This is a genomic window from Nakamurella deserti, from assembly GCF_003260015.1.
Classification (GTDB): domain Bacteria; phylum Actinomycetota; class Actinomycetes; order Mycobacteriales; family Nakamurellaceae; genus Nakamurella; species Nakamurella deserti.
Genome location: NZ_QCXS01000002.1, coordinates 1,954,517 through 2,011,402 on the forward strand (window position 1 = coordinate 1,954,517; position 56,886 = coordinate 2,011,402).

At 73.3% G+C, this 56,886-nt stretch carries 52 protein-coding genes and 1 pseudogene (2 of these 53 only partly in view); 25 read left to right on the top strand and 28 right to left on the bottom strand.

Annotation, left to right across the window (positions count from 1 at the left end):
• From DB033_RS08885 to rfbB, 3 genes are all read right to left on the bottom strand, one after another.
• Positions 1–195: the beginning of a CAP domain-containing protein gene (locus DB033_RS08885; RefSeq protein ID WP_111766355.1), read on the bottom strand. The gene continues 756 nt to the left of window position 1, outside the view; 195 of the gene's 951 nt are visible here — the first part of the coding sequence; it begins with the start codon at positions 193–195; its stop codon lies beyond the left edge, outside the window.
• 250 nt (positions 196–445) lie between these two features.
• The gene (gene rfbD, locus DB033_RS08890; RefSeq protein WP_111766356.1) at positions 446–1,351 is read right to left on the bottom strand and encodes a dTDP-4-dehydrorhamnose reductase; all 906 of its coding nucleotides are present in this window, start codon (positions 1,349–1,351) and stop codon (positions 446–448) included.
• 11 nt (positions 1,352–1,362) lie between these two features.
• Entirely contained in the window at positions 1,363–2,358 is a 996-nt protein-coding gene (gene rfbB, locus DB033_RS08895) for a dTDP-glucose 4,6-dehydratase (protein ID WP_111766357.1), read from the bottom strand.
• Between the two features lie 604 nt (positions 2,359–2,962).
• Between rfbB and DB033_RS08900 the strand changes: the two genes are divergently transcribed.
• Positions 2,963–5,308: an LCP family protein gene (locus tag DB033_RS08900; RefSeq protein WP_111766358.1), complete on the top strand. Its 2,346-nt coding sequence runs from the start codon at positions 2,963–2,965 to the stop codon at positions 5,306–5,308.
• Positions 5,296–6,063, top strand: a complete 768-nt coding sequence (locus DB033_RS08905; RefSeq protein ID WP_157970595.1) for a TIGR03089 family protein — start codon at positions 5,296–5,298, stop codon at positions 6,061–6,063. The genes DB033_RS08900 and DB033_RS08905 overlap by 13 nt, the downstream gene beginning before the upstream one ends.
• Positions 6,064–6,215: 152 nt before the next feature.
• Here DB033_RS08905 and DB033_RS08910 read toward each other — a convergent pair whose 3' ends face one another.
• The 5 genes from DB033_RS08910 to DB033_RS08930 all read right to left on the bottom strand — a co-directional run bounded on the left by DB033_RS08910 (position 6,216) and on the right by DB033_RS08930 (position 10,880).
• Positions 6,216–7,361 (bottom strand): acyl-CoA dehydrogenase family protein, encoded by a 1,146-nt coding sequence (locus tag DB033_RS08910; protein ID WP_111766360.1) that lies wholly within the window; start codon positions 7,359–7,361, stop codon positions 6,216–6,218.
• A 350-nt stretch (positions 7,362–7,711) separates the two neighbouring features.
• Positions 7,712–8,257, bottom strand: coding sequence for an RNA 2',3'-cyclic phosphodiesterase (gene thpR / locus DB033_RS08915; RefSeq protein WP_111766361.1), 546 nt, complete (start codon positions 8,255–8,257; stop codon positions 7,712–7,714).
• Positions 8,257–8,730 carry a 5-(carboxyamino)imidazole ribonucleotide mutase gene (gene purE / locus DB033_RS08920; RefSeq protein WP_111767363.1) on the bottom strand — a complete coding sequence of 158 codons (474 nt, stop codon included), beginning with the start codon at positions 8,728–8,730 and terminating at the stop codon, positions 8,257–8,259. Before purE ends, thpR begins: the two co-directional genes overlap by 1 nt.
• 26 nt (positions 8,731–8,756) lie before the next feature.
• A complete protein-coding gene (locus tag DB033_RS08925; RefSeq protein ID WP_111766362.1) occupies positions 8,757–10,022 on the bottom strand; it encodes a 5-(carboxyamino)imidazole ribonucleotide synthase in 1,266 nt (421 codons plus the stop codon).
• 123 nt (positions 10,023–10,145) lie between these two features.
• Positions 10,146–10,880, bottom strand: a complete 735-nt coding sequence (locus DB033_RS08930; protein WP_111766363.1) for a hypothetical protein — start codon at positions 10,878–10,880, stop codon at positions 10,146–10,148.
• Positions 10,881–11,420: 540 nt separating this feature from the next.
• Here DB033_RS08930 and DB033_RS08935 point away from each other — a divergent pair.
• Both DB033_RS08935 and DB033_RS08940 read left to right on the top strand, forming a co-directional pair.
• Positions 11,421–14,525 carry a sigma-70 family RNA polymerase sigma factor gene (locus tag DB033_RS08935; protein ID WP_111766364.1) on the top strand — a complete coding sequence of 1,035 codons (3,105 nt, stop codon included), beginning with the start codon at positions 11,421–11,423 and terminating at the stop codon, positions 14,523–14,525.
• 51 nt (positions 14,526–14,576) lie between these two features.
• On the top strand, positions 14,577–15,215 hold the full coding sequence (locus tag DB033_RS08940) for a GtrA family protein (RefSeq protein ID WP_111766365.1): 639 nt from the start codon (positions 14,577–14,579) through the stop codon (positions 15,213–15,215).
• 82 nt (positions 15,216–15,297) lie between these two features.
• Here DB033_RS08940 and DB033_RS08945 read toward each other — a convergent pair whose 3' ends face one another.
• The 7 genes from DB033_RS08945 to DB033_RS08975 form a co-directional block, all read right to left on the bottom strand.
• Positions 15,298–16,566, bottom strand: a complete 1,269-nt coding sequence (locus tag DB033_RS08945) for an ATP-binding protein (RefSeq protein WP_111766366.1) — start codon at positions 16,564–16,566, stop codon at positions 15,298–15,300.
• Positions 16,567–16,576: 10 nt separating this feature from the next.
• Positions 16,577–17,263, bottom strand: a complete 687-nt coding sequence (locus DB033_RS08950) for a response regulator transcription factor (RefSeq protein WP_111766367.1) — start codon at positions 17,261–17,263, stop codon at positions 16,577–16,579.
• A gap of 90 nt (positions 17,264–17,353) precedes the next feature.
• Positions 17,354–18,883 carry an acyl-CoA carboxylase subunit beta gene (locus DB033_RS08955; protein ID WP_111766368.1) on the bottom strand — a complete coding sequence of 510 codons (1,530 nt, stop codon included), beginning with the start codon at positions 18,881–18,883 and terminating at the stop codon, positions 17,354–17,356.
• Positions 18,884–18,887: 4 nt separating this feature from the next.
• The gene (locus DB033_RS21660) at positions 18,888–19,757 is read right to left on the bottom strand and encodes a PH domain-containing protein (protein WP_111766369.1); all 870 of its coding nucleotides are present in this window, start codon (positions 19,755–19,757) and stop codon (positions 18,888–18,890) included.
• A gap of 142 nt (positions 19,758–19,899) precedes the next feature.
• Complete coding sequence (locus DB033_RS08965) at positions 19,900–20,289, bottom strand: TIGR03618 family F420-dependent PPOX class oxidoreductase (protein WP_240615804.1); 390 nt, start codon at positions 20,287–20,289, stop codon at positions 19,900–19,902.
• Positions 20,286–21,020, bottom strand: coding sequence for a YggS family pyridoxal phosphate-dependent enzyme (locus tag DB033_RS08970; protein ID WP_170315503.1), 735 nt, complete (start codon positions 21,018–21,020; stop codon positions 20,286–20,288). The genes DB033_RS08965 and DB033_RS08970 overlap by 4 nt, the downstream gene beginning before the upstream one ends.
• A 67-nt stretch (positions 21,021–21,087) precedes the next feature.
• A complete protein-coding gene (locus DB033_RS08975; protein WP_111766370.1) occupies positions 21,088–21,909 on the bottom strand; it encodes a biotin--[acetyl-CoA-carboxylase] ligase in 822 nt (273 codons plus the stop codon).
• 254 nt (positions 21,910–22,163) lie between these two features.
• On the opposite strand from DB033_RS08975, the gene DB033_RS08980 reads away from it, so the two are divergent.
• The 4 genes from DB033_RS08980 to aqpZ all read left to right on the top strand — a co-directional run bounded on the left by DB033_RS08980 (position 22,164) and on the right by aqpZ (position 25,411).
• Positions 22,164–22,802: a Maf family protein gene (locus tag DB033_RS08980; RefSeq protein ID WP_111766371.1), complete on the top strand. Its 639-nt coding sequence runs from the start codon at positions 22,164–22,166 to the stop codon at positions 22,800–22,802.
• 22 nt (positions 22,803–22,824) lie between these two features.
• On the top strand, positions 22,825–23,334 hold the full coding sequence (locus DB033_RS08985; protein WP_111766372.1) for a DUF1707 SHOCT-like domain-containing protein: 510 nt from the start codon (positions 22,825–22,827) through the stop codon (positions 23,332–23,334).
• Positions 23,335–23,394: 60 nt separating this feature from the next.
• Positions 23,395–24,507: a calcium:cation antiporter gene (locus DB033_RS08990; protein WP_170315504.1), complete on the top strand. Its 1,113-nt coding sequence runs from the start codon at positions 23,395–23,397 to the stop codon at positions 24,505–24,507.
• Positions 24,508–24,616: 109 nt separating this feature from the next.
• The gene (aqpZ, locus tag DB033_RS08995) at positions 24,617–25,411 is read left to right on the top strand and encodes an aquaporin Z (protein WP_170315505.1); all 795 of its coding nucleotides are present in this window, start codon (positions 24,617–24,619) and stop codon (positions 25,409–25,411) included.
• 39 nt (positions 25,412–25,450) lie between these two features.
• Here the strand turns inward: aqpZ and DB033_RS09000 are convergent, their stop codons facing one another.
• Positions 25,451–26,860 (bottom strand): NAD(P)H-quinone dehydrogenase, encoded by a 1,410-nt coding sequence (locus DB033_RS09000; protein ID WP_111766373.1) that lies wholly within the window; start codon positions 26,858–26,860, stop codon positions 25,451–25,453.
• 120 nt (positions 26,861–26,980) lie between these two features.
• Between DB033_RS09000 and DB033_RS09005 the strand changes: the two genes are divergently transcribed.
• Entirely contained in the window at positions 26,981–27,433 is a 453-nt protein-coding gene (locus tag DB033_RS09005; protein ID WP_111766374.1) for a gamma-glutamylcyclotransferase family protein, read from the top strand.
• A 15-nt stretch (positions 27,434–27,448) separates the two neighbouring features.
• On the opposite strand, the gene DB033_RS09010 is transcribed toward DB033_RS09005, so the two are convergent.
• Positions 27,449–28,708 carry an amidohydrolase gene (locus DB033_RS09010; RefSeq protein ID WP_111766375.1) on the bottom strand — a complete coding sequence of 420 codons (1,260 nt, stop codon included), beginning with the start codon at positions 28,706–28,708 and terminating at the stop codon, positions 27,449–27,451.
• Positions 28,709–29,088: 380 nt separating this feature from the next.
• On the opposite strand from DB033_RS09010, the gene DB033_RS09015 reads away from it, so the two are divergent.
• The 3 genes from DB033_RS09015 (at position 29,089) to DB033_RS09025 (ending at position 35,080) form a co-directional block, all read left to right on the top strand.
• Positions 29,089–31,704, top strand: coding sequence for a sensor domain-containing protein (locus tag DB033_RS09015; protein WP_111766376.1), 2,616 nt, complete (start codon positions 29,089–29,091; stop codon positions 31,702–31,704).
• A 123-nt stretch (positions 31,705–31,827) separates the two neighbouring features.
• Complete coding sequence (locus DB033_RS09020) at positions 31,828–33,312, top strand: glutamate-cysteine ligase family protein (protein WP_111766377.1); 1,485 nt, start codon at positions 31,828–31,830, stop codon at positions 33,310–33,312.
• Between the two features lie 94 nt (positions 33,313–33,406).
• Complete coding sequence (locus tag DB033_RS09025; RefSeq protein WP_205843734.1) at positions 33,407–35,080, top strand: serine/threonine-protein kinase; 1,674 nt, start codon at positions 33,407–33,409, stop codon at positions 35,078–35,080.
• Positions 35,081–35,096: 16 nt separating this feature from the next.
• On the opposite strand, the gene DB033_RS09030 is transcribed toward DB033_RS09025, so the two are convergent.
• Positions 35,097–35,429, bottom strand: coding sequence for a DUF202 domain-containing protein (locus DB033_RS09030; RefSeq protein ID WP_111766378.1), 333 nt, complete (start codon positions 35,427–35,429; stop codon positions 35,097–35,099).
• The gene (locus DB033_RS09035; RefSeq protein WP_111766379.1) at positions 35,426–35,809 is read right to left on the bottom strand and encodes a YidH family protein; all 384 of its coding nucleotides are present in this window, start codon (positions 35,807–35,809) and stop codon (positions 35,426–35,428) included. The genes DB033_RS09030 and DB033_RS09035 overlap by 4 nt, the downstream gene beginning before the upstream one ends.
• Before the next feature lie 102 nt (positions 35,810–35,911).
• On the opposite strand from DB033_RS09035, the gene DB033_RS09040 reads away from it, so the two are divergent.
• Positions 35,912–36,709 (top strand): purine-nucleoside phosphorylase, encoded by a 798-nt coding sequence (locus tag DB033_RS09040; RefSeq protein ID WP_111766380.1) that lies wholly within the window; start codon positions 35,912–35,914, stop codon positions 36,707–36,709.
• Entirely contained in the window at positions 36,706–38,376 is a 1,671-nt protein-coding gene (locus DB033_RS09045; protein ID WP_240615805.1) for a phospho-sugar mutase, read from the top strand. Before DB033_RS09040 ends, DB033_RS09045 begins: the two co-directional genes overlap by 4 nt.
• 25 nt (positions 38,377–38,401) lie before the next feature.
• On the opposite strand, the gene DB033_RS09050 is transcribed toward DB033_RS09045, so the two are convergent.
• Complete coding sequence (locus tag DB033_RS09050; protein WP_111766381.1) at positions 38,402–39,727, bottom strand: polysaccharide deacetylase family protein; 1,326 nt, start codon at positions 39,725–39,727, stop codon at positions 38,402–38,404.
• Positions 39,728–40,216: 489 nt separating this feature from the next.
• On the opposite strand from DB033_RS09050, the gene DB033_RS09055 reads away from it, so the two are divergent.
• Complete coding sequence (locus DB033_RS09055) at positions 40,217–40,726, top strand: GNAT family N-acetyltransferase (RefSeq protein WP_111767370.1); 510 nt, start codon at positions 40,217–40,219, stop codon at positions 40,724–40,726.
• Positions 40,727–40,737: 11 nt separating this feature from the next.
• Here the strand turns inward: DB033_RS09055 and DB033_RS09060 are convergent, their stop codons facing one another.
• The 3 genes from DB033_RS09060 to upp are packed head-to-tail and all read right to left on the bottom strand — an operon-like array spanning position 40,738 to position 42,547.
• Positions 40,738–41,586 (bottom strand): hypothetical protein, encoded by an 849-nt coding sequence (locus tag DB033_RS09060; RefSeq protein WP_111766382.1) that lies wholly within the window; start codon positions 41,584–41,586, stop codon positions 40,738–40,740.
• A 39-nt stretch (positions 41,587–41,625) separates the two neighbouring features.
• Positions 41,626–41,919, bottom strand: a complete 294-nt coding sequence (locus tag DB033_RS09065; protein ID WP_111766383.1) for a Dabb family protein — start codon at positions 41,917–41,919, stop codon at positions 41,626–41,628.
• 4 nt (positions 41,920–41,923) lie between these two features.
• Positions 41,924–42,547: a uracil phosphoribosyltransferase gene (gene upp / locus DB033_RS09070; protein WP_111767371.1), complete on the bottom strand. Its 624-nt coding sequence runs from the start codon at positions 42,545–42,547 to the stop codon at positions 41,924–41,926.
• Positions 42,548–42,662: 115 nt separating this feature from the next.
• Between upp and deoC the strand changes: the two genes are divergently transcribed.
• The 7 genes from deoC (at position 42,663) to DB033_RS09105 (ending at position 49,602) form a co-directional block, all read left to right on the top strand.
• Entirely contained in the window at positions 42,663–43,688 is a 1,026-nt protein-coding gene (gene deoC / locus DB033_RS09075; RefSeq protein WP_111766384.1) for a deoxyribose-phosphate aldolase, read from the top strand.
• Entirely contained in the window at positions 43,688–45,127 is a 1,440-nt protein-coding gene (locus tag DB033_RS09080) for an aldehyde dehydrogenase family protein (protein WP_205843735.1), read from the top strand. Before deoC ends, DB033_RS09080 begins: the two co-directional genes overlap by 1 nt.
• Positions 45,127–46,044, top strand: coding sequence for an aldehyde dehydrogenase family protein (locus DB033_RS09085; protein WP_111766385.1), 918 nt, complete (start codon positions 45,127–45,129; stop codon positions 46,042–46,044). The genes DB033_RS09080 and DB033_RS09085 overlap by 1 nt, the downstream gene beginning before the upstream one ends.
• Positions 46,045–46,106: 62 nt before the next feature.
• Positions 46,107–46,322 carry a DUF1737 domain-containing protein gene (locus tag DB033_RS09090; protein WP_111766386.1) on the top strand — a complete coding sequence of 72 codons (216 nt, stop codon included), beginning with the start codon at positions 46,107–46,109 and terminating at the stop codon, positions 46,320–46,322.
• 31 nt (positions 46,323–46,353) lie between these two features.
• Positions 46,354–46,770, top strand: coding sequence for a rhodanese-like domain-containing protein (locus DB033_RS09095; RefSeq protein WP_111766387.1), 417 nt, complete (start codon positions 46,354–46,356; stop codon positions 46,768–46,770).
• Complete coding sequence (locus tag DB033_RS09100; RefSeq protein ID WP_240615808.1) at positions 46,767–47,957, top strand: O-succinylhomoserine sulfhydrylase; 1,191 nt, start codon at positions 46,767–46,769, stop codon at positions 47,955–47,957. Before DB033_RS09095 ends, DB033_RS09100 begins: the two co-directional genes overlap by 4 nt.
• Positions 47,958–48,231: 274 nt before the next feature.
• Positions 48,232–49,602 carry an FAD-dependent oxidoreductase gene (locus DB033_RS09105; RefSeq protein WP_111766389.1) on the top strand — a complete coding sequence of 457 codons (1,371 nt, stop codon included), beginning with the start codon at positions 48,232–48,234 and terminating at the stop codon, positions 49,600–49,602.
• Between the two features lie 104 nt (positions 49,603–49,706).
• Here the strand turns inward: DB033_RS09105 and DB033_RS09110 are convergent, their stop codons facing one another.
• Positions 49,707–50,348 carry a hypothetical protein gene (locus DB033_RS09110; protein WP_111766390.1) on the bottom strand — a complete coding sequence of 214 codons (642 nt, stop codon included), beginning with the start codon at positions 50,346–50,348 and terminating at the stop codon, positions 49,707–49,709.
• Positions 50,349–50,501: 153 nt separating this feature from the next.
• Here DB033_RS09110 and DB033_RS09115 point away from each other — a divergent pair, with 153 nt between their 5' ends.
• A complete protein-coding gene (locus tag DB033_RS09115; protein WP_111766391.1) occupies positions 50,502–51,323 on the top strand; it encodes an Fpg/Nei family DNA glycosylase in 822 nt (273 codons plus the stop codon).
• A 7-nt stretch (positions 51,324–51,330) separates the two neighbouring features.
• Here DB033_RS09115 and DB033_RS09120 read toward each other — a convergent pair whose 3' ends face one another.
• The 4 genes and pseudogenes from DB033_RS09120 to DB033_RS09135 all read right to left on the bottom strand — a co-directional run bounded on the left by DB033_RS09120 (position 51,331) and on the right by DB033_RS09135 (position 54,605).
• Positions 51,331–51,897, bottom strand: a complete 567-nt coding sequence (locus tag DB033_RS09120; protein WP_111766392.1) for a TerD family protein — start codon at positions 51,895–51,897, stop codon at positions 51,331–51,333.
• Between the two features lie 41 nt (positions 51,898–51,938).
• Positions 51,939–52,998, bottom strand: a pseudogene (locus tag DB033_RS09125) (DUF475 domain-containing protein).
• 16 nt (positions 52,999–53,014) lie between these two features.
• Positions 53,015–53,848: a PP2C family protein-serine/threonine phosphatase gene (locus DB033_RS09130; protein ID WP_157970596.1), complete on the bottom strand. Its 834-nt coding sequence runs from the start codon at positions 53,846–53,848 to the stop codon at positions 53,015–53,017.
• A 100-nt stretch (positions 53,849–53,948) separates the two neighbouring features.
• Positions 53,949–54,605 carry an NADPH-dependent F420 reductase gene (locus tag DB033_RS09135; RefSeq protein WP_111766395.1) on the bottom strand — a complete coding sequence of 219 codons (657 nt, stop codon included), beginning with the start codon at positions 54,603–54,605 and terminating at the stop codon, positions 53,949–53,951.
• A 172-nt stretch (positions 54,606–54,777) separates the two neighbouring features.
• Between DB033_RS09135 and DB033_RS09140 the strand changes: the two genes are divergently transcribed.
• Positions 54,778–55,866, top strand: coding sequence for an S-(hydroxymethyl)mycothiol dehydrogenase (locus DB033_RS09140; RefSeq protein WP_111766396.1), 1,089 nt, complete (start codon positions 54,778–54,780; stop codon positions 55,864–55,866).
• 779 nt (positions 55,867–56,645) lie between these two features.
• Positions 56,646–56,886, top strand: partial view of an amidohydrolase family protein gene (locus DB033_RS09145; protein WP_111766397.1) — the beginning only. The gene runs 929 nt beyond the window's last position; the window shows 241 of its 1,170 coding nt (coding positions 1–241); it begins with the start codon at positions 56,646–56,648; the stop codon falls past the right edge of the window.

A 56,886-nucleotide genomic window follows, 5' to 3' on the forward strand; every position in this document is an offset into this window, starting at 1 on the left:
GTTGACCAGGGTCAACATCCGGGCGTCGAAGTCCGACAGCGGCGCGTTGTCGGCCGACGCCGTCGGCGCCACGGCGACCGAGGTGAACGCACAGGTCAGGGCGACCACGAGCACCGTCAACAGATGCAGCACACGCGGCACGGGACGGCGGGTGGTGGCGGACTCATCGGCGATGAGCGCAACAGCGAGCGACATGGTCGGGCGACCCTCCAGGAGAAGCGGATGTACTGGCGGGACCCACCAGCTGATGTCACTCACTGTAGGGGAGATATTGCGTTGAGTGACATCGCCCGATCCGGTCCGGATTTCGGCCCCTTCCGACCGCGTTCCCGGCGGCCACCGCCAGATCGTCACCGACAGTGACAGTTACCCGGCGTTCAGGTTGTTTCCCACCGGATCACCGTCGCCGGAGGCACCGACGACCGCCTGACCGGGCCACCACGGCTCAGCGCGGCTCGGCCGCCACGGCCGCCGCCGGACGCAGCGCGTCGCCGACCGCGGCGAACGCCTCGTGCAGGGCCTCCGGCCACGGGCGGAGCGGAGTCAGCCCGGCCGCCGCCCAGGACCGGCCGGACAACACCGAGTACGCCGGCCGCGGGGCGGGGCGGCGGAAGTCGGCCGAGCTCGTCGGGTGCACCCGCTCCGGGTCGGCACCGATCTCGGCGAAGATCGCCCGGGTGAAGTCGAACCACGTCGTCGCGCCCGCGTTGGTGCAGTGCAGGACACCGCCGGCCACCTCGGCCCGGGCCAGCTCCAGCAGTCCGGTCGCCAGGTCCACCGACCACGTCGGCGACCCGACCTGGTCGTTGACCACCGACACCGTCGGCCGACTCGACTCCAGGCGGCACATCGTCTTCACGAAATTGGCCCCGGTCGCGCCGTAGACCCAGGCGGTACGGACCACGTGCGCCGCGGGGTGCGCCGCCAGGACCGCCTGCTCACCGGCCAGCTTGCTGGCCCCGTACACCGAGGTCGGTCCCGTCGGGTCGGACGGCTCGTAGGGCACCGTCGCGTCACCGGGGAAGACGTAGTCGGTCGAGACGTGGATCAACCCGAGGCCGGCCGCGGCCGCCGCCGCGGCCAGCAGCCCCGGCCCGGTGGCGTTGACCGCGTAGGCGGCGTCCGGATGGGTCTCGGCGTCGTCGACCGCGGTGTAGGCGGCGGCGTTCACCACCACCCCGCCCGGATGGGCCGCGGCGAAGGCGGCGACGGCCGCGGAGACCGCCGCGCCGTCGGTGATGTCGAGATCGCGCGAGCCGTGGGCGACCACGGGCACCCCGGCGGCGGCCGCGACCGCCCGCACGTCCGAGCCCAGCTGGCCGAACGCGCCGGTGACGAGCAGGGCGGTCATCGTCGCCCCGGTCAGGAGGTGCGGTCGAGGGCGGAGCGCACCTTGAGCGGCTCCCACCAGTCGCGGTTGGTGCGGTACCACTCGACGGTCTCGGCCAGGCCCCGGTCGAACGGCACCTGCGGCGCGTAGCCGAGCTCCGTGCTGATCTTGCCGATGTCGACGGAGTAGCGCAGATCGTGGCCCTTGCGGTCCTCGACGGGGACGACCGCGTCCCAGTCACGTCCGGTGGCCTGCAGCAGCAGTCCGGTGAGTTCCTTGTTGGTCAGCTCGGTGCCGCCGCCGATGTTGTAGGTCTCCCCCGGCCGGCCGCCGGCCAGCACCAGAGCGATGCCACGGCAGTGGTCGTCCACGTGCAGCCAGTCGCGGATGTTGGAGCCGTCGCCGTACAGCGGTACCGTGCCGCCGTCGATGAGGTTGGTGACGAACAGCGGGATGACCTTCTCGGGGAACTGGTAGTAGCCGTAGTTGTTCGAGCAGCGGGTGATGCAGACGGGCAGCTTGTGGGTCTTGGCGTAGGCCTGGGCGACGAGGTCCGACGACGCCTTGGACGCCGAGTACGGCGAGTTCGGCTGCAACGGCCAGTCCTCGGTCCAGGAACCCTCGCTGATCGAGCCGTAGACCTCGTCGGTGGAGACGTGCACGAACTTGGTGAGGTCGGCGTCCAGGGCCGCCTGCAGCAGCGTCTGCGTGCCGAGCACGTTGGTCAGCACGAAGTCGGCGCCGCCGTAGATCGACCGGTCGACGTGGGACTCCGCGGCGAAGTGCACCACCGCGTCACTGGCCTTGACCAGCTCGGCCACCACGGCCGCGTCGCAGATGTCGCCCTGCACGAAGCTGTAGCGGTCGGAATCGGCGACCGGAGCGAGGTTGGCCAGGTTGCCGGCGTACGTGAGCTTGTCGAGCACCGTGACCTGCGCACCCTCCAGTCCCGGGTACTGGTCGGACAGGAGGTTGCGGACGAACGCCGAACCGATGAAGCCGGCACCGCCGGTGACGAGAATGCGCATGGGCAGTCATTCTGCCGTACCGCCCCCGGCGAACGCTGACAATCCGTACCGGCGAAGGTCACAGAGCGTTTCCATCCCGCGCACCGGACCCGTGTGCCGCGTGTCGACGGCCCTCGGGAACGTCCGCCCGCCGGCCGCACGGGCGTGGCGTCCCCGGCACGGCACGGCCGGGGCGTCCAGGGCCCGGCACGGCCGTGGTGTCCACGGTCCAGTGCGGCCGTGGCGTCCCCGGCCCGGAGTGGGCGTCCCCGGCCGGCCCGGGGCGTCCAGGGCCGGCACGGACGTGGCGTCCCCGGCACGGCACAGGCGTGGCGTCGACGGCCCGGCACGGGCGGGGCGTCGACGGCCCGGGCGGGGCGTCGACGGCCCGGCACGGCCGTGGGGTCCAGGGTCCAGCACCGCCGTGGCGTTGCGGGCCGGTACGGCCGGGCGCGGCTAGCCTGGGACCCGTGCGACGCTCGGACGGGCGCAGCGTGTCGTCGGGGAAGCCGACACGCCACGGCCCCGGTGAGACAACCCGCGGGGTGCGACAGGCGTCCACACGCCGGGAACGGCACGGGCACCACGCCCGGCAACGGACCCGAGATCCGAGGAGACCCCCACCATGACCGATCGCCAGGACGGCCCCCCGCCGCGGGGACCGCGCCGGTACGGTCCCAGCGCCGGCGCTCCCCGCACCGGCGGGGAGCCGATCGTGCCGCCGCGGCGCCCGCTGGACGACGCCACCGGCACGCGTCCCGGCGGGTCCGACCGCAGCGCCCGCCGCGGCGAGACCGGCCGCGCACCCTGGCCGGCGGACTCCGGCCGGCCGGTCCGGTCCGGCGACGCGGGCGAGCGCCGGCGACCCGACAACCCCGACCACCACGGCGCCCGTACGCCCGACGGCCACCGCCGCACCCCCGACGGATTCCGGGCGGATCCGGCCCGGCCCGACGGCTGGTCCCCGCAGCCTCACCGCCCGGGCGGCTCAGCCCTCGGTGGAGACGGCCCCGACCGCTCCGGCGCCGACGGCAACCGCTCCGACCGCGACCGCGACCGCGACCGCGACAACATCGACGGCTACCGGCGCGACCGGTACCGCCCTGACGGCTACCGCCCCGCCGGCGACCGCGGCCCCGACGGGTACCGCGCCGAGGGCTACCGGCCCGACGGATACCGGCCCGACGGCTACCGTGCCGACGGCTACCGCACGGACGGGTCCGGCCCTGACGGGCCGGTCGGTCCCCGGGCCTGGTCCGCCGCCGAGGGACGACCGACCGCCGGGCGCCCGCCCGCCACCCGGGCCTTCCTCCCCGAGCACGACCGCCGCCCCGCCGCCCCGGTCCCGCCCGTCGACCGACCGTCCGGCGTCCCCCGCCAGCGGCCGGCCGCACCCGCCGCCCTGCGCGAGCCCGTCCGGGCGACCCCGCCGGCCGAGGCCGACACCGCCCGCGACCGCTGGCGCCGCAAGCTGTGGATCGGCCGGCTCGTCGCCGGGGTGCTGTCGCTGCTGACGCTGCTCGGCTCGGGCTTCGTGTCGTTCGTGTCCGACAGCGCCGGTCAGCAGGCCGAGGGCATCATCTCCGACTGCGCGGGCGGCTTCGCCTGCACGGGCACCACGATCCTGCTCGTCGGTTCCGACGCCCGGGTGGACGCCGAGGGCAACCCGCTGTCCGACGAGGAGCTGCGGGCCGTCGCCACCGAGGCCGACGGCGGCGGGACCAGCACCGACACCATGATGCTCATCCACATCCCGGCCGGCGGCGGTCAGGCCACCGCGGTGTCGATCCCCCGGGACTCGTGGATCGAGAACCCGCCCCCCGGCCCGTCGAACGACGGCGACGAGCTCGTGCCCTACGCCGCCAACAAGGTCAACTCCTTCTACGGCAGCGCGAAGTTCTACACCCAGGAGCGGCTCGTCGCCGCGGGCGGCAGCGACCCGGCCACCATAGAGCGTGATTCGAGCAACGCCGGCCGCAAGATGCTGATCAGCGTGCTCGAGGGCGTCACCGGAACCCACATCGACCACTACGCCGAGATCAACCTGTTCGGTTTCTACCTGCTGTCCAACGCGATCGGCGGGGTGCCGGTCTGCCTGGTCGCACCGGTGGACGACCCCTTCTCCGGCGCGGTGTTCGACGCCGGCCCGCAGGAGGTGCAGGGCACCGCCGCACTGTCGTTCGTGCGGCAGCGGCACGGACTGCCCAACGGGGACCTCGACCGGGTCACCCGTCAGCAGGCGTTCCTGTCGGGGGCGATCTCCAAGGTGCTGTCGGTCGGGACCCTGAGCAATCCGGCGACGCTGGCGTCGCTGGTGGAGGCGGCCAACCGCTCCATCGTGCTCAGCGACGGCTTCAACCTGCTGGAACTGGCCGAGCAGATGTCGTCCATCAGCTCCGGCAACATCACCTTCGAGACCATCCCGACGCACGGCCCCGAGCAGTCCACCAGCTCGGACGCACTGCACATCGACGTCGCCGAGATCCGGCAGCTGTTCGCCACCATCGAGGACCCGGACGCCGCCGCCGGCACCGCGCCGGCCTCGGGGACCGAGACCTCCGACGCCGCGGTGGACCGCTCCGCGGTCACCGTCGACGTCCAGAACGCCACCGTCACCGGTGGTCTGGCCGCCGGCACCTCGGAGGGACTGACGTCGATGGGCTGGGGGGCGGGCGAGGTCAGCCAGTTCCCCGGGACCACCGCCGACGAGCAGCAGGCCACCACCACCATCTCCGCGTCCAGCGCCGATGCCGCCGCCGCGGCCCTGCTGCGGCAGGACCTCGGCTACGGCGAGGTCACGGTCGACGACTCGCTGACCGCCGGCCGGGTGCTCGTGGTCGTCGGGCTGGACTCGCCGGACGCCGCCGGACTGCGCGCCGGCGGGGTCGCCTTCGCCGGCGGCACGCCGGTGTTCGTCCGGGCCGCCGCCGGTGAGCCGATCAACGCCGCCACCCCGGGATGCGTGAACTGATGGCGGCCACCCCGGTCATCGACACCGCGCTCGCGTCGCTGACCCACGACCCCAGCCGGCCCCGGGTGACCGGCTACACCGCCGACGGACGCACCGAGCTGTCCGGCACGGTGCTGCGCAACTGGGCGTCCAAGGTCGCGGGCCTGCTGCTCGACGAGCTGGGTGCGGCCCCCGGTGACGAGGTGCTGGTGACGACGCCGGCGCACTGGCAGACCGCCGGAATCCTCCTCGGCGCCTGGTGGGCCGGGATGTCGGTCACCGACACCGAGGGACCGGACGTGGTCGCGGCGTTCGTGCCGCCCGGCGGGGACGCCGTGTGCGACGAGATCTTCGTGGTCAGCGGGCATCCCCTCGGGCTGGGGCTGACCGGGCTGCCGCCGCACCAGCGCGACTACACGTCCTCGGTGCTGGGCCAGGCCGACCGGTTCACCGCGCGGACGGCGACACCGGCGGCACGGGCGCTGCGGTCGGGGTCGACGGTGATCCCGGCGGCGACGCTGCACGGCGCCATGACCGCGCCGTCCGGGATCGTGCCCGGCCAGCGGGTGCTGACGGCGGGAGAGTGGTCGTTCGACGGCGCCGTGCCCGGCGTGGTCCGCCTGCTGCTGCGCCCGCTGAGCACCGGGGCGTCGGTCATCCACTCGACCGATCTCGACCCGGCCGGGGACGGCGACGCCTGGGCGCACCGGGCCGAGGTCGAGAAGGCGGACGTGACGATCGGCGTGGACGTGGCGGGCCTGCCCCGGTTGGGCTGAGCGTCAGCCGAGCCGAGCCCAGCCGAGCCGTTGACGGATCGCCGGGCGCGGGGCCGGCCGGCGTCACGTCGGTGCCGGGACGTGCGCACCGGTCCCGGCCGTCCGTGGGCTGCGGCAGGGCGGCAACGCCGCGGGAAGCGGTGGGACCGCGGTCAGCGCAGCAACGAGCGGGCCATCACCAGGCGCTGGATCTGGTTGGTGCCCTCGTAGATCTGGGTGATCTTCGCGTCGCGCATCATCCGCTCGGCGGGCAGGTCCCGGGTGTAGCCGGCCCCGCCCAACAACTGGACGGCGTCCGTCGTCACCTTCATCGCCGTGTCGCTGGCCAGGCACTTCGCCGCCGACGACAGGAACGTGGCGTTCGCCGCACCGGCCTCGGTGGCCGCGGCCGCCTGGTAGACCAGCGTCCGGGCCGCCTCGATCGACATCGCCATGTCGGCGACCATGAACTGCAGCCCCTGGAACTCCGACAGCGACTTCCCGAACTGCCGGCGGTCCTTCAGGTGGCTCACCGACAGATCCAGCGCCCCCTGCGCGATGCCGACGGCCTGCGCACCGATGGTCGGGCGGGTGTGGTCCAGCGTCGCCATCGCCGTCCGGAACCCGGTGCCCGGCTCGCCGATGATCCGCCAGGACGGGATCCGGCACTGCTGGAAGTGGATCTCCCGGGTCGGTGACCCCTTGATGCCGAGCTTGCGCTCCTTGGCCCCGACCTCGAAACCCGGATCGTCGGCGTGCACCGCGAAGGCCGAGATCCCCCTGGCCCCGACCCCGGGTTCGGTCACCGCCATCACGGTGTACCAGCTGCTCACCCCGGCGTTGGTGATCCAGCACTTGGTGCCGTTGAGCACCCACTCGTCGCCGTCGCGCACCGCCCGGGTCCGCATCGCCGCGGCGTCGCTGCCGGCCTCCCGCTCGCTCAGCGCGTAGGAGATCATCGCCTCACCGGAGGCGATCGACGGCAGCACCGCCTGCTTCAGTTCCTCGGATCCGCTCAGCAGGATCGGCATCGAGCCGAGCTTGTTGACCGCCGGGATCAGCGAGGACGACGCGCACACCCGCGCCACCTCCTCGATGACGAGCAGAGTGGTCAGGGCGTCCGCCCCGGGCCCGTCGTACTGCTCCGAAATGTGCACCGCGTGGAAGCCCGACGCGGTCAGGGCCTTCTGCGCCTCGACGGGATACCGCTCGTCCTCGTCGCATTCGGCGGCCCACGGCGCGATCTCCTTCCCGGCGATCTCCCGGATCACCTCCCGCACCGCGAGCTGGTCGTCGGTCAGCGCGAAGAGCGTCGTCATGGGCGCGATGTTACTCGCCAGTAGCTTGCGGCGGCAGGGGTCGTCCCGCGCCACCGGCCGCCGGACCGTACGTCGACGGGACGGACCCGAGCCGCGCGGCACCACCCCGGGAAGGCCGGTACCGGCGGCGTCGACAGACCTGCCGGGCGTCCGGAGCGTCGGCGGGTGCGGCACGCTGACGCGTCGGTACCCCGGGGACCGCGTCGGGCGCGCAAAGGGTGGGTGCGCGCCCGGCCCGGTCCCCGGGCCGGGTCACCGGGCACCGGGCCGCTCCGGGCGCCACCACCGCGCCGCCGGCCCACCGCCACCGCGCACGACCACGCCACACCGCCGCGCCGGGGCCCACCCACTCAGCCCGGGAGGGCCCAGGATCCGTAGCGGTCGCTCTCCTCGCCCAGCGGGACGGTCTCCAGCGGCCGGTAGCGCGGCCCGGTCTCGGCGCCCAGCCGGGACTCGACGAGCACCAGCTCGTGAGCGGTCCACGTCGGGCCGTCGTAGTGCGCCACCTCGTCCACCAGCGCCGACAGCTCGGCGCGCTCCCGGGTCCGGGCGACGGTCAGGTGCGGCACCTGGTCGTCCGCCGCGAGGGCCGAGAAGGCGTCGACCGCACCGGCCAGCCCGACCCACACCGCCCGGGCCATCCACGGGTGCGGGAACGCCCCGGCGCCGGCCAGTCGGACCTGCATCGGCCGGCTGCGCAGGGCACGGCGCTCCCACCGGTCGCGTTGCCGTTCGACCTCGTACGGTCCGCACTCGCCCAGGAACTGCAGCGTCAGGTGCCACCGCGCGGGCGGGACCCACCGCAGATCGGGGCGCGCGGTGCGCAACCCGTCGAGGAACTCCTCGAGATGTCCGACGGCCTCGGGTGGCGGCACGACCGCCGCGAAGAGCCGCATCAACCAGTGATGGCCCGCTGCAGGGCCGCATCCTTTTCGATCACCATGTCCGCGAGACTAGCGGCGTGGTCGGCCAACCGGCCAGCCAGTCGCGGCGATCCGGTCGCCAGGATCCGGACGGCCAGCAGACCGGCGTTGGCGGCACCGCCGATGGACACCGTGGCCACCGGGATGCCGGTCGGCATCTGGACGATCGAGAGCAGCGAGTCCATCCCGTCCAGCCGGGCCAGCGGCACCGGCACACCGATCACCGGCAGCACGGTGGTCGAGGCGACCATCCCGGGCAGATGGGCCGCACCGCCGGCGCCGGCGATGATCACCTTGAGACCGCGGTCGGCCGCCGTGCGGGCGTAGTCGATCATCCGGTCCGGGGTGCGGTGGGCCGACACCACGGAGACCTCGTGGGGGACGTCGAAGTCGCGCAGGACGTCGGCCGCGGCCTTCATCACGTTCCAGTCGGAATCGGAACCCATGATGACGCCGACGACGGGGAGCTCGGTCACCGGACCACCGTCTCACGCCCGGGGGTCACCGACGGCTCGTGCGGCGGGAGCGTGTACCCGTCGGCCCACACCCCCGCGGACAGGTAGTGGCCGGCGAGCTGCGCGATCCGCCGCACCTCGGGCAGGTCGGCGCCGCCGACGTTGACGTGCCCGAGCTTGCGGCCGGGCCGGAACGACTTGCCGTACAGGTGCACCTTGGCGGTCGGGAACCGGGCGCCCAGGTGGTGCGCCCGCTCGTCCATCCCGGTGGTCGGCACCCCCGCCGGGGGTCGCGCTCCGATGACGTTGGCCATCACGGTCCACGGGTGGACCGCGGTGGCGGCACCGAGCGGGTAGTCCAGGACCGCGCGCAGGTGCTGTTCGAACTGACTGGTCACGGCGCCGTCCTGGGTCCAGTGCGCCGAGTTGTGCGGCCGCATGGCGAGTTCGTTGATCACCAGCCCGTCGGGGTGCGCGTCGCTGGGCGTCACCTCGAAGAGCTCGACGGCCAGCACGCCGACCACGTCGAGGGTGGCGGCGAGGTGCAGCGCCAGCTCCCCCGCCGCGACCGCGCGGTCCCCGGACAGGTCGGGCGCGGGTGCGATCACCTCGACGCAGATGCCGTCCTGCTGCACGGTCTCCACGACCGGCCAGGCGGCGGCCTGACCGAACGGCGACCGGGCCACCACCGCGGCCAGCTCGCGTCGCAGCGGGACCAGCTCCTCGACGAGGAGGTCCGCGTCGTCCGGGATGCCGGCCACCACCTCGGCGGCCGCCGCCGCGTCCCGCAACACCCAGACGCCGCGACCGTCGTAGCCGCCCCGGCACGTCTTGAGCACCACCGGCCAGCCGTGGGTCCCGGCGAACGCGGCGAGGTCCGGGCGTTCGCCGGTTCCGCCGGGCAGGACCGCGAACGCCGGTACCGGGAGGCCGAGCTCGGCGAGCCGACGGCGCATCGCCCCCTTGTCCTGAGCGAAGACCAACGCCGGCGCGGACGGCAGCAGCGTGTGCCCTTCCGCGGTCAGCGCCGCGATCAGGTCGTTGGGGACGTGCTCGTGGTCGAAGGTGACGACGTCGCAGCCGGCGGCGAAGCGCCGGAGCGCCTCGACGTCGGTGTGGGTGCCGATCTCGACGTCCGCGGCGACCAGCGCCGCGGAGTCGTCGGGGGATTCGGCGAGGACCCGCAGCGACTGCCCCAGCGGGATCGCCGCCTGGTGCGTCATACGGGCCAGTTGTCCGCCGCCGACCATTCCCACCCGGGGCATCCCGGTACGCGCATCCACGACGCGAGAGCCTATCGGGCGGCACCACCGCCGCCGGTCGACCGGCGGCCGACGCGACGGGTCGCGTCCTGCCGGCGACCGACGGTGGGGGCCGGGCGCTCCGGCCCACCGGGCTGCGGCCGGTCAGCGCCCCAGGTCGGTCAGCAGCGCCCGGGCGCCCTGGTAGCTCGACGGCAGCGTCTCGACCCACACCCGCGGGGAGGACACGTGGGCGTCGGGGTCGGCCGCGGTCCTGGTGGCGATCAACCGGGCCAGCAACTGCACCCGACGGTCCAGGCTGGGGGTGCGCCGCGTCAGCGCCACGGCCATCGGCTCACCCAGCCGGGCGAGCGACTCACCCGCGTCGAAGACGACCCGCATGCTCTCGCCGATGTGGATCATCGGCAGCACCCGCTGCCACACACTGCGGGTGGCGAGCTCCACCCGGACCACGGCCAGGGCGTACTCCGACGACGGGTCCAGACCGTTGGCGCCGCAGGAGGCGTAGACCTCGGCCAGCCGCAGCATCAGGTAGTCCTTGGACGCGAGCCCGGTCAGCGGGTCGGACAGCTCCGCACCCGGCCCGACGACCCGGTCGGCCCAGCCGAGGGACACCGCCCGGCGGAGCATCTCGGCGTGCCGGGGGTGCACCAGCGCGATCAGCTGGTCGATGTCGGCGAGGGTCTCGCCCAGGGCCACGCCGGACGCGGCCCGGACCCGGCCCAGCCGTTCCGCCGCCGGGAAGACGTCGCCATTGCCGGCCAGCGCCTCGCAGACCGCGTCGACCGCGGGGCTGTCCCAGTCGGACGGGAACGCCCACGAGGCCGCGAGTGAACGGCTGGACCATTCGACCCGCAGGGTGCTCGCCGTAACCGCCATCGCCAGCCTCATCCGAGAAGTTCCCATCCTGTCGTCCACTGTTCCGCCGGCCCGGTCGCCATCCGGCCCGGGCCTCTGCGGAAGGAACGCCGATGCTGGCTCGCTGTCACGCGAAACGGCGCACCATTTGTCGACGTCCTCCGACCGGACCCATCGTGCCGGGTGCGTCGTCACGGTCCGCGACCGGGGTGACGGTGAGTTCCGTCCGACCGGGTGTGATCACGAACAGTGACTACTCGCCACGCTCAGCAGACGTAGAATCGCCGTCAGGAGATTTCCCCTGCCGACGGCGTGACGGCCGGGAACCTCCGGCGTCCCTCCATCGACACCATCCGGCCACGACGGCAGCAGCACCGCCACCCGACCGACAGCGGCCCGGTGGTCGCCGACGACCGCGGTGCCGGTGGTGGACAATCGCCGTCGGACCACACCGCACCCGCGGTGCCCCCGGGGTCTGCCGCGCGACCGCACCACCCGCACCACCCGCGCTGCACCCGCAGCGCAGCTTCCGCGCAGCACCCGAGAGGACGTCCACGCCCCATGGAGTCGATCGTCGGTTCCGACAACGCTCCCAGCGACGCCGAACTCATCTCCCGCGTCCGGGACGGCGATCGCACGGCGTTCGGTGAGCTCTACGGACGGCACTCACGTGCGGCCGGTGCGCTGGCCCGGCAGATCTCGGTCTCCGGCGCCGAGGCCGACGACCTGGTGGCGGAGTCGTTCGCCCGGGTGCTGGACACCATGCTGGACGGCCGCGGACCCGACTCGGCGTTCCGCGCCTATCTGTTCACCACGCTGCGGCACACCGCCTACGACCGCACCCGCAAGGACAAGCGGCTGCAGTTCACCGACGACATCACCGCCCACGAGGTCGCCGTCGACGTCGACGACCCGGTGCTGCTGCAGATGGAGAACTCCTTCGTCGCGAAGGCCTTCGGTCAGCTCCCCGAGCGGTGGCGGACCATCCTGTGGCACACCCAGGTCGAGGGCCAGTCCCCCGCCGAGGTCGGGTTGATCCTGGGGATGTCGCCGAACGCGGTGACCTCGCTGGCCTTCCGGGCACGTGAGGGGCTCCGCGAGGCGTACCTGCAGGTGCACATGGCCGAGACGGTCGCCGAGCGCTGCCGGGCCACCATCGACCGGCTGGGCGCCTACACCCGCGGCGGCCTCTCCAAGCGGGAGACCGCGCAGGTGCAGGCCCACCTGGCCGAGTGCGACCGCTGCCCGGCGCTGGCCGCCGAGCTCAGCGAGATCAACTCCGGCCTGCGGGGGCTGCTCGCCCCGCTGCTGCTCGGCTCCGCCGCCGCCGGCTACATCGCCACCCTGCCCGCCGTGCCGGTGCTGACCCAGGTGGGCGCCTCAGTCACCGGCGCCGGCGTGGGCAGCACCCTGCTCAAGTTCGGTGCCGCGGCCAAGATCAGCACCGCCGTCCTCACCCCGGCCGTGGTCACCGGGGGCGTGATGGCCGCCGCCGTCGCCACGGTGACGGCCGTGGTCGTCGGCCTCGCCACTCCCGGTGGCGGCAACCAGACCGCGGACCCGCTCAACACCCAGTTCCCGAGCGCCTCCACCGGCGCCACCGCGGGAACCACCGACAGCGGCACCGACCCGTTCGCCGGCATCCCCGGCATCACCGTCACCCCGCCGACCGTCGACAGCCAGGGCGAGCCGGTGGAGGCACCCCGCAACACCGCGAGCATCCCGCCGCCGGTCGACCCGAGCGTGCTGGCCGAGGAGTACGGCCTGCCCGGACCCGGCAGCTATCCCGGCACCGGATCGCCCGCCGTCCCGACCCTGCCCACCGACGGTTCGTCGCCGTCGTCGGTCCCGCTGCCGCCGCTCACCCCGGGCGCCGGCACCGGCGGCCCGACGGACGCCGAGGACGAACCGTCCGCACCGGGCACCCCCGCCGTCACCGCGCCCGGCACCACCCCGGTGGTCACGCCGCCCGTCACCACCCCGCCCGTCAGCACCCCGCCCGCCAGCACCCCGCCCGCCACGTCCCCCGGGACGACCCCCGCTCCGCCGCCGGTCACCACCCCACCCGCGCCGACCCCGCCGGCGCCGACGCCGGCCGCGGTGAACGTCAACCTCACCACCGGCATCTCCGGTCTCACCGCCGGCCGCACCCAGACGGTCACGCTGACCGTCACCAACGCGGGCGGATCCACCCAGCCCGCCGGCACGGCCACCCTCACCGCCGGTCAGGGCGTCAACCTGGTGGCCGCCGGTGTCTCGACGCCCGCGCTGCGCACCGGTTCGGTCGCGTTCGCCCGGGCCGCCGCCGCTCCCGGTGACGTGATCTGCGACGGCAGCAGCTGCCCGCTGCCCGAGCTGGCCCCCGGGGCCACCGTCGAACTGACCCTGCAGGTCCAGGTCGATCCCACCGCCACCGCCACCGACGTCTCGCTGACCGTCTACGAAGCGCCGGTGCTCGACCTCACCGACGTCGAGGTCGCCAGCGGCTTCGCCACCGTGCAGATCGTCCCCACCGGCCCGGTCGCGGCCGGCACCAACAGCCAGTTCGTGCTCACCGCGACCCCCGCGGAGGGCGTCACCAACCCGGGCCCGGTCACCGTGCCCACCGCGCTCACCCCGACGCTGTACGTCTCCGCCGCGCCGGAGGGCTGCGTGCTGCTGCCGTCCGGCACCGACTGGGAGTGCGCTCCGGACGAGACCGGCCAGGTCGGCCCGCTGACCCTGGACACCGTCGCCACGCCGAGCGCCGAGGGCGACCAGCAGGTCGCGGTGTCCGACGCCGGCGGCCGTGAGCTGCAGGCCGAGACCCCGATCACGGTGCTGCCGCTGGACTCCTCGGCGTCGGTGACCATGACGGGCCCGTTCGGCGGCACCTCGGTGGCCGCGCCGATGATCTTCTGCGACCTCCCCCGGCTCGGGGCGATCGGCGTCTGCGGCCAGAAGGGCTACAGCCTGGTGCCGGTGGAGCCCGCCAGCGCCCGCGAGCTGGTCACCGGCGGGCGCACCGTGGTGTGGGCCGAACTGACCTGGGCCGCCGCCGGCAGCACCGGCGACGACACCGTGGCGCTGCACGTCGACGACACCACCACCGAGGTCACCGGGACGGCGCTGCCCGTCGTCACCCCCGACGGCGACCGGATGAACGCCCATCACGCCGACGTGACCTCGCTGATCACCGGAGACAGCACGATCTTCGTCGACGGTCTCGCCGCGGCGCTGACGGATGTGGAGAACACGACCCCCTTCGCCGCGTGGTCGCTGTCGGTGATCTGGGCCGACCCGACCATGGCCACCTCGACGGTGACCTACACCAACGCGAGCACCCGCCTGCTGCCGACGAAGAACCGGCCGCTCCGGGCACCGCTCGGGGACGTCACCTCCCCGCTCACCGACCTCTACGTGACGCTCTGGGCGACCGACCCCTGGGGCACCAAGTCGCTGACCCTCGGCGGCACCGCGTTGCCGACCGCCATCGACGGCACCCTCGAACGCGACGGCGAGAAGTACACCGTGGGCTACGACCTGCTCGCGTTCGGCGCCGGCCAGCTCGGGGACGCCACCGGAACGCTGGTGTTCGGCAACGCCCTGGACAGCGTCCACCGCGACGACGGGGTGTGGATCGGGCCGGTGCTGGCCATCGGACCGGCGGCGACACCCGGTGGCTGACGCCCCCGGCGGACTCAGGATTTCCGCATCCCCGCTCCGTAGGATGTCCCGATGAGCATCATCGATTCAGTACGGCGGGTGCTGCCGCCGAAGTACCGCCAGTTCGCCAAGTTCCTCGTGGTGGGCGGTACGACCTGGATCATCGACACCGGACTGTTCTTCTTCCTCAAGCACACCGTGCTGCCCGACAAGATCCTCACCGCCAAGATCATCGCGATCCTGGTGGCGATGATCGTGAACTACGTGCTCAACCGGGAGTGGTCGTTCAACGACCGCGGCGGCCGCGAGCGGCACCACGAGGCGGCGCTGTTCTTCCTGCTCAACAGCATCGGCATTTTGGTCAACCTGGCGCCGCTGGGCATCTCACACTATCTGCTGGGCTTCAACGCCGAGAACTACACGCCGTTCACCGAGACCGTCGCCGACTTCGTGTCCGGATCCCTGATCGGGACCGTCCTGGCGATGGCCTTCCGCTACTGGGCGTACCAGAAGTGGGTGTTCCCCGAGCTCGTCGAGGAGGGCGTGGAGCCCGACGAGGCCCCGGTGCTGGAGAACGAGCTGACCTTCAACATCCCCCCGCACCCGCACGCCGACGGGCACATCACCGGCGCCGACCACACCGCCCCGGGTACGCCCGACGGTCCGGTGGCCGTCACCCGGCCGACCGGCGGCGAGCCGCGGCAACGCTGACCGCCCCGGCCGGCGGCGAGCCGCCGCAACGCTGACCGCCCGGCCGGCGACACCCCGCACCCGACGGTCCCGGACGGCCCGGTCAGGCCGGTGACAGCGGCGCGGTGACCGGCGAGCCGTCGCCCGCGGCGGCCAGGAAGATGCCGAACGTCGCCGGTCGCGGCCGGCGCAGTTCCAGCCGCCCCCCGTCGGCCTCGACGAACGCCCGGGCGAGACCGAGCCCCAGCCCCGACGAGGACGCCCCGGACACCCCACGGTCGAAGACGTGCGGCACCAGCGGGTCCGCGATCCCGGGCCCGGCGTCGGTCACCTCCACCAGCACCAGCCCCTGGCCGACCCGCTCCTCCACGTGAACGACGACCGGCCCGGCGCCGTGCTGGAGCGAGTTGTCGAGCAGCACCCCCAGGGCCTCGCGCAGCCGGACGGGCGTGGCGCGTACCGACAGCCCGTGGTCGCCGGTGACCTCCAGCGGCCGGGACACGACCGCGAAGGTGTCCTTCCAGCTCGCGGCGACCTCGGCCAGCTCGGCGTCCAGGTCGAGCGCGCTGGCACTGGCCGCCCGGCGGGACCGGGCCGTGGCCAGCAGGTCGTTGACCACCCCGACGAGCCGGTCGGTCTGCTGCAGGGCGTGCTCGATCTCCGACCGCACCGCCGGGTCCGGGTGCGACGCCAGCTCGTCCAGCCGCAGCTGGATGCCGGTCAGCCGGGTGCGCAGCTGGTGCGACACGTCGCTGGCCAGCTCCCGCTCCCCCTGCAGCATCCCGGCGACCTGCAGGGCGGTCGCGTCCAGCACCTCCGCGACGCGGTCGAGCTCGGCGATGCCGAACCGCTGCGCCGACGTCCGGAAGTCCCCCGCCCCCAGCCGCGCGGCGCGTTCGGTCAGCACCGACAGCGGGCTGACCAGCCGGCTCGCGGTGATCCGCGCGATGCCGACCCCGACGACCAGCGACAGCAGCACCGCCCCGGCGACGAGGCCGTAGGCCCGCCACCGCGCGGTGCGCAACTCGTCCGGAGGGCTGGCCAGCACCAGCGTGCCGCCGGGGCTGGGCAGGCTGACCGACACCAGGGACCCGTCGTCGGGGGCGCCGATGGCGTCCACGGCGCCGTCCGCGCTGCGGACCTCGAGCCGCCAGCCCGGCGGCACCGACCCGGCGACGGCGGACAGGTCGATGGTGTCGGTGTCCACCAGCTGCTCGCTGAGGGCCGCCGCGATGGATTCGGCCCGTACCGCGATGGAGCTGCGCACACCGTCGGAGACCAGGAAACCCGACACCAGGGTCAGCGGGATGCCCAGCACCAGCACCGTGACGAGGACGAGACCGATGGTGGTGCGCAGCAGGCGCGTGCGCATGGGGGCGGGGTCAGCTGTCGTTGAAGCGGAAGCCGAGACCCCGGATGGTGGCGATCAGCGATTCCGGGGTGCCGCCGGCGGCCGCCGCCTCGGGTCCGGCGAGCTTGCGACGCAGCCACGACATGTGCATGTCCAGCGTCTTGGAGTTCTTCTGCTCGAGGTCCGGCCACACCTCGGCCAGGATGCGCTCCCGCGGTACCACCTGGCCGGCGTTGGCCATCAGCAGCCGCAGCAGCTCGAACTCCTTGAACGACAGCACCACCTCGGCGTCCTCGACGAAGACGCGGCGCGCCCCGGTGTCCAGCTGGACACCGTTGACCTGCAACAGGTCGGGGGTGGCGCGGCGCAGCAGCGCACGGACCCGGGCGAGGACCTCCGAGACCCGGAACGGCTTGCCCACGTAGTCGTCGGCACCGGCGTCCAGCCCGACCACGACGTCCATCTCGTCGGTGCGGGCGGTCAGCATCAGGACCGGGATCTCCTTGCCGGCCGCCCGGATGCGCCGGCAGACCTCGAGCCCGTCGTAGGTCGGCAGGCCCAGGTCCAGCACGATCATCGAGACCTGGCCGTGGATGGCGATGTCCAGGGCTTTCGGCCCGTCGTCGACCGAGACGACCTCGTAGCCCTCCCGCTCGAGGGCCCGCGCCAGCGGCACGGCGATGGCCTGGTCGTCCTCGGCGAGGAGCACTGTCGTCACGCGACACACGATACGGCGGCGCCGTGCGCGGCAGGCGTCGCCGTGTCGCCGGGCCGTCCGGGTCGCCGCCGTACCCGGGGCGGTGGCGGCTCAGCCGCGCGGGCCCCGGGCGGAGCCGGCGAACCGGAGGCGGGCGACGAGCTGGTCGCGCAGGTCCTCCGGTTCGACGATGTCGTCGACGACGAGTTCGGCGGCGAGGTGCAGCACGTCGATGTCAGCCTCGTAGGCGGCCCGGCGGTCGGCGACGAACGCGGCGCGGGCCTCGTCGTCGGGCAGCGCGGCGATCTGGTTCGCCCACACGGCGTTGACCGCGGCGTCGGCTCCCATCACGGCGATCTTCGCCGTCGGCAGCGCCAGCGTGGCGGTGGGCGCGAAGCCCGGTCCGGCCATCGCGTACAGGCCGGCCCCGTAGGCCTTGCGGACCACCACACAGATCTTGGGCACCGCCGCGCGGGTGACGGCGGCGATCATGGCCGCACCGTGCCGGATGATGCCCTGCCGCTCGACCGCGGCGCCGACCATGAACCCGGGCACGTCGGACAGGAACACCAGCGGGATGCCGAACGCCCCGCAGGTGATTACGAACGCCGCGGCCTTGTCGGCCGAGTCGACGAACAGCACACCGGCCTTGAACATCGAGTTGTTGGCGACCACGCCGACCGGCCGGCCGGCCAGCCGCGCGTAGCCGACGACGATCTCCCGGGCCCACCCCGGTTGGATCTCCAGGAAGCTGCCGTCGTCGACCAGCGCCCGCACGTAGCGGCGCATGTCGAAGGCCTGGCGCTCGTTGTCCGGCACCAGGGCGCGCAGGTCCCCGGGCCCCGGGCCGACGGCCGGCGCCGCCGGCGGCGGACTGTCGCGGTGGTCGGGGAAGTAGGACAGGTACCGCGCCACCGTCTCCAGCGCCGCCGTCTCGGAGTCGACGAGCAGGTGCCCGACCCCGCTGACGGTGGTGTGCATCCGGGCGCCGCCCATCTCCTCCAGGGTGGTCTGCTCGCCGGTCACCATCTCGACCATGCGGGGGCTGCCCAGATACATCGAGGCGTTGCCCTCGACCATCACGACCACGTCGCAGAACGCGGGGATGTAGGCGCCGCCGGCGGCGCTCGGCCCGAACAGCGCGCACACCTGCGGGATGACGCCGCCCGCGGCGATCTGCGCGGCGAAGATGGCGCCGGCCCCCCGCCGGCCGGGGAACAGCTGCACCTGGTCGGTGATGCGGGCCCCCGCGGAATCGACGAGGTACACCATCGGGATGCGTTCGGCGAGGGCCCGCTCGATGATCCGGATGATCTTCTCGACGGTGCGCGCGCCCCACGAGCCGGCCTTGACCGTCGAGTCGTTGGCCATCAGACCGACGGGGCGGCCGCCGATGGTGGCGTGCCCGGTGACCACCCCGTCGGCGGGCAGTCCGTCGGCCAGCGCGTTGGCGAAGCGGCCGTCCTCGACGAAGGACCCGTCGTCGACCAGGGCGGCGATGCGGTCCCGCGCGAACAGCTTGCCGCGGTCGGCGTTGGCCCGGTGGTAGCGGGCGGCGCCACCGGCGAGCGCGCGGGCGCGGGCCGCGGCGACCGGACCGGTCGGAGAACCGGGGCGGGGGTCGTCGTCGGTGGCGGTCATCGGCTCAGGCGTCGTACCGGGGGCCCTGCTGATCACGCATCTGCGGAATCCGCCGGGTGCTGGTGTCCTCGGCCGCGTGGTGGTCGGTGGGTCCGTACGACGGCCCCCGGCCCTGGTCGTACCCGCGGCCGTCGTAACCCGGTCCCGGCGACGGCTGCCGGCCGTACCCCGGCGCCACACCGTAGCCGCGGCCCTGGTCGTACCCACGGCCGTCGTAGCCCTGGTCGGGCCCCTGGCCGTAGCCCCGGTCGTAGCCCTGGTCCGACCGCTGGTCGTAGCCCTGGGCGTACCGCTGGTCGTAGCCCGGCCCCGGGTCGTAGCCCCGGTCGTCGTCCTCCGATCGGCGGTCGCGCCGGCCCCCGAGACCTCCCGACGAGGAGACACCGGTGCGGTCGTCGTCGATCAACTGGTTGAGCTGGCCCTGCACCCGGGGCAGTGACGCGACGTTGTAGAACGACAGCGGCTGGTCGGCGGCCGACTCCACGGTGAGCGTGCCGTACCCGAGGATGCGTCCCCAGAACGACACGTTGATCTCGAGGTTCTGGATCCGGCCGAGCGGGATCTGGTGCTCCCGCCGCTTGAAGAACCCGGCCCGGAAGAACACGTGCCGGTCGGTGAGGACGAAGTGCTCGGTCCGCCACTTCGCGAACGGCACGACCACGAGGAAGACGATCAGCAGCAGCGCGGCGGCGGTGATCACCAGCGGCCAGACGCCCGGGTCGTCGGACCGGGAGTTCAGCAGCGCGAGCCCGAACGACGCCGCCCCGATGACGAGCACCAGCCACAGCACCGGCAGCGCCAGCACCTTCCAGTGCGGGTGCTTGTGCAGGACGACCGTCTCACCGCGGGACAGCAGGTGGTCGGGGTACGGCATGGGTCCTCCGTTCACCGCTGCCCGTCCCGCGGGGCGGGTCGACGCGCGTCAGCGGGGTGAGGTCACGCTACCGCGACGTCCCCGGTGCGGCGGCGGAACGTGCGGGGACCGCACGGCCCGCGCCGACCCGCACCGCGGGCGCTCAGGCGCGCAGACCGGACGACGCGAGGACCCGCCCGGCGGCGATCCGCAGGACCACCCGGCGCGGGTTGGGCCGGGGCCGGCGGTACCGGCCGGCGTACAGCGCGACGGCGTGGGCGACCTCGTCGGCGCCGCGTTCGACCACGGCGGTGCCGGCGATGCTGAGCCACTGCGGCCCGGCCACCTGCGCGACGGTGGCCCGCGGATCCCGCTCGACGTTGCGCACCTTCTGGCCGCCGTCGGTGGTGATGATGCGGACGATCCCGTCCTCCCAGGTGAAGCCGACCGCGACGACGTGGATGGCTCCGTCCGGGCCCATCGTGGACAGCGTCGCGAGGTGCCGTTCGGTGACGAATTGCAGCCCGTCCGCGCTGAGCAGCGGGGTGGTCACGGTGCCGGCCGGGGGCCGAACGCGGCCGAGCCGAGTCGAACCTCGGTGGCCCCGGCCGCGACGGCGAGCTCGAGGTCGTCGCTCATCCCCATCGACAGCACCGGCAGCACACCGGGCGTGGCGCGCGACCCGCCGGACAGCGCGCAGATCTCGTCCCGCAGCGACGCCAGCAGCCGGTAGCCGGCGGCGACCGCGTCCCGGTCCGGGGAGTTGAGGCCGACGGTCATCAGTCCCCGCAGGTGCAGCGCGTCGTGGGCGGCGATCGCCTCGACGAGGTCGAAGACCTGCTCCGGCGCCACCCCGGCCTTGCTGTCCTCCCCCGACACGTTGACCTGGGCGAGCACGTCGAGCCGGCGACGGTCGGCGGCGGCGCGGCGAGCCAGCTTGGCGGCGAGGTCGGCGGAGTCGACGGACTCGACGCAGTCGACCAGCGGCACCACCTGGTTGATCTTGTTGGACTGCAGGCGTCCGATGAAGTGCCGCCGGAACGGCACCCCGGCCAGCAGCGCGGCGAGTTCGTCGGCCTTGCCGGTGACCTCCTGCGCCCGGTTCTCCCCGATCAGGCCGAAGCCGGCCCGCACCGCCGCGGCGATGAGCGCCGGCGGCTGCGTCTTGGTGGCCAGCAGGATCTGCACGTCGGCCGGGTCGCGGCCCGCGGCGGTGGCCGCGGCGGCGACCCGGTCGCGGATGTCGGACAGCCGCCGCAGCAGCGTCGGGTCGGGTTCGCTCACCGCACCGACTGTAGGAGGTGACCGGCCGGCGCGGGCACGCGACCGCGCCGCGGGCGCCCGGGTCGGCTCAGTCGCCCGGACGCAGGTGCCGGACGTCGGCCGCGGCGAAGGCCCGCCGCCCGGTGGGGGTGTCGACCTCCAGCGAACCGTCGACGGTGACGTCGCGGGCCACCCCGGTGACCGCGCCGCCGCCGGGGAGCTCCACCCGGACCGGGACGCCGAGGGTGGCGCAGACCTTCCGGTAGTCGTCCCGCAGGCCGCTCCGGTCGGGGTCGCCGGCCGCGGCGGTCCACCGGTCGAGCCGCAGCGCGAGGTCGTCGAGCACGGCCGCGGCGATCACCGCACGGTCCCACCGCGACGCCCCGGCCAGCAGCAGCGACGTGGCGTCGGGCCGCGGCAGCTCCTCGCGGCGCAGGGTGACGTTGAGCCCGAAGCCCACGACGACGCCGTCGGCGGTGGCCTCGGCGAGCAGACCCGCGCACTTCGCCCCGTCGACGAGCAGGTCGTTGGGCCACTTGAGCGACGTGTCCACGCCGGCGACGCGCCGCACGGCCGCGGCGAGGCTCAGACCGGTGAGCGCGCCGATCCAGCCGCGTCGCGGCACCGGCACGGTCGGCAGCGACAGCAGCACGCTCATGGTCAGGCCCGAGCCGGTGGGCGCGGTCCAGGTCCGGCCCAGGCGGCCCTTGCCGGCCCGCTGCAACTCGCTGATCAGCACCGTCCCGTCCGCCGCCCCGGACCGTGCCGCCGCGGCCAGATCGTCGTTGGTGGAACCGGTCTCGGCCACCGCCCGGATCGACCAGCGTCCGCGGGCGGTCGACGCGTCGCGCACCGCCGCGAGGTCGACCGGTCGCCGGGAGGCGGCCACCGCATCGTCGTCAGGGGTCATGCGACGACCCTAGGGCCGTGCCGGCGGGACCGGACACACCACGGTCCTCGCCCGCGTCCGTGCAGCGTGCCGCGGTCCTGCGACGCCCCCGCGCGACGCCTGCCGTGACCGCGCGCGACCGGCCGTGCCATTCTGGTCGCAACCGACGGAGGGAGGGCGCCCGTGCCCGGCAGTACACGGCCGCGTCGCCGTCGCCGCCCCGGCGCCGTCCACGGCCACTCGCCCGCCCGGGCCCGACACGGGACGATACGTCGATGACCACGTTCATCCTGGCCTCCGCCTCCCCGGCCCGGCGTGCGGTGCTGACCGCCGCCGGGATCGACCCCGAGGTGCGGGTGGCCAACCTCAACGAGGACAAACTGATCGCCGGCATGGCCGGTTCGGAGCCCGAGAAGATCGTCACCGAACTGGCCGTCGCCAAGGCCAGGGCGGTGATCCGGACGCTGGATCCGGCGTTGACCACCGACAGCGTCGTCGTCGCCTGCGACTCCATGCTGCGGATGGGCAAGTCGCTGCTCGGCAAGCCGCTCACCGTCGACCGCGCCCGGCTGTACTGGGACCAGATGTCCGGGCGCACCGGCACCCTGCTGACCGGCCACGCCGCCGTGCGGATCGTCGACGGCACCACCGTCGCCACCGCCGACGGCTGCGAGTCGACCCAGATCCGCTTCGGCCGGCCCACGGAACCGGAGCTCGAGGCCTACCTGGCCAGCGGCGAGCCGCTGCAGGTCGCGGGTGCGTGCACGATCGACGGTCTCGGAGGCTGGTTCATCGACGGGGTCGACGGCGACCCGTCCTCGGTGATCGGCATCTCGCTGCCGCTGACCCGCCGGCTGCTGGACCGGGTCGGCCTCCGGGTCACCGACCTGTGGCGCCCGCCGGACCCGGCATGAACCTCCCCCGAAAGGTGTACCGATGACCGTCCCACCCGGCGGACCCGACCCCACGGACCGGCCGCGGCCGTCCGTGCGGATCGGTGACGCCGAGCGCAACGCCGCCGCCGACGCCCTGCAGCAGCACCTGACCGCCGGGCGCCTGACCCTCGACGAGTACGCCGACCGGTCGGCGCTGGTGATGAACGCCCGCACCCAGGACGAGGTGGACGAGGTCTTCGGGGACCTGCCGCCGGTGGTGGGTGCGCCGGGTGCCGCCGGCACCCCGGCGATCCGCAGCGCCACCGGCAGCGCCCTGGCCGGCGCGGCGGGGGTGCCGCCGGCGACCCGGGCCGGCGGCGGGCCGTCCAGGGCCCTGCTGCGCGGGTTGATGGGCGGGATGCCGATCATCGCGCTGCTGCTGTTCCTGGCGACCCGGCAGTGGTGGTTCTTCCTGCTGATCCCGCTGTCCTACGCGGTCCTCGGTCCGATGCTCAACAACAGCGACGACGGCAAGGGCGGTCCGGAGCTGGAGCGCGGCCCCGGTCGCTGACGGCGGTCGGCTGCGCACGGCCCGGTGGGGACGGCTCCCGGGTCTGACACGATGACGCGCATGAGCACCGCTGTGGCCCGACCGTGGTACCTGACGTGGACGACCGTGGTGCCGGTGGTGGCCGCGGTCGCGCTGGCCGCCACCTACGGCCGCGACGTCGGCACGGTGGTCGTGGTGCTGGTCGGCCTGGTGCTCGCCGGCGCCGTGCTGGCGAGCGTGCACCACGCCGAGGTGATCGCGCACCGGGTGGGCGAGCCGTTCGGGTCGCTGGTGCTCGCGGTCGCGGTGACGGTGATCGAGGTCGGACTGATCCTCACCCTGATGTTGTCGGGTGGCCCGGAGACCTACTCGCTGGCCCGGGACACCGTCTTCGCCGCGGTGATGATCACCACCAACGGCATCCTCGGGTTGTCACTGCTGGTCGGGGCGGTGAAGCACCACATCGTGGTGTTCAACGCCGAGGGCACCGGCGCGGCGCTGGCCACGGTGGCGATGCTGGCCACCATGACGATGGTGCTGCCGTCGTTCACGTCGAGCGTGCCGGGACCGGAGTTCTCCTCCGCCCAGCTGACCTTCGCCGCGCTGGCGTCGCTCGTCCTCTACGGGGTCTTCGTGGCCACCCAGACCGTGCGGCACCGTGACTTCTTCCTGCCCGTCGACGACGAGGGCGGGGTCATCGACGAGAGCTCCGGCGAGCACCACGCCGCGCGGCCCTCCCCGCGGACCACGCTGCTGAGCCTCGGGCTGCTGGTGGTCGCGCTGGTGGCGGTGGTCGGGTTGGCCAAGGTCGAGTCGCCGGCCATCGAGGCCGGAGTGGCCGCGGTCGGCTTCCCACCGTCGTTCGTGGGGGTGGTGATCGCACTGCTGGTGCTGGCGCCGGAGACCCTCGCCGCCGTCCGGGCGGCCCGCCGCCGACGCATCCAGATCAGCCTGAACCTGGCGCTGGGCTCGGCCATCGCCAGCATCGGCCTGACCATCCCGGCCATCGCGGTCGCCACCATCTTCCTGGACGGGCCGCTGCTGCTCGGGCTCGGCTCCACCCAGCTGGTGCTGCTGGTGCTGACGATGATCGTCGGGGTCCTCACCGTGGTCCCCGGCCGCGCCACCCGCCTGCAGGGCGCGGTGCACCTGGTGCTGCTGGCGGCGTTCGTGTTCCTCGCCGTCAAGCCCTGACCCCCGATCCGCGGTGCCCGGACCGGCTGCCGGAGCGTCCGGTTGGGTAGTCAGTCTCCGCACCGCCGGGGAGCACCTCCGGGCACCTCATGGACACCGGGAAAAACACATGAAGCTGGGTCACCGCCTCGCCGTCGAGTTCGTCGGCACCTTCTGGTTGGTCTTCGGCGGCTGCGGCTCGGCCGTACTGGCCGCCGAGGTCGCCGGGAAACCAGGTGTCGGCATCGGCCATCTGGGGGTGGCGCTGGCGTTCGGGCTCACCGTCCTGACGATGGCCTACGCCGTGGGCCACATCTCAGGGGGGCACTTCAACCCCGCGGTGACCGTCGGGCTGTTCCTGGGCAAGCGCTTCGGCGCCAAGGACGTGCTGCCCTACGTCGGCACCCAGGTCGTGGCCGCGATCGCCGCCGCCGGCCTGCTGTACGCGGTGGCCCGGGGTCGGAGCGGCTTCGAGACACCCTCGGGGCCGGGTGCCTTCGCCACCAACGGCTACGGCTCCAACTCCCCTGGCGGCTTCTCGCTGACCTCGGCGCTCATCGTCGAGGTGCTGCTGACCGCGGTGTTCGTCTTCATCGTCCTGGGCGTCACCGACCGCCGCGCCCCGAAGGGTTTCGGTCCGATCGCGATCGGTCTCGGCCTGACGCTGATCCACCTCGTCAGCATCCCGGTCACCAACACCTCGGTGAACCCGGCCCGCTCGACCGGCCCGGCACTGTTCGTCGGTGGCGAGAGCCTCGGCCAGCTGTGGCTGTTCTGGCTGGCGCCGCTCCTCGGAGCGGCGATCGCCGGCCTGGCCTACCGGTACGTCACGGGCTCGACCGGCGGCGACGACACCCCTGAAGAGGCCCAGGTCATCGGGGGCGGGCGCACCGCCGGCAGCCGCCCGGCGCGCAAGCGCCGCTGACCGCGGGCCGGCGCACGGCCCGGGCACCCGCCCGCGGGCTCAGCCCAGGTCGCCGTCGAAGTGCATGAGCTGCCGCCCGATCTCGGTCAGCGACCCCGACAGCGACGGGTACACGCTGAAGCTGTATGCGAGGTTCTTCGCGGTCAGCCGGTTCTGGACCGCCATCGCGATGGGCAGGATGAGCTCGCTGGCGTCCGGGGCGACCACCACGCCGCCCACGACGATGCCGGTGGCGGGGCGGACGAAGAGCTTGACGAAGCCGTACTTCAGGCCGGTCATCTTGGCCCGGGCGTTGGTCGCCAGCGGCAGCATCAGCATCCGGCTGGGCACCACCCCGGCGTCGGCCTCGGCCTGGGAGATGCCGACGTTGGCGATCTCCGGGTGGGTGAACACGTTGCCCGACACGGTCTTCAACCGCAGCGGCGGCACCCCGTCGCCGAGGTAGTGCCACATCGCGATCCGGCCCTGCATCGCGGCGACCGACGCGAGCATCAGCACCCCGGTGCAGTCACCGGCGGCGTAGATGCCGCTGACGTTGGTCCGCGACACCCGGTCGACGGGGATGAAGCCGCCGGGCCCGACGGTGACGCCCACCCGCTCCAGGCCGAGGTCGGCGGTGTTGGGGACCGACCCGACCGTCATCAGGGCGTGCGAGCCGCGCAGCACCTCACCGTCGGACAGCGTCACGACGACCTCGTCACCGTCGCGCACGACCGAGTCGGCGCGCGCGTTCTTGAGCAGCGTGACGCCGCGGTCGGCGAAGATGCCCTCGATCACCCGGGCGGCGTCGGCGTCCTCGGTGGGCAGCACCCGGTCGCGGCTGGAGATCAGCGTGACCCGGACGCCCATCTCGCAGTAGGCCGACGCGAACTCCGCGCCGGTGACGCCGGAGCCGACGACGATGAGGTGCTCCGGCAGTTCCGGCAGGTCGTACACCTGCCGCCAGCTGAGGATGCGCTCGCCGTCGGGCACCGCCGACGGCAGCACCCGCGGGCTCGCGCCGGTGCCCACCAGCACGGCGTCGGCCTGCAGCAGGAACGGGTCGGCGCCGTCGTTGGGCGTGACCTCGACCAGGTGCACGGCCAGCCCGGCGGCGCCGTCGGCGAACCGGGCGCGGCCGTCGTGGATGGTGACACCCAGCGCGACGAGACCGTTGCGGATGTCCTGCGACTGCGCGGAGGCGAGCGTGTGGACGCGGTCGTGGACCCGCTTGAGGTCCATCCCGACGTCCTCGCCGGCCAGCACCACGCCCAGCCGCGCCGACTCGCGAACGGCGCTGCGGGCCCCGGCGGAGGCGATGAAGGTCTTGGACGGCACACAGTCGGACAGCACGCAGGCGCCACCGATCCCCGCATCCTCGATGAGCGTGACCTCCGCGCCGTACTGGGCGGCGACGAGCGCCGCCTCGTACCCCGCGGGGCCGCCCCCGATGATGACGATCCGGGCCATGGTGGCTCCCCCTTTACTCGGCTGCATCCACCGTATCGCCCGCCGTCGGGTCGGCCCGTCGTCGTGGGCCGGGCCACAGCGTGCCCGGGGTGCGGGCGGTGGCCCGTTAGTCTCAGCGTCATGGCCCTCTACGCCGCCTACGGCTCGAACATGGACCCGGCGCAGATGATGCAGCGCTGCCCGGCCAGCCCGCTCGCCGGCCACGGCTGGCTGCCCGGCTGGCGGCTCACCTTCGGCGGTGAGGACATGGGCTGGGAGGGTTCGCTGACCACCATCGTCGAGGACCCGGACAGCTCGGTCTTCGTCTCGCTGTACGACATCTCCGGCCCGGACGAGAAGACCCTCGACTCGTGGGAGGGCGCGGACATCGGGCTCTACACGAAGATCCGGCTGCGGGTGCAGACCCTGGACGGCGAGGAACTGGTCTGGCTGTACGTGCTGCAGGCCTACGAGGGCGGGCTGCCGTCCGCCCGCTACCTCGGGGTGATCGCCGAGGCCGCCGAGGTGGCCGGCGCCCCCGCCGACTACGTCGCGGAGCTCCGCAGCCGGCCCTGCCGGTCCATCAGCAGCTGACGCCCGGTCCGACGCTCAGCCCGGGGCCGGCCCCGCCAGCGTCCGCAGCGCGGCGTTGACCATGGTGCGGATCCCGACGGCGATGGCCCGCTCGTCGGCCTCGAAGTGCGGCGAGTGCAGGTCGACCTGCTGACGGACACCGTCCCAGACGCCCAGCCGGGCCAACGCCCCCGGGACGTGGTCGAGGTAGACGGCGAAGTCCTCGGCACCGGTCGACTGGTAGGTGTCGGCCAGACCCGCCACGCCCACCGCGTCCCGGATGCCACCGCTGAGCAGCTCGACCGAGCGCTCCTCGTTGACCACCGGGGGCACCCCGCGCAGGTAGGTCAGCTGGTGGTCCACCCGCAGCGGGGCCAGCAGTTCGGTGACGAGGTCGCGGATCAGCGCCTCGGCGATGTCCCACGACTCGCGCTGCATGATGCGCAGCGTCCCGCGCAGCAGACCCGACCGCGGGATGGCGTTCGGGGCCTCGCCCGCCCGCACCGCGCCCCACACCAGGATGGGCGCGCTGCGGGGATCCATCCGACGGCTGAGCATCCCGGGCAGGCCGGTGATGACGGTGCCCAGCGCGTAGATCAGGTCGGCGGTCAGGTGCGGGCGGGCGGTGTGTCCCCCGGAACCGGTCAGCCGCAGCTCGATGAGGTCGATGGTGGAGGTGATCGCGCCCAGCCGGATCCCGACCTCACCGACCGGCAGCCGGGGGTCGCAGTGCAGCGCGAAGATGCGTTCGACGTCGGCCACCGCACCGCTGGCCGCCACTCCGTACGCGCCGCCCGGCTGGGTCTCCTCGGCGGGCTGGAAGATCCCCCGGACCCGTCCGGGCAGTTCCGGCGCGGACTGCAGCGCCAGCATCGCCCCCAGCAGCACGGTCTGGTGGACGTCGTGGCCGCAGGCGTGGCTGACGCCCGGCACGGTGGAGGCGAACGGCAGCCCGGACGCCTCCGGCAGTGGCAGCGCGTCGATGTCGGCGCGCAGCGCCACCGTGCGCACGCCGGGGCCGGACGGGCCGACGTCGCAGACCAGTCCGGTGCCGGTGGGCAGGATGCGGCTGTCGACACCGGAGCGTCCGAGCTGGCGGCGGAGGTAGGCGGTGGTGGCGAACTCGGAGTTGGAGATCTCCGGGTGGGCGTGCAGGTGCCGCCGCCAGGTCAGGATCTCGGGCATCCGGACGGCCAGGAAGGCGTCCAGCCACAGGGGTCCCCGGCCCTCCCCGAGATCGGGGACCTCGGCCGCCGAGGGCGCCGTCCGGATCGTCCGTTCGGGAAGGACCGACATCGTCCGCCTCTCTCCGACCCGTGCACGTCCGGGCGACCCGCTGCCGGGGTGCCGCCGGACAGACTATGCCTGCCGACGCGTTCGGCTCCGGCGGGGGCGGGCACGGTCGCCCGACGAAACGTCACGTTCGCCCGTCGGATGCGTTGCGCCGAACGGGCACTGTCCTAGGCTGTGAGGGTCAGATCGACAGGTCGGGTCGGGGCTCAGCCCCGGCGTCCGGACACCGGACCGCCCGCCACACGACGACCGTCGCCGCGTGCACGGTCCGGGCCGAACGGATGGGAAGCCGTGCCGTCGTCCGAGCCGCCCGTCGCGCCGTCGCCACTCGTCCTCCCACCCGTCCGGCGGTTCCGACCCGTGTCCGAGCGGTCGGTCGTGCGGTGAGGGCGTTCGACGACGGTGCCGCCGCACCGCCGGCCGGCGACGACCCGGCGGCGCTGCGGGCCGCGCTCGCCGAGCAGACGCAGCTGCGGGCGGCCGCCGAGAAGAGCCTGTACGCCGCCCTCCGGCAGATCGACCGCCGGCAGAAGGAACTGCGCATCGTCGAGGAGCTGTCCGGGATCGGCAGCTTCTACTGGATCGTGGACGCGGACTCGATGTGGTGGTCGGAGCAGGCCGCCGCGGTGTTCCGCCTCGGACCGGCCGGCCCGCCGGCGTCGCGGGCGCGCTACCTCGAGCTGGTCCACCCCGACGACCGTGCCTTCGTCGGGGAGACGCTGCGGCGGGCGGTGGAGACGGTCACCGAGTACGACCTGGTGTACCGGATGGTGCTGGGCGGGCAGGTCCGGGAGGTGCGCTGCCGGGGGCGGGTCGAGGTCGACCTGGACGGCCCGGCGGTGACCGGCTCCCTGCAGGACATCACCGACGCGCGCGCCGCCTCGCGCCAGCTGCGCGAGTCCCGGGACCGCTTCGCCGGGGTGCTGGACGCCGCGACCGACCAGTGCATCATGGCGATGGACGACCGGGGCCGGATCACCGTCTTCAACGCCGGCGCCGAACGGATGCTCGGCTGGTCGGCGGCGGAGGTCCTGGGACGGACCCCGGACCAGTTCCACGACGCCGGCGAGATCGCCGCGCGGGCCGCCGAGCTGGCCCTGGAACCCGGCTGGCCGGTCATCGTCGGCGAGGCCGCCGGCGGCGGCGCCGAGACCCGGGACTGGACGTACCTGACCCGCGACGGCCGACGGTTGCGGGTGATGGTCACGGTCAACGCCCAGTTCGACCCGGACGGCACGGTCAGCGGCTACATCTCGGTGGGGACCGACATCTCCGAGCGCATCCGGGCCCAGGTCGAGCTGCAGGAGAGCGAGTCGCGGTTCCGCGACACCTTCGAGTTCGCCCCGAACGGGATGATGCTGCTCTCCGCCGAGCCCGACGACGTCGGCCGGTTCATCAAGGTCAACCCGGCGCTGTGTGAGCTCACCGGCTACTCGGCCGAGCAGCTGATGCGGATGAACATCTACGACCTCACGCACGAGGACCACCGCGCGGAACTGCGCCGGCGGGCGACCGACGTGCGCACCGGTGGGCTCGACATCCGGCCGACCGAGCGGCGGTGGGTGCACGCCGACGGCCACGACCTGTGGATCCAGCTCGCGCTGAGCCCGCTGCGCAGCGTCGACCTGCGCTACATCGTCGGCCAGGTGGACGACATCACCGACCGCAAGCAGGCCGAGGCGCGGCTGACGCACCAGGCGCTGCACGACTGGCTGACCGGGCTGCCGAACCGGTTGCTGCTGATGGACCGCATCGAGCACGCGCTCGCCGCGAGCAGCCGCAGTGGCCGGCTCGTCGGGTTGCTCTACATCGACCTCGACGGGTTCAAGGCGGTCAACGACACGGGGGGCCACGCCGCCGGCGACCACACCCTCATCCACATCGGTGACCGCATCCGGCAGGTGGTGCGCCCCGGGGACACCGTCGCCCGGCTCGGCGGCGACGAGTTCGTCGTCGTCTGCAGCGATCTCGACGGCCCGGCGGTCGCGGTGCACATCGCCGAGCGGGTGCTGGACACCATCCGGGTGCCGCACCGATACCAGGGCCGCACCTACACGCTGGGGGCCAGCATCGGCGTCAGCATGTCGCGGGCCGACTCGCAGCCGGACACGATGCTGCGGGAGGCCGACGAGGCGATGTACGCCGGCAAGGTCGCCGGCAAGGGCCGGGTCCGGATCAGCGGCGTGCACCCCGCCGACGCGGGCGCCGACCGGACCCGGGCGCAGGAGCAGGCGGTGCTCACCGCGGAGCTGCGCTCCGCGGTCGACCGCGGCGAGCTCGCGCTGTGGGGGCAGCCCATCCACGACATGGCCAAGGGCCGCATCGTCGCCGTCGAGCAGTTGCTGCGGTGGAACCACCCGCGACGCGGGGTGCTGGAGCCGGCGGAGTTCCTGGACCTCGCCGACGCCGCCGACCTGCTGATCGCGCTGAGCCGCCGGGTGCTGGTCGAGGCGTGCGCGCTGGCCCGGGAGTGGCTGGACGGACTGGGTGACCGGGCGCCGTCGGTGCACGTCAACATCGCCGGCCGGCAGCTCGACTCGGGCCGGCTGCTCGTCGACGTGCTGGACGCGCTGCGGATCCACCGGCTGCCCGCCGACCGGCTCGTCCTGGAGCTGGCCGAGACGCACCTGCCGATGCTGACCGACCAGGTCCGCGGTGACCTGGAGACGCTGCGCGAGCGGGGCGTCCGGCTCGCGCTGGACGACCTCGGCACCGGCCACGCCAGCCTCGGGGACGTCATCGGGTTCCCCGTCGACCTGCTCAAGGTCGACGTCGACAGCGTCCGCCGGATGCACACCGACAGCACCGCCCGGGCCACCGTCGCCGGCATCCTGGCCATCGGCCGGTCGCTGGGCGTGCCGGTCATCGCCGAGGGGGTGGAGACCGACGACCAGCTGGCCGAGCTGCTCGCCGCGGGCTGCGAGCTCGGCCAGGGGTTCCTGCTGGGCCGGGCGATGCCGGCCGAGGCCGTCCGGGAGACGCTGGGGCTGCGGCGCTGAACCGGCCGGGTCCGGGACGCTCAGTGGTCCGCGCGGCGCCGGCGGGGCCGTCCGTGGTTGGCTTGTGCCGGCCGATCCGGGGCCGGCAGTCGCCGGCCCACCAGGCGAGAGAGGGTCAGGCACGTGGGCGACGACATCGCGGGCTCGGAGTACACGCGCGAGGACCGCAAGCGGTACCGCGAGAAGGTCCGGCAGTGCCTGGACGTGTTCGAACGGATGCTCGTGGAGCACACCTTCGAGTTCGACCAGCAGCTCACCGGTCTCGAGATCGAGCTGAACCTGGTGGACGACAGCGGCGATCCCGCGATGGACAACGCCGCGGTGCTGGCCAACATCGCCGACCCGGCGTACCAGACCGAGCTGGGCCAGTACAACATCGAGCTCAACGTGGAGCCGCAGGCGATGCCGGGTGACACGCTGCTGGAGCTCGAGGCGTCGCTGCGGTCGTCGCTGGACCACGCCGAGGCCAAGGCCAACGAGCGCGGCGCCGACATCGTCATGGTGGGCATCCTGCCGACGCTGATGCCGGAGCACCTGACCGCGGACTGGATGAGCGCCAACCCGCGGTACGCGGCGCTCAACGAGGCCATCTTCGCCGCGCGCCGCGAGGACCTCGAGCTCGACATCCACGGGACCGACGAGGCCCTGCACATGGACGCCGACACCATCGCCCCCGAGTCGGCGTGCACCTCGGTGCAGCTGCACCTGCAGGTGTCCCCCGCCGACTTCGCGGCGAACTGGAACGCCGCCCAGGCGCTGGCCGGCCCGCAGCTGGCGCTGGCCGCGAACTCGCCGTTCCTGTTCGGGAAGAAGCTGTGGGCCGAGACCCGCTGCGAGCTGTTCCTGCAGGCCACCGACACCCGGTCGCCGGAGCTGAAGACCCAGGGGGTGCGGCCCCGGGTCTTCTTCGGCGAACGCTGGATCACCTCGATCTTCGACCTGTTCGAGGAGAACGTCCGCTACTTCCCGGCGCTGCTCCCCGAGACCACCGACGAGGACCCGGTGGCGGTGCTCGACGCGGGCCACGCGCCGCGGCTGCAGGAGCTGCGGCTGCAGAACGGCACCGTGTACCGCTGGAACCGCCCGGTGTACGACGTGGCCGACGGCCAGCCGCACCTGCGGGTCGAGAACCGGGTGCTGCCGGCCGGTCCCACCGTGGTGGACGTGCTGGCCAACGCCGCGTTCTACTACGGCGCGATCCGGATGCTGGCCGCCGAGGAGCGGCCGGTGTCGTCGAAGATGACGTTCTCGACCGCCGCCATGAACTTCGACGCCGGGGCGCGCCTCGGGGTGGACGCCCGCTTCTACTGGCCCGGGTTCGGCGAGATCACCTGGGACGAACTGACGCTGCGGCACCTGTTGCCGATGGCGCACGAGGGCCTGGATCGCTGGGGGGTGTCCGCCGCGGCCCGTGACCGCTACCTCGGGGTCATCGAGGCGCGCTGCAAGACCCGCCGCAACGGCGCGTCCTGGCAGGTGGAGACGGTCGAGGCGTTGGAGAGGTCCGGGCTGTCGCGGGTGCGGGCGCTGCACGAGATGCTGCGGCACTACCGCGAGAACATGCACGCCAACGAGCCGGTGCACACCTGGGAGGTCCCGGCCGGTTGACCCGGGCCGCCCCAGCCCGGAGGAGACGGCACACCCGGACCGCGCGAGTGCGCGGCGGCCGGTGTGCGGCGTCCGCGTGACCGACAATGGTCCGATGCCGCATCCGGAGCCCGACGAGGACACCGCGCGCCCGGCGACGCCCCCGCCCGCGTCGCCGCGGCAGAACCTGGACCGGGCCGTCGAGGAGACCCGCGCCGACCTGGCCGCGATGCCCCCGGTCGACCCGGCGACCGCCTCCGGGCAGGCGCCGCCGGCAGGCGGCCCGGCGGACCCCGGACCGACCGACGCTGCAGGCCACGCCCCCGTGATGCAGCCGCACCCCGTCCCGCGCACTCCGGCCGGTTCCCGGGTCACGCCGCCGCCGGCGACCCGGCCGGGGCAGGTGCCGTCCGCGGCGCGCCGCCCCGCCGGTGCCGAGCGGGTTCCGGCGGCGGGCCGGATGGTGGCGGACCGCTACCGGCTGGACCGGGTGCTCGGCAAGGGATCGATGGGCACGGTGTGGGCCGCCTACGACGAGGTGCTGCAGCGCCGGGTGGCGATCAAGGAGATCTACATCCCGCAGGGCACCACCGGCACCGAGGCGGCGATGCTCGTCGAGCGGACGCTGCGGGAGGCCCGCGCCATCGCCGCCCTGTCCCATCCGAACGTCATCACCCTCTACGACATCCTGACGCTGCCCGGCGGTCCGGTCATCGTGATGGAGGTGCTGGCCTCGCGCTCACTCGGCGAGGTGATCAAGGAGGCCGGTCCGCTGACCGTCGGGCAGGCCGCCACCGTGGGGCTGGCCGTGGCCGCGGGCCTGGACGCGGCCCACCACGCCGGGATCACCCACCGGGACGTCAAGCCGGGCAACGTGTTGATCGGGGCGGACGGCCGGATCAAGCTGACCGACTTCGGCATCGCCCGCAGCGCGGCCGAGAACCCGATGACCGCAACCGGTCTGCTGCTGGGTTCGCCGGCCTACATCGCGCCGGAGGTGGCGTCCGGGGTCACGGCCGGGCCGCCCGCCGACGCGTGGGGGCTGGGTGCGCTGCTGTTCGTCTGCATGGAGGGGCGACCGCCGTTCGACAAGGGTGCACCGGTGGCCACGCTGATGTCGGTGGTCAACGACCCGGTTCCGCCGGCGGTCCACGCGGCGGCGCTCCGACCGGTCGTCGAGGGTCTGCTGGACAAGGACCCGGCACGCCGATGGACGCTGCGGCGGACGATGTCGGCGCTGCGGCCGTTGGCCGACGATCCGGTGGAGACCCGCCTGGTGTTCGGACCGGTCACCACACCACCGGCCGAGCCGGGATGGCGCGCACCGGCGGGCGCGGGCTTCGGTGACGGCGCCGGCACCGGGACCGCGCGGTCGGCCGGGCCGACCCGCACGGCGGCGATGCGGCCGCCGTGGCTGGACGAGGCCACCGGTCACGGCCGCCCGGGGCTGGCCGCGCCCGGTCTCGCCGCCGCCGGCGGTCCCGCGCTGCCGCCACCGCCGTGGGCCGCGGCGGGCGCCGCCGACCTCGCCCCGCTGCCGCCGGGGCCGGCGGCGACCACGGCCACCCGGGTGCGGCCCGCGCCCGCCGAGCAGCAGGTCCGGGTGCACCCCTCGACGCGGTGGCTGCTGGTCGTCGTCGTCCTGGTCACCGCCGCCCTGATCGGGTACTTCGGGGTCCGGGCCATCGCCGACGCCGTGGCCACCGCGGACGCCGTGCCCACCGCGGGCGCCGTGGCTCCCGACGCCCCGGTCGGCACGGCCGCCACCGCGGGACCGCTGCGGGGCTGACCGCGGGGGCCGTGCGTCAGCGACTGACGGTCACCGCCAGGCCGACCAGGGCCACCGCAAACCCGGCGGCGGCCGTCAGCGCGGGCAACGTGCCGTCCGGCAGGGCGGCTCCGCGGCGGAGGCGGGTGTGCTGCAGCCGGTAGCGCCGCTGGGCCAGGACGAGCAGCACCAGCGACCCGGCGATGCCTGCCCCGCCGACCACCAATCCGAACGGCCCCCACACCTCGGGCAGCAGCCGGGTGCCGGCGAGCGAACCCACGAGCAGCGCGAGCGTGGTGCGCCGCCACGCCAGTGCGGTGCGTTCGGGCTGCAGGCCCGGGTCGAACGGCCGGTCCGCGGGCGTACTCACCGGAGCACGATCGCCAGCAGCACGAGCGCCCCGACGGCGACCAGCGCGACCGCGGCCGGCAGTGCCAGCGTGGGCGCGGGCAGGGGGCGGTCGAGCCGCAGCGACCGCTCGGTACGCAGCCACCCGCGCCAGGCCTGCACCGCGGTGGCGATCCCGGCCGCGATCAGCAGCAGCGACGCCGCCAGCCGCAGCTGCGGCTGAAGCCCCAGGCCGAGCGCCTCGAGGGCCACCCCACCGGCGGTCATCGCCAACGAGGTGCGCAGCCAGGCCAGGAAGGTCCGCTCGTTGGCCAGGGTGAACCGCGGGTCGGGCTCCTCCCCGGCGGCGTACAGCGCGGCCGGGAACCGCCCGTCCGGCGTGTCCACGGGCCGCTCGGCCATCGTCGCGCCCCTCCGTCACCGGCACCGGGCCCGGTCCGGCCCCGCCCGGCGATGGTATGCCGCACCCGGACGGCGCCCGCGGCCCGCGGTTAGGCTCCGTCCATGACCTCCGACCCGTACCAGTCCGCCCAGCACGCCGCCGACGCCCTCGCCGCCGCCACCGGCGTCGACAAGCACGACGTGGCGGTCGTTCTCGGCTCCGGCTGGAAGACCGCGGCCGACCACTTCGACGACGTCACCGCCGAGATCCCGATCGCCGACCTGCCGGGCTTCTCCGCGCCGGTCGTCGAGGGCCACGGCGGCACCCTGCGGTCGGTGAAGGTCGGCGACCGGCAGGTGCTGATGATGCTCGGCCGCACCCATCTCTACGAGGGACGCGGCGTGCAGGCCGTGGTGCACGGCATCCGGACCGCGGCCAAGGCCGGCGCCGAGGTGGTCATCCTGACCAACGCCGCCGGCGGTCTGCGTCCCGGGATGCGTCCCGGCCAGGCGGTGCTGATCAGTGACCACCTCAACCTGACGTCACTGTCCCCCATCGTCGGGCCGACGTTCATCGACCTGACCGACCTGTACTCCGCGCGGCTGCGAGCGGTGGCCCGCGAGGTCGACCCGTCGCTGACCGAGGGCGTCTACGCCCAGCTGCCCGGCCCGCACTTCGAGACGCCGGCCGAGATCCGGATGCTGCAGGGCCTGGGCGCCGACCTCGTCGGCATGTCCACCGTGCTGGAGGCCATCGCCGCCCGCGAGGCCGGCGCGGAGGTGATGGCGCTGTCGCTGGTGACCAACCTGGGTGCCGGGATGACCGGGGAGGCACTGAACCACCTCGAGGTGCTCGAGGCCGGGGCGGCCGCGGCCGAGACGATGGGCGCCCTGCTCGCCGACGTGATCCGCCGGGCGTGACCGCGCCGGACCGCCTCGGCGCCGCGGCCCGCACGGCGGCGATGCGCTGGATCGCCGACGACCCGCACGCCGGCGACCGGGCCGAGTTCCAGCAGCTCGTGAGCCGCGCGCTGGGCACCGAGCAGGCCGCCGTCACCGAGGTCGTCGAGCGGCTGACGCCGCTGACGTTCGGCACCGCCGGGCTGCGGGGACCGCTGCGTGCCGGCCCGGGCGGGATGAACCTGGCCACCGTCCGCCGCACCGCCGCGGGGCTCGCGGCCCACCTGTCCCGCGACGGGGTCCACGGCACGGTGGTCGTCGGCTACGACGGCCGGCACCGCAGCGCCGAGTTCGCCGCCGACGCGGCCGGCGTGCTCGCCGCGGCGGGTTTCACCGCGCTGCTGGCCCCCGGCGCGCTGCCGACCCCGGTCACCGCCTACGCCGTCCGCGCACTGGGCGCGGTGGCCGGGGTGCAGATCACCGCATCGCACAACCCGCCGCAGGACAACGGCATCAAGGTCTACCTGGCCGGTGGGGCGCAGCTGATCTCACCGGAGGACCGGGCCATCGAGGCGGCCATCGCCGCGTCGCGGCCGGCGGTCTCGATCGACGCGTCCGGCACCCCGGCACCGTGGCCCGCCGACCTGCTGGACGACTACATCGCCGCCGCCGCCACCGCCGGCGGGACGGTGCCGCCGACCCCGGTGCGGATCGTGGCGACCGCGCTGCACGGCGTGGGCGGACAGACCCTGGTCCGCACGCTGCGCGCCGCCGGTTTCGACGACGTCCGGGTGGTCGGCGCCCAGGCCGTCCCGGACGGCGACTTCCCCACGGTCGCCTTCCCCAACCCCGAGGAGCCGGGCGCCACCGACCTGCTGCTCGCACTGGCCGAGGAGGCCGGCGCCGACCTCGCGATCGCCAACGATCCGGACGCCGACCGGTTGGCCGTCGGCGCCCGCTTCGTCGACGGCTGGCGGATGCTGTCCGGTGACGAGACCGGCTGTTTGCTGGGTGATTTCCTGCTCGGCCGGTTGGACCGCGCCGCCCATCCCGCGCCGCTGGCGGCGACGACCATCGTCAGCTCGACGCTGCTGCGGTCGGTCGCCGAGGCGCACGACGTCCGGTTCGCCGAGACGCTCACCGGCTTCAAGTGGATCGTCCGGGCCGGTGACGGCGCCGGGACCGGCCTCGTCTACGGCTATGAGGAAGCTCTCGGACTGTGCGTGCAGCCCGACGTGGTGCGTGACAAGGACGGCATCTCCGCCGCGGTCGTGGCCGCGAAGCTGGTCGCCACACTGAAGGCCGACGGCGGCGACATCTCCGGCGCGCTGGACGATCTCGCGCGTCGCTTCGGCCTGCACGTCACCGACCAGCTGTCGTTCCGGGTCGCCGACCTGTCGCTCATCGCCGACGCGATGCGCCGGTTGCGCGCGGACCCGCCGACGACGCTGATGGGCGACCCGGTGCAGGAGTCGCAGGACCTGCTGCCGGCGACCGACGCGCTGATCTACCGCTCCACCCGGCTGCGGGTCGTCGTCCGGCCGTCCGGCACCGAGCCCAAGCTCAAGTGCTACCTGGAGCTCGTCGGGAGCCCGGGCACCGGCGCGGACCTCGGGGGGCAGCGCGCCGCGGCCCGCGCGGACCTGGCGACGCTGCGGGCCGAGCTGACGGCGGCCCTGGGTCTGTGACCCCGGCCCCGAGGGGGCCGCAGGGTCACGAACCGGCGATGGAGGCCGGGCGCTGCGGGTCGAGAACGCTGGTCACGTCGAAGAACTCGCCGAGTACCTGCCGGCCCTCCACGGCGGCCTTCATGCTGATGCCGTCGATGTTGATGCGGGCCTCCCGCAGGTACGCGTCGCCCCACTGACCCCAGGCCGGCACCGAGCCGTCGACGTTGAAGAAGAACGAGTAGCCCTGGCTCTTGAGGTAGTCGAACTTCTCCCCGCGGTAGCCGGGCACACCCGAGATGTCCGCGCCGAACGGGTAGATCAGCAGGTCGGTCGGGCCCACGATCGGTTCCACGTCGGCCTTCCACTTCGCGGTGTCGGCCTGGATGCCGCCCAGCGAGGAGTCGGTGAAGTTGATGTGCCCCCACGAGTGGGAGGCGAACTCCCATCCCTCGGCCTTGAGCGCGTCGGCGACGCCCTTCGCGGTGACGATGTCGGCGTCGAGGTCCGGGTTCTTCCCGGCGTACTCACTGGGCGACGAGCGGTAGCCGAGCACCCCGTTGTAGCCGGTCAACGCGATCACCCCACGGGCACCCTCGTGGGAGAAGTCGGGATGTGCCCGGACGAAGTCGTCGACCATCGGCATGACGTCGTAGGAGCCCTGGGTGGTGACGCCCCGGGCGTCGGTGTAGTTGTTGCGCACGCGCCCGTCCTCGGCGACGAACAGGTCCGTCGCGAAGCCGTCGCCGTCCATGTACTCGTAGTAGGAGACGTCGTCGATGGAGATCACTAACGGCTTCTTGCCCACGGGCAGCGCCAGCGGCTTCGGGGTGACCCGGCCGTCGGTCTCGACGGTGGCCAGCTGATGCGGGCTGACCAGCACGTAGCCCTTGGCGTACAGCTGATCGAGGATCTTCGCGAACTCGGACTGCGTCGCCATGTAGTCCAGGTAGCCCGGGCCGGATTCCGCGTCGTTGAAGGCGCGCTCCGGATCCACCACCAGTGAGTGGAAGAAGATGTGCGGCACCATCGAGTTGTCCGGCCAGACCTCGGTGGCCACCGGGGCGGCGACCGTGGACGTCGCCTCCGCCTCCGACGTCGCCGACGCCGACGCCGACGCCGTCGACGGGGCGGCCGAGGTCTCGGTGGTGGTCGAGGTGGAGGTCGAGGTGGAGGGTGCCTCGCTCGTCGTGGTGGCCGCCGCGCTGGTGGTGGGGTCCGCGGTCGGCGCCACCGTCGTGGTCAGGGTGACCGGCGCCTCGGCCGAGGTCCCCGAGCCGGCGGTGCACGCGGCGAGCCCCAGCGCGGCAGCGGCGAGCAGGACGGCGGTGCGGCGGGCGGTTCTCGGGGCGACCGGGCGGCGTCGGGACATCGGGGAACTCCTGAGTTCGGATCGTCAGCTGTCGGTACTCCCAGGCTGGCACATCCCGGCCGATCCGCCCACCAGGCGCCACCAGCCGGCGCCGGTCGGGTGTGGCCCTCCCGCGCCCGAGCTCCCGCAGAAGCCGGACGACTGCGACGGAGCCCCCTGCGAATTCGGCATCCTCACAGTCGTCCGGCTTCCGGGGGCCGTCAGCGGCCGTCGGTGTCCGGCGGCGACCGCCGGCTCAGGCCATCCCGATCATCACCGGGGTGACCATCGCCGCCAGGACGATCAGCAATCCCAGGGTCAGGGCGGGCATGCTCTGCACGAAACGCTTCACCACGGTGTCCTCCCCCGGCACCGGCGTGTCCGGGCCCTGTCATCACGGTGCGCGCCGCGCCTGAGTGCGGCAGTCGCGTCGGATGTGCGTCGCCTGTGCGAAAACCGGTGGTTGCACCCCCCGTGGGCGGTTACCGTGCGGACGTGTCCGCCCACCCGGTGCTGCGCTCGGCGCGGCTGGAGCTGCGCCCGCTGCGGACCGACGACGTCCCAGCACTGCTGGCCGTGCTGCGCACCGCCGAGGTAGCCCGCTGGTGGGGGCCGATCGGCGACGACGACGTCGACCCGGACGACCCCGACGTCGTCCAGCTCGCCATCCGCAGTTCCGACGACCCGGCCGGGTCACTACTGGGCCTCATCCAGTACGCCGAGGAGACCGACCCGATGTACCGGCACGCCGGCATCGACCTCGTCCTGGACCCGGCCGTCCACGGACGCGGCCTCGGTCGGGAGGCCATCCGGGCCGTGGCCCACCACCTGCTCGACACCCTGGGCCACCACCGGCTCACCATCGATCCGAGCGCCGCCAACGAACGGGCGATCCGGACCTACACCGCCGTCGGCTTCCGCCCGGTCGGGGTGCTGCGCCACTACGAACGCGACCCGGACGGCCGCGGCTGGCATGACGGCCTGCTCATGGACCTGCTGGCCGGTGAGCTGATCGACTGAGGCAGGCGGTGTCAGTCGCCGACCCGTTCCAGCAGCACGGTGGCGCCAGGTGATCCGGCGGTGCGCAGGGTCAGCACGTCCCCCTCCAGCTGCACCGCGGGCTCGTCTTCGACGAACGCCCGGAACCATTCGTCCCAGACGGTGCCGAAGCCCGGCTGGCAGCCGATCGCGGGCACGGTCAGCGGACCGGCGAGGAGCCGACCGCCGCCGACCACCCCGTCCCCGGCCCCGCCCGGACAGCCGCCGAGCATCCCGACACGGCCGTCGGCCAGCCACAGCGCCGGAGTGAGGGGGCCACCGATCGCCGCCACGACGTCGGGGTCGAGATCGCCGGCGCTCACCGACCGCACCTCGTAGGTGCCGGCCGGCGTTCCGGACAGCCGGCCCTCACCCGCCCCGGCCGGCGTCCCGGTGCGCTGCAGCACGACCTGGCGCTCCGGCGGACCGACGGCGCGCAGCGTCATCGACGTCGCGGTGAGGGTGACGGCCGGGTCGTCGGTGAGGAACGGCAGGAAGAACTCGTCCCAGACCGTCGTCGGCGCTCCCGACTCGCACCCGATGGCCGACGACTCGACGAAGTCGACGAACAGCCGTCCGTCCCGCACCGTCGTCTCCGCGGTCCCGCCGGGGCAGCCGCCGTACGTGCCGAACCGACCCTGCTCGACCCAGAACGTCACCGCTGCGGGCACCGGCGGCGTCCCCACCGTGCCGGCCACCCGGTACCAGCCCTCCAGACGATCGACGGCGACTTCCACCGGGGCCGGGAAGCCGGGGCCCGCGCCACCCACGTCCGGGGTGCCGCACCCGACCGCCGCCGTCACCACGGCCAGCACCGCCAGCCCGGGCCCGATTCGCTTCATGCCTCCCGGACGGAACCCACCCGCCGCCGGGTTGCCCGGTCAGGCGTCCGGCACCTCGAACTGGACCCGGGTCACGGCGGCGCAGCGGGCGACGATCGCCTCCCGGTGCCGCAGGTGCTCCGGGTCGACGTCGTAGCGGGCGTACGCATCCGCGCCGGCGAAGTCGTTGACGATGGCGAAGTCCCATCCGCCGTCCCGAAGGCCGGCGTCGAACCCGGTCGTGGACCGCAGCATCCCGGGCAGCCGGAGCGCGTCGATCCCGGCCAGCGCCGCGGTCACCGCCGCCCGGCCGTCCGGTGACGACAGCCGCCCGGTCACCACGTTGCGGATCACCGACTCACACCGCGCCGAACTGCCGGTCCCCGGCGTCCCCGAGTCCCGGCACGATGTAGCCGGAGTCGTTGAGGCGTTCGTCGATCGACGCGGTGACCACCCGCACGCCGAGGTCGGCGTCCCGCAGCGTCACGAGCCCCTCGGGCGCGGCCAGCGCGCAGATCGCGGTGACGTCCGTCGCCCCGCGGGTCAGCAGCAACTGGATCGTGTGCACCATCGACCCACCGGTGGCCAGCATCGGGTCCAGCACGAACACCGGCCGGCCGGCCAGCGACTCCGGCAGCGACTCCATGTACGGCTGCGGCTCCAGCGTCTGCTCGTTGCGGGCGATCCCGACGAAGCCCATCTGCGACTCCGGGATCAGCCGGTGCGCCTGGTCGGCCATCCCGAGCCCGGCGCGCAGCACCGGTACCAGCAGCGGCGGGTTCGCCAGCCGCACCGCGCCGGTCCGGGCCACCGGCGTGTGGATCGGCACCAGGCTGATCGCGAGATCCCGGGTCGCCTCGTAGATCAGCATCAGGGTCAACTCCTGCAGCGCGGCCCGGAAGGTCGCGTTGTCGGTGCGGGCGTCGCGCATCGTCGACAGTCGGGCCTGGGCCAACGGGTGGTCGACCACGACGACGGGCAGCCCGTCGGGAACGGCGTGCGGGGACGGCATCAGCGGACCTCTTCTCCGGCGGCCGGGTCCGGATGCCGGCCGCACTCTCCGGAGCAGTCAACCCTATTGCCGATAGGGTCGGAGCATGAGCTCATCGCAGGCCGATCCGGCCGGAACGCACCCTGAGCCGACCCTCGCTCCGCCACCGTCCGCGCCGCCACCGCCCCCGTCACTGCCGCCGCACCTGTCCGACGCCACCGTGGACGCCGCGTCACTGAAGCGGTTCCTGCACGGGCTGCCCGGCGTCGACCCGGTCGGTCTCGAGCAGCGCAGCGCCGCGCTGGCCACCCGCTCCATCAAGAAGGACAGCAAGCGCCAGGCCATCGACCTGGCGATCTCGATGGTCGACCTGACCACGCTGGAGGGGGCCGACACCGCCGGCAAGGTGCGCTCGCTGTGCGCCAAGGGCCGCCGTCCCGACCCCGACCACCCGGACGTGCCCACCGTCGCCGCGGTCTGCGTCTACCCGGACATGGTCGCCCACGCCGTGCCGCACCTCGCCGGCACCGACGTCGGGATCGCCTCGGTGGCAACGGCTTTCCCGGCCGGCCGGTCGAGCCTGGCGGTCAAGCTGGCCGACACCCGGGACGCGCTGGACGCCGGGGCCACCGAGATCGACATGGTCATCGACCGCGGCGCCATGCTCACGGGCAACTACGGCCTCGTCTTCGACGAGATCGCCGCGGTCAAGGAGGTCTGCGGCGACACCGTCCTCAAGGTCATCCTGGAGACCGGTGAACTGGGCACCTACGACACCGTGCGCCGCGCCTGCTGGCTCGCCCTCCTGGCCGGCGGCGACTTCATCAAGACCTCCACCGGCAAGATCAACCCGGCCGCCACGCTGCCCGTCACCCAGGTGATGCTGCAGGCGGTCCGCGACTTCCACGCCGAGACCGGTGAGCGCCGGTCGGTGAAGGCCGCCGGCGGGATCCGCACCACCAAGGACGCCATCAGGTTCCTGGTGTCGGTGCACGAGGTGGCCGGCCCGGAGTGGTTGTCCCCCCGGTACTTCCGGTTCGGCGCCTCCGGGCTGCTGAACGACCTGCTGATGCAGCGACGCACCCAGACCGACGGCCACTACAGCGGCCCCGACTACGTGACGGTGGACTGATGGACTGGCAGTACGCATCTGCACCCGAGAATGCCTCGATCGGCCGGGTCAAGCCCCGGTACCAGCCGTTCATCGACGGCGTGTTCGCCGACGGCTCCGGCGCCGACGCCCCGACGATCAACCCCGGCACCGGTGAGACGCTGGCGCAGGTCTCGCAGAGCAGCGTGGCCGACGTCGACCGTGCGGTGGGCGCGGCCCGCGCCGCCTACACCGACGTCTGGGGTCCGATGTCGGGCACCGAACGCGGCAAGTACCTGTTCCGGATCGCCCGCGCCGTCGCCGAGCGGTCGCGGGAGCTCGCGGTCGTCGAGACGCTCGACAACGGCAAGCCCATCCGCGAGTCGCGGGACGTCGACATCCCTACGGCCGCAGCGCATTTCTTCTACCACGCGGGGTGGGCCGACAAGCTCGAGCACGCCGGTCTGGGCCCGTCCCCGCAGCCGCTGGGCGTGGCCGGCCAGGTCATCCCGTGGAACTTCCCGCTGCTGATGGCGGCCTGGAAGATCGCCCCGGCGCTGGCCGCCGGCAACACGGTGGTGATCAAACCCGCGGAGACGACACCGCTGTCGCTGTTGGTGCTGGCCGAGATCTTCGCCGACGCCGGCCTCCCGCCGGGAGTGGTCAACATCGTCACCGGGGCCGGCGACGTCGGTGAGGCGCTGGTCAACCACCGCGACGTGGACAAGGTGGCGTTCACCGGCTCGACCGAGGTCGGCAAGCGGATCCAGTCGTCGCTGGCCGGCACGGGCAGGCGACTCACCCTGGAGCTGGGCGGCAAGGCCGCCAACATCGTGTTCGACGACGCCCCGATCGACCAGGCCGTCGAGGGAATCGTCAACGGCATCTTCTTCAACCAGGGCCACGTCTGCTGCGCGGGATCCCGGCTGCTGGTGCAGGAGTCGATCGCCGAGGAGTTCCTCGACAAGCTCAAGGCGCGGATGGCGACGCTGCGGCTGGGCGACCCGATGGACAAGAACACCGACATCGGGGCGATCAACTCCGCCGAGCAGCTGGCCCGGGTGACCGCGCTGGCCGACGTCGGCGACGCCGAGGGTGCGCAGCGGTGGAGCCCGCCGTGCGTGCTGCCGGACCGCGGCTTCTGGTTCCCGCCGACGATCTTCACCGAGGTGTCACAGGCGATGCGGATCTCGCGGGACGAGATCTTCGGACCGGTGCTGGCCGTGCTCACCTTCCGCACCCCCGAGGAGGCGGTGGCCAAGGCGAACAACTCGCCGTACGGCCTGTCGGCGGGGGTGTGGACGGAGAAGGGCTCGCGCATCCTCGGGATGGCCGGCGCCCTGCGGGCCGGCGTGGTGTGGGCCAACACCTTCAACCGCTTCGACCCGGCCGCGGCGTTCGGCGGCTACAAGGAATCCGGCTTCGGCCGTGAGGGCGGCCGGGCCGGACTCGCCGCGTACCTGGACAGTGGAGACTACTGATGGTGGATCAGCAGCAGCCGGAGCCGTCGACCGGCTCCCGGCTCGCGGTGGCCAAGACCTACAAGCTGTACCTGGGTGGGAAGTTCCCCCGGTCGGAGTCGGGCCGGACGTACCCGGTGTTCGACAGTGCCGGCGGCTTCCTGGCCAACGCCGCCCAGGGCTCCCGCAAGGACGCGCGGGACGCGGTGTCGGCGGCACGGAAGGCGTTCGCCGGCTGGTCGGGCGCCACCGCCTACAACCGAGGCCAGGTGGTCTACCGGATCGCCGAGATGCTCGAGGGCCGCCGGGCCGACGTGGCCGAGGTCGTCGCCGCGGGCGAGGGCGTCGACGTGGCGGCCGCCCGGAACACCGTGGACCTGGCCGTCGACCGTCTGGTGCACTACGCCGGCTGGACCGACAAGGTCGCCACCGTCTTCGGCGGGGCCAACCCGGTCGCCGGTCCGTTCTTCGCCTTCTCCGTCCCGGAACCGACCGGTGTGGTCGCCGCGGTCGCGCCGCGGGACGACTCGCTGCTCGGGCTGGTCTCGGTGCTCGCACCGATCGTGTCCACCGGCAACAGCGTGGTCGTCGTCGCGTCGCAGACCCGGCCGCTGCCGGCGATCGTCCTGGGCGAGATCCTGGCGACCTCCGACGTGCCGGGCGGCGTGGTCAACATCCTCACCGGCTCCCCCGCCGAGATGTTCCCCTGGCTGGCCCGCCACGGCGACGTGAACGCGCTCGACCTGACCGGCGCCGACCCCGACCAGCGCGGGTCCTGGGAGCGGGACGCGGCGGGCACCGTCAAGCGCGTCTTCAGCCCGCCGCCGACGGACTTCACCCGCTCCCCCGGAACGGCGCGGCTGCGGGCGTTCCTGGAGACCAAGTCCGTGTGGCACCCGACCGGCTCGCTGTCGCTGTCGGGCGGCTCCAGCTACTGACCCGGGCACCCGGACCGCCGCACTAGCATCGATCGCGCACGCACCCACCGAGGAAGACGCCCATGACAGAGCCCGCGGCCCAGACCGCCCCGAAGTTGACCTACCGCCTGATCACCGGCCCCGACGACGTGACCTTCTGCGAGCGGGTGAGCGCGGCGTTGACCGACGGCTACCGGCTCTACGGCAGCCCGTCGACGACCTTCGACGGCGAGCGGGTCATCAACGCCCAGGCCGTGGTGCTCGACATCGCCGTCGACAACAAGGGTGCTGCGCGATGAGCGCCCGCACGCAGAGCCGGGGAGTGCGGCGATGAGCGACGGTTACGCCGGGGACGTCGATCCCCGGGAGGCCTGGGAGATGCTCGCCACCACCGAGAACGCGGTCCTCGTCGACGTGCGGACCGACGCCGAGTGGCGGTTCGTGGGCGTGCCGGACACGTCGTCGCTGAACAAGGGCGCACTGCTCGTCGAGTGGAACACCGCCGACGGCCGCAACCCCGACTTCCTCGAGGAGCTCGCCGCGCACGGCGTCACGCCGGGCAGCGGACCGGTGCTGTTCCTGTGCCGCTCCGGGGTGCGCTCGATCGCGGCCGCGCAGGCCGCCACCGCCGCCGGCATCACCCCGGCCTACAACATCACCGAGGGCTTCGAAGGCCCGCTGGACGACGCCGGTCACCGCGGCGGCGCCGGTTGGAAGGCCACCGGCCTGCCCTGGCGGCAGTCGTGACCGACCGCGTCCTGCGCCCGGACACCCTCGCCGTCCGCGGCGGGCTGCACCGGAGCAACTTCGAGGAGACCGCCGAGGCGCTGTACCTGACCTCGGGCTACGTCTACGAATCGGCGGGTAGCGCCGAAGCGGCCTTCAAGGGCGACATCGACCGCTTCGTCTACTCGCGGTACGGCAACCCCACGGTCGCCACCTTCCAGGAGCGGTTGCGCCTGATCGAAGGCACCGAGGCGTGCTTCGCCACCGCGAGCGGGATGGCCGCGGTGTTCAACGCGCTGCTCGCCGTGGTGAAGTCCGGCGACCGCATCGTCGCCGCGCGCTCGCTGTTCGGGTCCTGCTTCGTCATCCTGGACGAGATCCTGCCGCGCTACGGCGTGACCACCGAGTTCGTCGACGGCAGCGACCTCGCGCAGTGGGAGAAGGCCCTGTCCACCCCCGCGGCCGCGGTGTTCTTCGAGACCCCGTCGAACCCGATGATGGAGCTCGTCGACATCCGGGCCGTCAGCGACCTCGCCCACGCCGCCGGCGCGAAGGTCGTGCTGGACAACGTCTTCGCCACCCCGGTGCTGCAACGCGGCACCGGGTTCGGCGCCGACATCGTCGTCTACTCGGCGACCAAGCACATCGACGGCCAGGGCCGCGTCCTCGGCGGGGCCATCCTCGGCAGTGCGGAGTACATCGACGGCCCGGTGCAGGACCTGATGCGCCACACCGGCCCGTCGATGAGCCCGTTCAACGCCTGGGTGCTGGTCAAGGGCCTGGAGACGATGAGCATGCGGGTCCGCGCGATGAGCGCGTCGGCGCTGAAGGTCGCGACGTTCATGGAGCAGCACCCGGGGGTGCGCTGGGTGAAGTACCCGCACCTGGAGTCGCACCCGCAGTACGCGTTGGCGAAGGCGCAGATGGAGCTGGGCGGCAGCGTGCTGACGTTCGAGCTCGACGCACCCGCCGACGAGGCGAAGGACCGCGCGTTCCGGATGCTGGACGCCCTCGAGGTCGTCGACATCTCCAACAACCTCGGCGACTCGAAGTCGCTGATCACCCACCCCGCGTCGACGACGCACCGGCGGATGGGCCCGGAGGGCCGCGCCCGCGTCGGCATCACCGACGGGGTCGTCCGGCTGTCGGTCGGTCTCGAGGACGTCGAAGATCTTCTGGAGGATCTGGAGTTCGCCCTCAAGGCGTGAGTCGGGGCGCTCCCGCGGCGGTGGATCCTCCGCGGGGCCCGACCGGCGGCGGACCCGCGTGAGTCGCGTCACCGCAGGTCAGAGCGGGTGTGCGACGCGGGTAATCTGGGAGTCGCAGCGCCGGTCGGCCGCGCTGACGCCTGCCCGGGTCCCGCACGGGCGCGCCCGGCGTCACCGGCCGCTGACCGCGGCGGTGTGGGACCCGTCGAAGCGGATCCCCGCGCCGCGGCACCACCAGTACAGCGTTATTCAGTCGAATGATATGGAGTGCTCCATGACCTTGCCGTTGCGGGTGGCCGTCGTCGGCGCCGGTCCGGCCGGCATCTACGCCTCGGACATCCTGACCAAGAACGATCCGGACGTGACGGTCGACATCTACGACCGGCTGCCGACCCCGTACGGCCTGATCCGGTACGGCGTGGCGCCCGACCACCCGCGCATCAAGCAGATCATCGTGGCCCTGCACCGGGTGATGGAGAACCCGCGGATCACCTTCACCGGCAACGTGCACGTCGGTGTGGACATCAAGATGGACGAGCTGCGCCAGTTCTACGACGCGATCGTCTTCGCCACCGGCGCCGAGCGGGACCGGCCGATGGAGATCCCCGGCATCGACCTGCCGCGGTCCTACGGCGGCGCCGACTTCGTCGCCTTCTACGACTCGCACCCCGACCGCCCGCAGAACTGGGACCTCTCCGACGCCACCAGCGTCGCGGTCATCGGCGTCGGCAACGTCGGCCTGGACGTGGCGCGGATGCTGGCCCGCACCGCCGACGAGCTGCTGTACACCGAGATTCCGCAGCACGTCTACGACGTGCTCAAGGACTCCGCCGTCACCGACGTGCACATGTTCGCCCGACGCGGGCCGGCGCAGGCGAAGTTCACCCCGGTGGAGCTGCGCGAGCTGGACCACTCCCCCAACGTCCAGGTCGTGGTCAGCCCGGAGGGCATGGAGTTCGACGAGGCGTCCGAGACCGAGCTCACCCACCACAAGAGCCTGCGGATGGTCGTCGACGTGCTGTCCGGCTGGGCGATGCGCGACCCGGAGGACGGTCCGCACCGCCGGATCCACATCCACTTCCTGGAGAACCCGGTCGAGGTCCTGGGGACCGTCGACACCGGTGTCACCGGGCTGCGGACCGAGCACCAGGAGCTCACCGGAGACGGCAACGTCCGCGGCACCGGGGAGTTCACCGACTGGCCGGTGCAGGCGGTCTACCGCTGCGTCGGCTACCGCTCCGAGGCCATCGACGACCTGCCGTTCGACGACCGCCGGATGGTGCTGCCCAACACCGCCGGGCGGGTGCTGGACATCGACGGCGCCCCGCTGCCGGGCGTCTACGCCACCGGCTGGGTCAAGCGCGGACCGGTCGGACTGATCGGACACACCAAGTCCGACGCCGCCGAGACCGTCGCAAACCTGCTCGCCGACGCGCCGAACCTGCCGCAGGCGCCGCAGCGCGACCGGGACGCGGCCCGCGACCTGCTGCACTCCAAGGGCCTGCCGGTCACCGACTTCGACGGCTGGGACCGCCTCGAGGACCACGAGCGTGGGCTCGGCTCGGCCGTCGGGCGCGAGCGGATCAAGCTCATCTCGCGGGGCGAGATGACCGAGGTGGCCCGGATCCTGGCGCGCAACGGCTGATCGCACGCGACACCCGCCGACGGCAGCGGGGTGGGGCCTTCCGGGCGCCACCCCGCTGACGCGTTTCCGGGCCCCGTCCCCGCGGCCTGAGGGGTGCCTCGACGTCAGGAGCCGTCGTACTCGCTCAGGCTCGGCAGCAGCACGTCGGAGGTCAGGTGCGGCGGGGCGCCCCGGTCCAGGTCGACGCCGTCCTCGGCGAGCTGGTCGCGGGCGATCTCGGCGTCGTCGGCCCGTACGAGATCCCGGTCGTCGAGCAGCCGGTCGAGGCCCTCGCCGCCGAGCAACGCGATCATCAGCCGCTGCAGCCGCTGCCGTACGTCGTCGTCGGGATGCCCCAGCAGCACGACCATCTCGACCGCGTCGTCGTCGCGGGCGAGTCCGTCGAGTGCTTCGGCGGCATGCACCGCGGCGAGCCCGCCCTGGCCGGCGACGAGGTCCAGCAGCGCATCGACCAGCGCGACGCGGTCCTCCTCCGCGACGGGCGCCGGCAGCCGGGAGGCACCGACCGCGGCGGCCAACGGCAGGTAGCCGTCGTCCTCCAGCCCGCGCACCAGGGTGGGCACCCGCAGCGGCGCGGCGATCAGGTCGGGGTGCATCAGCACGTTGGCGACGGCCTGGACGTCCTCCCAGGCGTCCAGCGCGTACTGCACCTCACCGAGGGTCTCGTCGTCGACCGGGAGCAGCGCATCGTGCGCCGAGGTCGCCTCGGCGAGGGTGGTGGCGGCCAGGAACGGCGCTGCGGTCATCGGTACCTCCGGGTGCGGGGAACGGCACCGCGAACGCTACGGGGTGCCGACCGGCGCCCACGACACCGATCGCCGCGGGCGGGTATGACTGGTCCGGTACCACCGTCACGGCCCGGCGTGCCCGGGCCCCCACCACGACGTGAAGGATCGCGCATGCCCGAAGGCCACACCATTCTGCGGCTCGCTCGCGAGCACCAGAAGCTGTTCAAGGGCAGCGTGCTGCACGTGGACAGTCCGCAGGGCAAGTTCGCCGAGGGTGCGGAGTTGCTGGACGGCGGGCGGCTGATCGGCGTGCAGGCGTTCGGCAAGCACTCGCTGCACCGTTTCCGGCCCTTCGAGGACGGCCCTCCGCGGTTCGACCTGTGGCTGCACGTGCACCTGGGGCTGTACGGCAAGTGGGTCAGCGGGCCGCTACCCCTGCCGGAGGTGGTCGGCCAGGTGCGGCTGCGGATCTGGGACGAGCACCACTTCGCCCAGCTGCGGGGCGCGACCGTGTCCGAGGTGCTGACCGCGGAGGCGGTCAAGACGCTGCAGGCGCGGCTCGGCGAGGATCCCCTGAAGTCCAGGGACGCCGGTGCGACGTCGTACGCGAAGGTCTCCCGCAGCAGCAAGCCGATCGGTCTGCTGCTGATGGATCAGGCGGTGATGGCCGGCGTCGGCAACGTCTACCGCGCGGAGATCCTGTTCATCCACCGCATCGACCCGCACCGCCCCGGCAACCAGGTCACCGAGGAGCAGTGGCAGCTGCTGTGGGCGGACCTCATCACCCTGATGCGCGCCGGCGTACGGGCCGGCCGCATCGTCACCACCGCCCCCGCGGACCGGGAGAAGGTCTCCGGCCCGGTCCGCCGCGACGACGCGCACTACGTGTACCGCCGGCACGGACTGCCCTGCCGGATCTGCGGCACCGAGGTCCTGATGGAGGAGTTCGGAGGACGCCGCCTCTACTGGTGCCCGACCTGCCAGGCGACCTGAGCGTCGGTCAGAGCGCGGGGGTGACCGCCGGCAGGATCTCGTGGAAGGTCCGGCCGCGGGCCGGGGTGCCGATCGCGGTCATCGCCCACCCCGCGCCCGAGCGGGTCACCTTGGCCATCACCAGCGCGGTGTGGTCCCCGGACCCGGCCAGCGTGTAGCCGGCCAGCGCGGTGTTCGTGGTGGCGTCGAACAGCTGCACCGACGCCGTCTCGATCTGGGTGAACGCCTGCCCCAGGAACGAGTTGACCGTGAACACCAGCGACTGCGCGGTGGCCGGCAGCGCCGCCAGATCCACCCGGATTGTCTCGCCCGCACCACCCGCGCGGTCGTCACCGGTGTGCTGGATCGACCCGTCCCTGCTCTGCAGCTGCTGGAACCAGACCTGGTCGACGAGCTGCCGGTTGCCGTCGAACACCAGGCAGCTGGCGTCGAGATCGACCGAGACCTTCTTGGAGCCGAAGAAGCCCTTCTTGGTCAGGCCCTCCCAGCCGAGGACCAGGTTGACGCTGGTGAGGGTGCCGCCGCCGCTCTTGGTCAGCGAGACACTCTGTCCCTTGGTCATGTTGATGGCCATGTTGCTCCGCTCGTCGTGTCGGGCGGGGACCGGTCAGGCCCCTACGCCGGTACAACGCCTCGGGCCAGCCGGCGGTTCCGCAGCACACTGGACCCGAACGCGGCGGCGATCAGCACCACGCCGATCAGGCCGGTGAAGACCTCGTCGAGCTCGATGCCGAACGACAGCAACAGGATGACCGCGAGTGCGCCGATCGCCCAGTGCGCGCCGTGCTCCAGGTAGACGTAGTCGGCCAGGGTGCCGTTGCGGACGAAGAACACGGTCAACGAGCGGACGAACATCGCTCCGATCAACCCCAGGCCGAGGGCGATCAGGATGGGGTCGGAGGTGATGGCGAAGGCGCCGATGACGCCGTCGAAGGAGAACGAGGCGTCCAGCACCTCCAGGTACAGGAACAGGAAGAAGGCCGCCCGCCCGACGACGATCACCGGCGTCGGGCGCGTCCCGCCCGGCACCGGTTCCGCCGGTGTGGGCTGTTCGAACAGGGCGCTCAACCCGTTGACCGCCAGATAGCCGACCAGACCGAGCATCCCGGCCGGCAGGACGACATCGGGCTCCTCGGCGAGCGTCTCGGCGCAGATCAGAAGGGCCCCGACCGCGACGACCACCGACAACTGGTCCAGCCGGCCGATCGTGGCCAACGGCCGTTCGATCCAGCTCAGCCAGGTGATCTCGCGCTCGGTCAGGACGAAGTCCAGGAACAGCATCAGCAGGAACATGCCGCCGAACGCGGCGATCTGCGGGTGTGCGTCGGCGAGCAGCGCGGCGTAGCTGGTCGGATTAGACTCCGGACGCTGCTCCATGGCCAGCGAGATCGCCTCGACGGGACCGAGTCCTGCGGTGACCGCGACGATCAGCAGCGGGAACACCAGGCGCATCCCGAAGACGGCGATGACGATGCCGACGGTGAGGAAGATGCGTTGCCAGAACGGGCTCATCCGCTCCAGCACGGTCGCGTTGATGACCGCGTTGTCGAACGACAACGAGATCTCCAGGACGCCCAGCACCGCACAGAAGAACAGCGCGGTGTGCCCGCCGTAGACGAACGCCCCCAACGAGCGCGGCCAGCGAGACGACCGCCGCGCCGGTGAAGGTGCGCATCAGGACGGCCGGGGCGTCACGGGGAGCGGCGTGGCGTGAGCGGGGTGAACGGGCGGGTGTCCGAGGAGGGGGCGTCACCCGGGTCCGGCACCGTCCCCCCGGTGGCGGGGTCCGACGACGCCCCGGCCGCGGGGACCGCGCCGGGCGCGGCGACGTCGACGACGTCGACCACCACGACGGTGATGTTGTCCCGGCCCCCGGCCGCGACCGCCGCGGCGACCAACCGGTCGGCCACCTGCTGCGGCGGATCGCGACGGCACAGCAGCTCGGCCAGGTCGGGCGGCTCGACCTCGCCGGTCAGCCCGTCCGAGCAGACCAGGAAGCGGTCTCCGACGGTGGCCGGCACCAGCCAGAAGTCGGGCACCGGGTCGTCGTCGGCGCCGATGGCCCGGGTGACGATGTTGCGTTCGGGATGGTGGCGGGCCTCGTCCGGGGCGAGCATCCCGCTGTCGACCATCTCCTGCACCAGCGAGTGGTCGACGCTCACCTGGACCACCTCACCGCCGGTGCGGCGGTAGACACGGGAGTCACCGACGTTGAAGACCAGCCAGTGCGCGATGCCCTCGAAGGTCGTCGCGACGATCCCGGTGACGGTGGTGCCGCCACCGGTCGGCCGGACGGCGTCCGCTGCGGCCGCGATCCGGCCCTCCGCCCAGCGGCGGTCGAGGTCGTCGCGGCCCGCACCCTCGGCGAACTGCTCGACGGTCAGCCGGCTGGCGATGTCACCGGCCTCGTAGCCGCCCATGCCGTCGGCGACGACGAACACCGGGAACGCCGCCAGCACGGCGTCCTCGTTGACCTCACGGACCCGGCCCACGTCCGTGGCCGACCCGTACGCGACGGTGATCACCGGCGCCCGCCCCACCCGTTGTCCCTGCGCGCTCCGTACACGCCGACGAGCGTAGCGGCGCCGGTCGTCGTGGCCCGCGGGGAGGTGGGCTCGGGACCCGTCACGAACCCCGGACGGCCTCGGCCAGCTTGCCGGGGATCTCGGCCGCGGTCATCCGCGGGCCGTAGGCGGGCCGGTCGCGCTCGAAACGCCAGCTCTCGGCCAGCGATCCGGCGTCGACGGCATCGAACCCGAACTCGTCCAGCAGCGTGGTCACCAGCGCCTTCGCCTCGAGGTCGTCGCCGGCGACGGGCAGCGCGCGGCGGTCGGGCGTGTGGGCCGGGGTGCCGTCGGTGGTCAGTTCCTCGGCGCGGATGCCGTTGAAGACCTTGACGATCCGCGAGGTCGGCAGGTGCTCCTGGAGCATCTGCGACACCGTGGTGCGCTCCGCGTCGAGCTCGGCGATGTGACCGTCGCGCTCGAAGTAGTAGTTGTTCGTGTCGATGACGATCTTGCCGGCCAGCGGCTCGACGGGGACGTCACGGTAGTTCTTGAGCGGCACCGTGACCACGACCAGGTCTCCCGCGGCAGCCGCCTCGGCGGCGCTGCCGGCGGTGGCCGACGGGCCCAGCTCGGTCACCAGGTCGGTCAGGGTCTCGGGTCCCCGGGAGTTGCTGACGACGACGCGGTAGCCGGCGGCGACGGCGAGGCGGGCGAGTTGGCCGCCGATGTTGCCGGCGCCGATTAGTCCGATGGTGGTGAGTCCGGTGGCGGTCATGGTGGTGCACCTTTCGTCGTGCCGTGTGTCCGGCGGTACGTCTCGCGGCGGCCGGACCCTGGCCACAACCCCGGGGGCGACGGGGATGTTCCCGCCCGCGGGGTGACGAACGGGACAGCCTCCGGTGGGCCACCTAGAGTCAGGCCGTACCCGTCTCGCATCGGAGGTAGCTGTGCCGCACGCAGTCAAGGCCGTCATCGCCCGCACCAAGGACGCACCCGTCGAGGTGGTCACCATCCACGTGCCCGACCCGGGCCCGGGTGAGGCGCTGGTGCAGGTCCAGGCGTGCGGCGTGTGCCACACCGACCTGCACTACAAGCTCGGCGGGATCGGGAACGACTACCCGTACCTGCTCGGCCACGAGGCCGCGGGCATCGTGGAGGCGGTCGGCGACGGCGTCACCGACGTCGCGCCCGGCGACTACGTGATCCTCAACTGGCGGGCGGTCTGCGGCGAGTGCCGGGCCTGCCGCCGCGGCCGCCCCTGGTACTGCTTCAACACCCACAACGCCACGCAGAAGATGACGCTCGAGGACGGCACCGAGCTGTCCCCCGCGCTCGGGATCGGCGCGTTCGCGGAGAAGACGCTGGTGCACGCGGGTCAGTGCACGAAGGTCGACCAGGAGGCGCCGGCCACGGTGGCCGGGCTGCTGGGCTGCGGCGTGATGGCCGGGCTGGGGGCGGCGATCAACACCGGTGCCGTCAGCAAGGAGGACACCGTCGCGGTCATCGGCTGCGGTGGCGTCGGTGACGCGGCGATCGCCGGCGCGAACCTCGTCGGCGCCCGGCGGATCATCGCCGTCGACCGCGACGAGCGGAAGCTGCAGTGGGCGAAGGAGTTCGGCGCCACCCACACCGTCCTGGTGGGCGAGGACACCGACGTGGTCGCCGAGATCCAGGCGCTGACCGACGGTTTCGGCGCCGACGTGGTGATCGACGCGGTCGGCCGGCCCGAGACGTGGAAGCAGGCGTTCTACGGCCGCGACCTCGCGGGCACCGTCGTGCTCGTCGGGGTGCCCACGCCGACGATGCAGCTCGAGCTGCCGCTGCTGGACGTCTTCGGCCGCGGCGGATCGCTCAAGTCCTCCTGGTACGGCGACTGCCTGCCGTCCCGCGACTTCCCCGTGCTCATCGAGCTGTTCCTCGGCGGCCGGCTGCCGCTGGACAAGTTCGTCTCCGAGACCATCGGCCTCGACGCCATCGAGGAGGCCTTCGACAAGATGCACCGCGGTGAGGTCCTGCGGTCGGTCGTGACGCTCTAGCGGCGTCCCCGGCGCAGGTCGCCGCCGACGGAGCTCCCCGTCGGGTCACCGGTCGGCGGCGGACGGCCCCCGCGGGGCCACTGGACACCCGTCGACGGGCACGCCACCTCCCGACCGGGGCCCGCTCCGAGGAGCGGCGGGCCCGCCGTCGACGACCCGGATGCCGGGCGGCGGCGTCCGGTGAGCCGGCGTCCGGCCGGGAGTGGCGGGCGGCGGGACCGTCGGACACGTCGACCCGGCCGCCCTGCCGTCCATCGAGCGCGGCGCCGCGCCCGATCGCGACGGCGGGCGGTCACCGGACTCCCCGAGCGTCCGAAGCGGCATCGCTCCGCAGTGACCCGTCCGTCGCCCACGGATGAGTTCGATGAGTGGCTGACCCCGCCGACGAGGTCAGCGGACCTCCGCCGCCGTCCTCTCGCCGACTCCGCGGCGGACCGCCCCTTCTCGGCCGCTCCCGGTCGAGCCGCAGTGCACACCCGTCCCGGCCCGGGAACGGGTGCCGGTCAGTACACCGCACCCCGGCCCGCCGGCCGCCGGGACGCCCCGCGGAGCCGGAGCGGCACCGCTGCGCAGCAGCCCGACCACCCCGGACGATTGCCCCTGCGCAAACTTTGCAAAATATAAACTTTGCTCTAGGCTGGTGCCGATCCCGTTCACAGCCAGGGTGCTGCGGCGGGCCCCTCGCACGCAGGACGTCGCGACAGCCCCACTCGTCGCGACCCGTGCCGTCCTGTGCGACCGGCAACGCTCTCACTCAACGACGAGGCAGGAGTCCGAAGGTGTCCATCACCGAACTCGACCAGCCGGCGCAGATGTCGCCGACCGCGTCCCACCGCCGTCTGGGCGTCATCGACGTCGACTTCCACCCGATGCCCGTCCCCACCGACCCGCAGGTCGCCGACCACCTGCCGCAGCGTTGGCGCGACCACATCGCCCGGTACGGCCTCGGGTCGTTCGGCGGCGGCGTGTCCCCCGCACAGCGCGAGTTCACCCACCGTCTGGACGCGGTGGACGTCAACG

Coding starts and splice junctions, on each gene's coding strand:
- DB033_RS09010 (WP_111766375.1), bottom strand. CDS start 28,708: ATGTCGGTCCTTCCCGAACGGACGATCCGGACGGCGCCCTCGGCGGCC.
- DB033_RS09085 (WP_111766385.1), top strand. CDS start 45,127: ATGGTGGATCAGCAGCAGCCGGAGCCGTCGACCGGCTCCCGGCTCGCG.
- DB033_RS09095 (WP_111766387.1), top strand. CDS start 46,354: ATGAGCGACGGTTACGCCGGGGACGTCGATCCCCGGGAGGCCTGGGAG.
- DB033_RS08945 (WP_111766366.1), bottom strand. CDS start 16,566: ATGCGCACGCGCCTGCTGCGCACCACCATCGGTCTCGTCCTCGTCACG.
- DB033_RS08935 (WP_111766364.1), top strand. CDS start 11,421: ATGGAGTCGATCGTCGGTTCCGACAACGCTCCCAGCGACGCCGAACTC.
- DB033_RS09035 (WP_111766379.1), bottom strand. CDS start 35,809: ATGGCCGAGCGGCCCGTGGACACGCCGGACGGGCGGTTCCCGGCCGCG.
- DB033_RS08910 (WP_111766360.1), bottom strand. CDS start 7,361: ATGACGACGCTCTTCGCGCTGACCGACGACCAGCTCGCGGTGCGGGAG.
- DB033_RS09115 (WP_111766391.1), top strand. CDS start 50,502: ATGCCCGAAGGCCACACCATTCTGCGGCTCGCTCGCGAGCACCAGAAG.
- DB033_RS09120 (WP_111766392.1), bottom strand. CDS start 51,897: ATGGCCATCAACATGACCAAGGGACAGAGTGTCTCGCTGACCAAGAGC.
- DB033_RS08985 (WP_111766372.1), top strand. CDS start 22,825: ATGACCGTCCCACCCGGCGGACCCGACCCCACGGACCGGCCGCGGCCG.
- DB033_RS08940 (WP_111766365.1), top strand. CDS start 14,577: ATGAGCATCATCGATTCAGTACGGCGGGTGCTGCCGCCGAAGTACCGC.
- DB033_RS08955 (WP_111766368.1), bottom strand. CDS start 18,883: ATGACCGCCACCGACGACGACCCCCGCCCCGGTTCTCCGACCGGTCCG.
- DB033_RS09005 (WP_111766374.1), top strand. CDS start 26,981: ATGGCCCTCTACGCCGCCTACGGCTCGAACATGGACCCGGCGCAGATG.
- DB033_RS09080 (WP_205843735.1), top strand. CDS start 43,688: ATGGACTGGCAGTACGCATCTGCACCCGAGAATGCCTCGATCGGCCGG.
- DB033_RS09025 (WP_205843734.1), top strand. CDS start 33,407: ATGCCGCATCCGGAGCCCGACGAGGACACCGCGCGCCCGGCGACGCCC.
- thpR (WP_111766361.1), bottom strand. CDS start 8,257: ATGCGGCTCTTCGCGGCGGTCGTGCCGCCACCCGAGGCCGTCGGACAT.
- DB033_RS08990 (WP_170315504.1), top strand. CDS start 23,395: ATGAGCACCGCTGTGGCCCGACCGTGGTACCTGACGTGGACGACCGTG.
- DB033_RS09000 (WP_111766373.1), bottom strand. CDS start 26,860: ATGGCCCGGATCGTCATCATCGGGGGCGGCCCCGCGGGGTACGAGGCG.
- DB033_RS09135 (WP_111766395.1), bottom strand. CDS start 54,605: ATGACCGCCACCGGACTCACCACCATCGGACTAATCGGCGCCGGCAAC.
- purE (WP_111767363.1), bottom strand. CDS start 8,730: ATGGGTTCCGATTCCGACTGGAACGTGATGAAGGCCGCGGCCGACGTC.
- DB033_RS09105 (WP_111766389.1), top strand. CDS start 48,232: ATGACCTTGCCGTTGCGGGTGGCCGTCGTCGGCGCCGGTCCGGCCGGC.
- aqpZ (WP_170315505.1), top strand. CDS start 24,617: ATGAAGCTGGGTCACCGCCTCGCCGTCGAGTTCGTCGGCACCTTCTGG.
- DB033_RS09040 (WP_111766380.1), top strand. CDS start 35,912: ATGACCTCCGACCCGTACCAGTCCGCCCAGCACGCCGCCGACGCCCTC.
- DB033_RS08930 (WP_111766363.1), bottom strand. CDS start 10,880: ATGGCGGTTACGGCGAGCACCCTGCGGGTCGAATGGTCCAGCCGTTCA.
- DB033_RS08905 (WP_157970595.1), top strand. CDS start 5,296: ATGCGTGAACTGATGGCGGCCACCCCGGTCATCGACACCGCGCTCGCG.
- DB033_RS08980 (WP_111766371.1), top strand. CDS start 22,164: ATGACCACGTTCATCCTGGCCTCCGCCTCCCCGGCCCGGCGTGCGGTG.
- DB033_RS09110 (WP_111766390.1), bottom strand. CDS start 50,348: ATGACCGCAGCGCCGTTCCTGGCCGCCACCACCCTCGCCGAGGCGACC.
- DB033_RS08975 (WP_111766370.1), bottom strand. CDS start 21,909: ATGACCCCTGACGACGATGCGGTGGCCGCCTCCCGGCGACCGGTCGAC.
- DB033_RS08900 (WP_111766358.1), top strand. CDS start 2,963: ATGACCGATCGCCAGGACGGCCCCCCGCCGCGGGGACCGCGCCGGTAC.
- DB033_RS09050 (WP_111766381.1), bottom strand. CDS start 39,727: ATGTCCCGACGCCGCCCGGTCGCCCCGAGAACCGCCCGCCGCACCGCC.
- rfbB (WP_111766357.1), bottom strand. CDS start 2,358: ATGCGCATTCTCGTCACCGGCGGTGCCGGCTTCATCGGTTCGGCGTTC.
- DB033_RS09060 (WP_111766382.1), bottom strand. CDS start 41,586: ATGAAGCGAATCGGGCCCGGGCTGGCGGTGCTGGCCGTGGTGACGGCG.
- rfbD (WP_111766356.1), bottom strand. CDS start 1,351: ATGACCGCCCTGCTCGTCACCGGCGCGTTCGGCCAGCTGGGCTCGGAC.
- DB033_RS21660 (WP_111766369.1), bottom strand. CDS start 19,757: ATGCCGTACCCCGACCACCTGCTGTCCCGCGGTGAGACGGTCGTCCTG.
- DB033_RS09090 (WP_111766386.1), top strand. CDS start 46,107: ATGACAGAGCCCGCGGCCCAGACCGCCCCGAAGTTGACCTACCGCCTG.
- deoC (WP_111766384.1), top strand. CDS start 42,663: ATGAGCTCATCGCAGGCCGATCCGGCCGGAACGCACCCTGAGCCGACC.